We start from the raw sequence: 50,458 nt of genomic DNA on the forward strand, positions 1-50,458 counted from the left end.
CGGCCTGCGGCGCGGCAGGTGCCTCGGTGGCGGCAGGCTGGGCAGCGCCGGAACCGACGCGGGCCAGGACGGCGCCGACCGCGATGGTCTCGTCCTCGGCCGCGACGATCTCCTGGAGCACGCCGGCGACGGGCGAGGGGATCTCCGTGTCGACCTTGTCCGTCGAGATCTCCAGAAGAGCCTCGTCGACCTCGACCGAGTCACCGACCTGCTTGAGCCAGCGGGTGACCGTTCCCTCGGTGACGCTCTCGCCGAGCTCGGGGAGCACGATGTCGGTGGCGTCACCGGACGGCGCAGCCTCGGCGGCGGGAGCGGGAGTCTCGGCCGCAGGAGCCTCGGCCGGAGCCGGCGCTTCAGCAGGAGTCTCGGTCGCGGCAGGGGCCTCGGCAGGGGCGGCCTCCGCTTCGGGGGCGGCCGCAGCGGGCGCGTCGCCCGCCGGGGCTGCGGCGCTGCCGTCGCCGATGCGAGCGAGCAGGGCACCGACCTCGACGGTCTCGTCCTCGGCGACGAGGATCTCCTCGATCACGCCGGTGACCGGGGAGGGGATCTCGGTGTCGACCTTGTCGGTCGAGATCTCGAGCAGGCCCTCGTCCGCCTGGACGGTGTCTCCCACCTGCTTGAGCCAGCGGGTGACCGTACCCTCTGTGACGCTCTCACCGAGAGCGGGGAGGACCACGGATGTGCTCATGACTGAGTCTCCTTCAGAAGTTGTATGACGCTTGTCTAGCTTAGTGACTCGGGCACCGGTTGGTGCTCAGAGGGCGTGCAGGGGCTTTCCGGCCAGCGCGAGGAAGGCCTCGCCGAGCGCTTCGCTCTGCGTGGGGTGCGCATGGATGAGCGGAGCGATGTCCTCGGGGTGCGCCTCCCAGGCCACAGCGAGCTGACCCTCGGTGATGAGCTCGCCGACGCGGTCACCGATCAGATGCACGCCGAGCACCGGGCCGTCGTTCTGGCGGACGACCTTGACGAGGCCGCCTGTTCCGATGATCTCGCTCTTGCCGTTGCCGGCGAGGTTGTACTCGTAGGACGACACCGCGTCGGCGCCGTGCGCGGCCACGGCCGCCTCCTCGGTCAGCCCGACCGAGGCGACCTCGGGGCTGGAGTATGTGACCTTCGAGATCTGCACGTCGGGGACCGTCGCGGGGGAGAGGCCGGCGATGCGCTCGGCCACCGCGATGCCCTGCTGGAAGCCCCGGTGGGCGAGTTGGAGCCCTGGGACGATGTCGCCGACCGCCCACACCCCGGGAACCCCGGTGCGCAGTTCCTCGTCGACCGTGACGAACCCGCGGTCGAGGACGACGCCCGCCTCCTCGAAGCCCAGATCGGCCGTGGCGGGACCGCGACCGACTGCGACGAGCAGGTAGTCCGCGGTGAGCTCCGTGCCGTTCTCGAGGGTCACGCTGACGGACGTGTCGTCCTGGGTGGCCTGCTGGAACCGCACTCCGAGCGAGTACTGGATGCCACGGCGCCGGAACGCGCGCTCGAGCCCCTTGCTCATCGCGATGTCCTCGTTCGGCACGAGGTGCGGCAGCGCCTCGACGATCGTGACCTCGACACCGAAGGAGCGCCAGACGCTCGCGAACTCCACGCCGATCACACCGCCGCCGAGCACGATAACGCGCTCGGGGATCACATCGAGCGCGAGCGCCTGCTCGCTGGTCAGGATGCGGCCGCCGATGTCGAGCCCGGGAAGCGTGCGGCTGTACGAGCCGGTGGCGAGCACGACGTCCGTCCCGACGTACACGTCGTCGCCGACGCTGACGCTCCGGTCTGCGTTGAGCCGTCCCGTCCCGGTGACCGTGGTGATGCCACGCGCCTTGACGAGGCCCTCGAGCCCCTTGTACTTCTTCGCGACGATGCCCTCGCGGTATGCCCGCACGCCCGCCGCGTCGATGCCGTCGAGGGTGGCCGAGATCCCCACCGCTGCGGCGTCGCGCACATGCTCCGCCACCTCCGCCGCGTGCAGCAGCGCTTTGGTCGGGATGCAGCCGCGATGCAGACAGGTGCCTCCGACCTTGTCCTTCTCGATCAGCGCGACCGACTTGCCGAGTTCGCTGGCGCGCAGCGCGGCCGCGTAGCCGCCGCTGCCACCGCCGAGCACGACGATGTCGAAGGTGTGGGTTGTCATCGGTGTTATGCCTCCGTGTGGGATGCTGCTTCGGCGAAGGCGACGATCGATCGGACCATCGCCCCCGTTGGACCCTTCTCCGTGAAGCCGTAGGGCGCACCGGCGTGTTCGCCGGAGCCCGCGATGTCGAGGTGCACCCAGGGGATGCGGGCGGCGTCCTCGGCGTCCGAGACCGGTCCGACGAAGCGTCGCAGGAACAGACCGGCGAACGAGGCGCCGCCCATCCGGTCGCCCATGTTCGCGTTCTGCAGGTCGGCGATCGGCGACTCGAGGGACTCCTCCATGTACGAGGGCAGCGGCATGTGCCAGGCGGGCTCTCCGGTCTGCTCCGCCGCGGCGAGGAACCGCGTCACCGTCTCGTCGTCGCCGAACACGCCCGTGTGCCGGTGTCCGAGGGCGGCGACGATCGCACCGGTCAGCGTCGCGACGTCGATGATGACGTCGGGATGCTCTCGGCTGGCGGCGACCAGGCCGTCGGCGAGGACCAGGCGCCCTTCGGCGTCGGTGTTCTGCACCTCGACCGTCGTGCCGTCGAGGATGCGGATGACATCACCGGGGCGCAGGGCCCGGCCGGACGGCATGTTGTCGGTGATGCAGAGCCAGGCGGTGACGCGCACCGGGAGCCCGAGTCGGGCGATGGCGCGAAGGGCGGCCAGGGACGTCGCGGCCCCGGCCATGTCGAACTTCATGCCCACCATCGAGGCGGCCGGCTTGAGGGAGAGGCCACCGGTGTCGAACGTGATGCCCTTGCCGACCAGGGCGAGGTGCCGCACGGCGTCTGCGGGGGAGTAGTCGAGGCGGACCAGACGCGGCGGCCGGTCGGACCCCTGCCCGACCCCGAGGATTCCGCCGAAGCCCTGCTCCGCCAGCGCGGCCTCGTCGAAGATGTCGACGGTGACGTCGAGCTCGGCGACGCTGTCGGCCGCGCTCTGCGCGAGCTGCGCGGGGCTCTGCCACTCCGCGGGGACGTTCACCAGATCCTTGATCAGCGCGACGGCTTCGCCCAGGGTCTGCGCTCGGGTGATCGTCTCGTCGTCGAGGTCGGCGTGGACGGTGATCCGTTCGGCGCGCGCCTTGCCCTTCTCGGTGCGGTAGCCGTCGAAGCGGTGACCGCCGAGCACGGCCCCCTCGGCGGCGGCGGCGGCGTGGCCGTCGAGGCCGGAGGCGAGCCCGAGCGCGACGTGCGGGAACCCGGTCAGCGAGCGGAGGGCGACACCGGCGGCGCTGCGGATCGCGGCGTCGTCGATGCTCTTCCCTGCACCGACGACGGCGAACGGCAGGGTGGAGACGTCGGGCGCGTACACGCGGGCGAACGATCCGGCGGCACCGGTGAACCCGATGCCTTCGAGGACCTCGGCGAGGCCGGGGTAGGCCCCCAGCGACTCGGCCGAATCCGAGAGATCGGGAACGACGAGCACTGCGGCATCAGCAGCGCTTCCGGGGAACTGATCGGTGGTGTGCGAGAGCACGGGAAGCGTCATGCTCTCCATCCTAGGAGGACCTCTGCGACCGGGTGGCCCCGCGTGGCCCCGCGTGTTCGCTCTCAGCGAGACGGCCCGGGGCCCCTCGTCGGGACCTGCTCGTAGCATGGAGTCATGCCCTTCTCCGGAGAGATCCACGAACGCGTCGCGAACGCGCCGACGGTGCCGCACGGACTGCCCCTCGTCGTGCTCCTGACCGGCTTCACGGATGCCGGGAGCGCGGTGTCCGGACTGATCGACCACCTCCGCGAGTCCACATCTCCGCAGCCGCTCGTGATCTTCGACAACGATGTGCTCCTCGACTACCGGGCCCGCCGTCCGGTGATCTCCTTCGATCAGGACCACCTCACCGAGTTCCGGCCGCCTCGGCTGGAGCTCTCGCTCGCGACGGACGCCCTCGGTCGCCCGTTCCTCCTTCTCGCGGGCTACGAACCGGACTTCGCCTGGAACGCCTTCGCCGAGACCGTGCTCGACCTCGCCGCGGAATACGAGGCATCCGGACTGCACTGGGTGCATTCGATCGCCATGCCCGTGCCGCATACCCGCCCCATCGGCACGACGGTGAGCGGCAACCGCCGTGACCTCGTGGTCTCGCACTCGGTGTGGCGCCCGCGTACGCAGGTGCCGGCGACCGCGGGGCATCTGCTGGAGTTCCGTTTCGCCGAGCGCGGCGAACGAGTGGTGGGCTTCGTGCTGCTCGTGCCTCACTACCTCGCCGAGACGGAGAACCCCGACGCGGTCAGCGCCGCGGCCGAGAAGCTCATGGCATCCACGGGACTGGTGCTCATGCTCGACGCCGTGCGCGAGCGCCGGGAGGACTACATCGCCAGGGTGGACGAGCAGGTCGCGGCGAACGACGAGCTGCAGCAGATGGTCCACAACCTGGAGCGCCGCTACGACGCCTACATGGCAGGCCGCGACCCCGAGGACGACAGCTACGACGAGGGCGGGTTCAGCGAGCGCGACCTGCCGAGCGCGGACGAGCTGGCGGCGGAGCTCGAGCGCTACCTGGCCACGCGACCGTCGGGCGACGAGGACAAGCCCGGCCGCGGCTGAGCAGGATCGACGCGAACTTCGCCGGATTGCATCCGGAGCGCCACACGTGTGCGATACTAGGAGTCCGACCCGTTGTCAATCGGCGTTTTCGAACTCCGGACTTGACAAGGGTCTTACTAGTGTCCGAAATGTCCCGGGGCCCGTGATCGGCTCCGTGAAAGGCGAAACGTGACTCCTGCCACGACGAAGAACACACGGACGAAGAAGGCCGCCGAAGAACCCACGCCCGACGAGGAGATCGAGGTCGAGAACCTCGACGAGGCAGCGCCCGCCAAGCGCGGTGCCGCCAAGCGCGGCGCGGCGAAGAAGAAGAAGTCGGAGGAGGTCGTCGAGGAAGACGACGCCGCGACCGATTCCGCCGAGGAGAGCGCGGGGGACGACGAGGAGGAGGACGCCAAGCCGGCGTTCACCGAGCCGCTGCCCACTGGCGCGATCGTCATCTCGTCGAACGACGACGAGGACGTCCCCGTCTACTCGACGCAGATCACCGGCGCCACGGCCGACCCCGTCAAGGACTACCTGAAGCAGATCGGAAAGGTCGCGCTGCTGAACGCGGCCGAAGAGGTCGAGCTCGCGATGCGCATCGAGGCGGGTCTGTTCGCCGAGGAGAAGCTGTCCGCGATGACCCCGGCCGAGAAGTCGAGTCAGCTGGGTCTCGACCTCCAGTGGGTCGCCCGCGACGGCCAGCGAGCCAAGAGCCACCTGCTCGGCGCGAACCTGCGGCTCGTCGTCTCGCTCGCCAAGCGGTACACCGGTCGCGGCATGCAGTTCCTCGACCTGATCCAGGAGGGAAACCTCGGTCTGATCCGCGCCGTCGAGAAGTTCGACTACACCAAGGGCTTCAAGTTCTCGACCTATGCGACCTGGTGGATCCGTCAGGCGATCACGCGCGCCATGGCCGACCAGGCCCGCACGATCCGCATCCCCGTGCACATGGTCGAGGTCATCAACAAGCTCGCCCGCGTGCAGCGGCAGATGCTGCAGGACCTGGGTCGTGAGCCCACCCCGGAGGAGCTGAGCCGCGAGCTCGACATGACCCCGGAGAAGGTCGTGGAGGTGCAGAAGTACGGCCGTGAGCCCATCTCCCTGCACACTCCGCTCGGTGAAGACGGCGACAGCGAGTTCGGTGACCTGATCGAGGACACCGAGGCGGTCGTCCCCGCCGATGCCGTGGGCTTCACGATGCTGCAGCGCCAGCTCGAGCAGCTGCTCGACTCGCTCTCGGAGCGGGAGGCGGGCGTGATCCGCATGCGCTTCGGCCTCGGCGACGGTCAGCCCAAGACGCTCGACCAGATCGGTGACACGTTCGGCGTGACGCGTGAGCGGATCCGTCAGATCGAGTCGAAGACGATGGCCAAGCTGCGCCACCCGAGCCGCTCGCAGTCGCTGCGGGACTACCTCGAGTGATGCAGGCGAACGAGGGCAAGGCGCTCGAGACCAGCGTCGACGGCACGAGCTACGCGCGCATCCCGTTGCGCACCCGCGTGGTGATGCCGGACGACGACCTCGACGCGGTCATCACCGAATACGCGAAGGAGGTCGTGCAGCCGGGAGACCTGCTGTTCGTCACGGAGAAGATCGTGGCGATCACGCAGGGTCGGTCGTATCGACTGGACGAGATCACTCCGCGCAAGCTCGCGCTGTTCCTCTCGAAGTACGTCACGCGCACGCCCTACGGCATCGGGCTCGGCATGCCCGAGACCATGGAGATGGCCCTGCGGGAGTGCGGCACGCCGCGTATCCTGTTCGCCGCCGCCGTCTCCGCGGTCACCAAGGCGTTCGGACGAAAGGGTGACTTCTATCGCATCGCCGGGGACAAGGCGCGCGCGATCGATGGCCCCACCAAGCACACGATCCCGCCGTACAACCAGGCCGTGGTGCTCGGCCCGAAGGACCCGGACGGCGTCGCAGCACGGCTCAAGGGCCTGCTCGGTGGGCAGGTGGAGGTCGCGGTGGTGGACATCAACGACCTCGGCGGCAACATCCTCGGATCGACGCTCGACAAGGCCGGCGAAGCCCGGCTGGTGAAGATCCTCGGCGACAATCCGCTCGGCCAGGGACTGGAGTCCACGCCGCTCGGCATCGTCCGCGCGGTCTGATCTGCTGGTTCGACGAGAACGCCCCCGGAGGAATCCGGGGGCGTTCTGTCGTGGTGGTCAGAACCCGATGACCTCGCGGTAGCGCGGCTTGTGGCCGGTGCGGATCCCGGTGACGCTGGGCTTGTTCTCGTACACGCCGGCGCCCCAGTTGCCCTCGACGAGCACGGGACCGTCCGGCGTGACGACGACGTCCCAGCCGACGTACTGCACCTCGGGCACGACCCTGGCCACGCGGTCGATGAAGGCGCGCACCTCGTCCATGAAGGGCAGCTGGAAGTCCGCGATGCGGAAGCCCGAGTCCGGGTGCGTCTCGTGCACGTGGCCGTGCGAGTCGTACCCCGCGCCGACCGCGTGTCCGTTCTCGTCGAGCATCGTGTAGAAGCCCCCGAAGGTCATCTGATCGCTCACGGCGCCCCGCCCGAACTTCTGTGCCATCGCGAGGATGTGCGCCTTCTCGCCGTCGAAGAACGCGGTGATGCGGGTCGTGTTCACGGTGCCAGGGCAGACGGCGGCGAGGTCGTCGTGCTGTCGGATGACCTCTTCGATGAGGAGCTCGCCGCGACTCAGCAGCCCGCGGTGGAAGGCATCCCAGTCGTCGATATCGGCCGCGTGGTACCGGTGCACACCGGTGCCCGCCTGACCGACCGGCTCCTTGGTGACGATGGTCCCCAGGCGTTCCGTGAGCGCGCGCACCTCGGCGGCGTTGCCCTCTTCGACCACCAGCCACTCGCGATGGAGGTGCTCGGAGAACTTCCGGTTGAACTCGATCTTGTCCTGGAAGATCCACCGGAAGTCCGGGTGGTCGTACTTCTGGGAGAGCTGGTTCGACACGGGGTGCGTCATGTAGGTGTCGCGCTCGGCACGGGTGAGCATCGCGAAGTCGTAGTCGATGTAGTCCTGGAACCCCACGTTGTGCCGCGCGGCGGACCACAGCATGTCCACGACGATCGTCGGGACGGGCTTGTGGTGCTGTGCAGAGGCCTCCTTCGCTCGCTCGACGACGGAGCCGACGTCGATGCGACGGGCGCGGCCGAGGAGGTAGCGGATGCGGGGCGCGAGAGAAAGACGAGTCATGGAGCTCCGGGGGTTGGGGATGCCGTCCAGTCTACGGGGGAGTCACACCGGGATCCCGGAACACGAAGCTAGGCTGGATCACGTGTGTGACACGACCTCGAGTGCGCTTCCGCGGGCGCTGATCTCCCGCTCCGCCCTCACCGCCGCAGCGGTTGCGGCCGTCCGCGACGGGGGAGTGCGAGCAGACCTGCGCCGCGACGCCTGGGGTCACGGGCTGCTCGCCGTGGCCCACGCCGTGACGGTGGCCGGTGCCCGCGAGGTGCGCGTGGACAGCGAGGGCGAGGTGGAGATGCTGCGGCTGGAGGGCATCGCCGGGGTCACCACGGGGGAACCGGACATCGACCCGTCGATCCTCTACGGCCTCCCCGGCAGCAATCATGACGCGACACCGGTCCTGCGGCTGACGGGACGCGTGATGTCGACCAAGCCGCTGCGCGCGGGCGACGCCGTCTCCTACGGCTACACGTTCCGCGCGTCGGGCGACACCACGGTCGCGCTCGTGACCGGAGGGTACGCCCAGGGCATCGTGCGCGCGCTCGGCAACGTCGCCCTGGTCGAGGTGGACGGCATCCTCCGCCCGATCGTCGGCCGCGTGGCCATGGACGTCTGCGTCGTCGATCTGGTGGGCACGGAGGCCCCGGTCGGCGCCGAGGTGACGTACTTCGGTGGCACCGGACCCGCCCGAGACGAGATCGTCCGATGGTCCTCGGCGACGGACATGTCCGCCGCGGAGCTGGTCGCGGTCGCCGGTTCGCATGCCGTGCGGGGGTGGGAGGCATGAGCCGCCCCGAGCTGCGGCTGAGCGCGCGGACGCTCCGCGACAACATCGCGGCGGTCACCTCCCGCCTCGACGGATGCGAGCTCATGCTCGTGCTCAAGGACGACGCCTACGGCCACGGCCTCACCTGGACCGTGGAGACGGCCGTACAGGCGGGGGTGGCGTCGTTCGGAAGCTACGACGTGCGGGGCGGCCTCGACGTGCGACGGCTCGTTGGCCCTGAGGCGAGGGTGTTCGCGTGGGCCACCTCGACGGATGCGGAGATCGACGAGGCGCTGCTCCAGGGGATCGACCTCGGCGTGGGCACTGTGGAGTACCTGCACCGCATCATCGCGCGCGCCGAGGCGCTCGGGGCTGTCGCGCGCGTGCACCTGAAGATCGACACGGGCCTGCACCGCAACGGCGTGCTCCCGGAGGACTGGCCGGGGGCGATCGCGCAGGCTCGGGCTGCAGAGGCTGCCGGACAGCTGTCCCTGGAGGGGATCTGGAGCCACATCGCGGAGGCGAGCGATCGCGAGGACGATGACGCGCAGGCCGTGTTCCTCGATGCGGTCCGCGCCGCCGGGGCGACCGGCCCGACACCGGCCGCCCTTCACCTCACCGCGTCCGCGGCGTCGTGGTGGCGTCCCGAGCTGCGGGGCACCGTCGCCCGCATCGGTGCGTTCTGCTACGGGATCCGCTCCGCGGACGGGCCCGAGCTGGAGGGTGTGCGCCCGGTCGCGCGACTGGTGGCGCCGGTCGCACGCGTGGAGGAGGGTCGCGCGGCGATCGAGGTCGGCGCCTTCGACGGATTGCCATCGACGCTCGTCGGGGCCCGGGTCGGCACGCCGGCCGGAGCACGCGTGCTCGAAAGGATCGAACCGTTCTTCGCGCAGATCGAGGGATGGGCGGGACTGTCCGTCGGGGACGAGGTGACGATTTTCGGTCCCGGAGAGGCGGGCGAGTCCTCGGCCACGACGCTCGCGGAACGGATCGACACGGTCGGCGAGGAGATCCTCACGCGGCTGAGTCCGCGGATCCGTCGCGTGCCGGTGGACTGAGCCGGCGGGTCCGGCTCACTCCACCCGCGCGATCAGACCGTCTCGACGAGGCGAGCGGTCTCGTCGTGCCAGCTGGTGGCGACGCTGCGGAGCTTCTCCTCGTACTTGCGGCCGTGGTGGGCGCAGAACAGGAGCTCGGAGCCGTTGACCTCGGCGGCGATGTAGGCCTGCGCACCGCAGGAGTCGCACCGGTCCATCGCGGTCAGTCGGAACTCGACAGCGGAGGTCTCACGTTCGGTCGTTGCATTCATCTCGGGGCCTCCTCGGGTGTCGGCGTCCTTGTTGGTCGTGCTCAATACAACCACGCCCCGCCTGTGGGCATGCCCGGTTGTCGGCGTGTTTCGCTCAGCGCGTACGGGCTGGCGCCGACTGCCGACGCGTGGGGAGTGTCGGCCGAGTCCACGGCGCCCGCGCGAATAGACTCGGAGATTGTGAATGCCGAGTACTCCGCCCATCATCTCCAGGTGCTCGAAGGACTCGAGGCGGTCCGCAAACGACCGGGCATGTACATCGGCTCGAACGGTTCGCCCGGGCTCATGCACTGCCTGTGGGAGATCATCGACAACTCCGTCGACGAGGCCGTCGCCGGCAACGGGTCGCGCATCGACATCATCCTGCACGAGGACGGCAGCGTCGAGGTGCACGACCGAGGCCGCGGCATCCCGGTCGACGTCGAACCGCGCACCGGGCTGTCCGGCGTCGAGGTCGTCTACACCAAGCTGCACGCCGGCGGGAAGTTCGGCGGCGGCTCGTACGCCGCGTCCGGTGGACTGCACGGCGTCGGTGCCTCGGTGGTCAACGCCCTCTCCGAGCGTCTCGACGTCGAGGTCGATCGCGGCGGCAAGACCTATGCGATGTCGTTCCACCGCGGCGAGCCTGGCGTGTTCCGCGACTCCGGCGAGAAGCGACCCGACGCGCCGTTCACGCCGTTCGAGGAGAAGAGCGAGCTGCGGGTCATCGGCAAGGCGCCGCGCGGCGTCACCGGCACGCGCGTGCGCTACTGGGCCGACCGGCAGATCTTCACGAAGGATGCCGCGTTCCAGCTGGCGGAGCTGGAGACGCGTGCGCGACAGACGGCGTTCCTGGTCCCGGGCCTCGAGATCGTGGTGCGCGACGAGCGCGCCGGCACGGCGCCCGTCGGCGACGACGGCGCTCCCGCCGGGCCGATCGAGACGTCGTACCTGTACGAGGGCGGCATCTCCGAGTTCGTCGACTACCTCGCCATCGACCCGCCGGTGACGGACACGTGGCGCATCCAGGGCGAGGGCACGTTCCGCGAGACGGTGCCCGTGCTGCAGGCGGACGGCCACATGGTCGCGACCGAGGTGGAGCGCGTCTGCGAAGTGGATGTCGCACTGCGCTGGGGCACGGGCTACGACACCCGCATCCGCTCGTTCGTCAACATCATCTCCACGCCCAAGGGCGGCACGCACCAGCAGGGCTTCGAGCAGGAGCTGCTGAAGGTTCTCCGCGCGCAGGTCGAGCAGAACGCCCGCCGGCTGAAGGTCGGCAACGACAAGCTGGAGAAGGACGACGTGCTGGCCGGGCTCACGGCCGTGCTCACCGTCAACGTGCCCGAACCGCAGTTCGAGGGCCAGACCAAGGAGGTGCTCGGCACTCCGGCGGTGCGGCAGATCGTCGCCCAGGTCATGCGCAAGGAGCTCCTGCAGCGCTTCACGTCGACGAAGCGCGACGACAAGAGCCAGGCCACGCAGCTCCTCGACAAGATCGTGTCCGAGATGAAGGCCAGGGTGTCCGCGCGGGCGCACAAGGAGACACAGCGCCGCAAGAACGCGCTGGAGTCGTCCACGCTCCCCACGAAGCTCGTCGACTGCCGCACCAACGACGTCGAACGCAGCGAGCTGTTCATCGTGGAGGGCGACTCCGCTCTCGGCACGGCGAAGAACGCGCGCAACAGCGAGTTCCAGGCACTCCTGCCCATCCGCGGAAAGATCCTCAACGTGCAGAAGGCCTCGGTCGGGGACATGCTCTCCAATGCGGAGTGCGCGTCGATCATCCAGGTGATCGGAGCGGGCTCCGGTCGCACGTTCGACATCGAGGCGGCGCGCTACGGGAAGATCATCCTGATGAGCGACGCCGACGTCGACGGCGCCCACATCCGCACCCTGCTGCTCACGCTGTTCTTCCGGTACATGCGACCACTGATCGAGCACGGCCGCGTGTTCGCCGCCGTTCCTCCGCTGCACCGCATCATCGTGATCAACCCGGGGTCCAAGCCGAACGAGACGATCTACACGTACACCGAGCAGGAGATGCACGCGCTGCTGGCGAAGCTCCGCAAGGCGGGCAAGCGGTGGCACGAGCCGATCCAGCGCTACAAGGGTCTCGGGGAGATGGACGCCGAGCAGCTCGCGAACACGACCATGGACCGCTCCGGGCGTCTGCTCCGTCGCGTCCGCATGGAGGACGCGGAGGCCGCCGGTCGCGTGTTCGAGCTGCTGATGGGCAACGAGGTCGCTCCGCGGCGCGAGTTCATCATCGACTCGGCCGACCGGCTGTCGCGCGAGTCCATCGACGCCTGACACGCAGCGGGGAACCCGGGCGCCCGGGCGCCCCGCTCGACGGCTGTCCGCGCGCTCAGACGATCGTGCGCCCGATGCTGCCGATCACGCCGTCGATGGGCTGACCGGAGGCATCGCGTCGGGCGCCGGACTCCGGGAGCTTGCGGACGGCACCCGTCGGGTCGACCGCGAGCGGCGGGTTAGGACCGACCCACGCGACCGTCAGCCGGTCCTCGCCCTTCAGGAAGGCGTGGGCGCGCACCCCGCCGGTCGCTCGTCCCTTGGCGGGGTACTCCGCGAACGACGAGACCTTCGCGCGTCCTGGATCGGTTCCGGGCAGGATGCTCTCGGCACCCGACACGGTCGCCACGACCGCGTCGACCCCCGGTGCGACCGCCCCGAAGAACACCACCGTGGCGCCGGCCCCGAGCTTGATGCCGGCCATACCTCCGGCGGCAGCGCCCTGCGGTCGCACGCTCGCGGCAGCGAAGCGGAGCAGCTGCGCATCGGAGGTGAGGAACACGAGCTCGGCGTCGTCGGGGGACTCCGCCGCACCCACGACCGTGTCGCCGGGCTTGAGGCCGATCACCTCGAGCTCCGGGCGGACGGGGAGTGCCGACGGCACGATGCGCTTCACGACGCCCTGCGCGGTGCCCAGGGCGATCGGCGCGTCGCTGTCGAAGCGGACGAACCCGAGGATGCGCTCGCCCTTCGTGGTGATGCCGAGGTAGTCGCGCAGCGGGGCGCCGGCCGCCAGCTGGACCGAGCTCGCCGGAACCGACGGAAGGTCGACGGGGGAGAAGCGCACGACCCGTCCGCTGCTCGTGAGCGCACCGAGCTCGGCGCGCACCGTGGTCTCGACCGTGGCGAGGATGGCGTCGTGTTTGCTCCGGCGGGTGGGGGCCGTGAGTTCCTGGCCGTCGCCCAGGTCGACCCGGACGGCACGACCGGTGGTGGACAGCACGAGCGTGGTCGGCGCGTCGGCGATCTGCAGGTCGGCGGCCCCCTTGGCGGCGCGGGGCTTCGTCGGAGCCGCGTTGAGCAGCAGCGTGCGTCGCGGGGTCCCGTATGCCTCGGCCACGGCGTCGAGCTCGCGGGCGACGGCGGCGCGGAGCAGCGCGGGGCTGCCGAGCAGCTCTCGCAGGTCCGCGATCTCGGCGAGCAGCGCGTCGCGCTCCGTCTCCAGCTCGATGCGGGAGAACTTGGTCAGGCGCCGTAGCCGCAGCTCGAGGATGTACTCGGCCTGCGGCTCGCTGAGATCGAAGACCGAGCGCAGGCGGGTGCGCGCCTGTTCCGAGTCGTCGGAGGAGCGGATGACCTGGATGACCTCGTCGATGTCGAGGATCGCGATGAGGAGGCCCTCGACGAGGTGGAGACGTTCCTCGCGCCGGGCGAGGCGGTAGCGGCTGCGGCGGGTGATGACCTCGATGCGATGCCCGACGTAGACGCTCAGCATCTCCTTGAGGCCGAGGGTTCGCGGCTGCCCGTCCACCAGGGCGACGTTGTTGATGCTGAACGAGTCTTCCAGCGGTGTCAGCCGATACAGCTGTTCCAGGACCGCGTTCGGATCGAACCCGGTCTTCACGCCGATGGCCACGCGCAGTCCGTGGTTGCGGTCGGTGAGGTCGGTGACGTCGCTGATGCCCTGCAGCTTCTTGGCCTGGACGGCGTCCCGGATCTTCTCGATCAGTCGCTCGGGGCCGACCATATAGGGCAGCTCGGAGACGATGATGCCCGTGCGGCGGGGGCCGAGCGGCTCGATCGATGTCTTGCCGCGGACCTTCAGGGCGCCGCGACCCGTGGTGTACGCGTCCTTCACGCCGTCGAGGCCCATCAGGATGCCGCCCGAGGGGAAGTCGGGGCCGGGCACGTACTCCATCAGCTCTTCCGTCGTGGCGTCCGGGTGCTCGAGGAGGTGCACGGCTGCGGCGACGACCTCGATGAGGTTGTGCGGGGCCATGTTCGTCGCCATGCCGACGGCGATGCCGCTGGCGCCGTTGACCAGCAGGTTCGGGAAGGCCGCGGGCAGCACGGCGGGCTGCTGGAATTGGCCGTCGTAGTTGGGGATGAAGTCGACGACGTCCTCGTCGAGGTTCTCCGTGAGGGAGAGTGCGGCGGCCGCGAGTCGCGCCTCGGTGTACCGGGCGGCCGCCGGGCCGTCGTCGAGTGAGCCGAAGTTGCCATGCCCGTCGACGAGCGGCACGCGCAGCGCCCACTCCTGGGCGAGCCGCACGAGCGCGTCGTAGATGGCGGAGTCGCCGTGGGGGTGCAGCTTTCCCATCACCTCGCCGACGACGCGCGCGCTCTTCACGTGACCGCGGTCGGGGCGCAGACCCATCTCGGCCATCTGGAACAGGATGCGGCGCTGCACCGGCTTGAGCCCGTCCCGCGCGTCCGGAAGGGCGCGCGAGTAGATGACGGAGTACGCGTATTCGAGGAAGGAGCCCTGCATCTCGTGAGAGAGATCGATGTCCTGGATGCGTTCGTCGACGGGCTCGGACGGCGGGGTTTTCGGCATGGACTTCCTGGGGGCGTACGGGAGCCTGTGTCAGACTGGCTCGGATGTCCCTCATGCTACCGTCCGCCTCGCCCAGCGCCCGGAGCGTCGTCGGGGTGGCGGGCGACCTGAGCGCCGCTCTCCGCGGCGAGTCGGAGCTGCTCCCGCGCGCGGAGTCGGTCGTGCTGGTGGTGGTCGACGGCCTGGGCGCGCTCGGCCTCCGCGGGCACTCCGGTCACGCGCGCACGCTCAGTGGGGCGATGACGAAGCGGGATGTCGCGCACAGCGTGTTCCCGTCGACGACGGCTGCCGCGCTGACCAGCATCGTGACGGGTGTCTGGCCCGGAGAGCACGGGCTGGTGGGGTACCGCGTCCTCGACCGCGAGCGTGACGTGCTCGTGAACCAGCTCAGCGGGTGGGAGAGCGACGGGCTCGACCCGCTCGCGTGGCAGCGGGTGCCGACCGTCTTCGAGCGGGAGGCCGCCGCGGGCCGAGACACGTTCGCCGTGGGACTCGCCGCGTACGCCACGAGCGGGTTCACGCGCGCGACGCTGCGCGGCGCGACCTTCGTCCCCGCGCTGACCCCGGAGGATCGGGTCGAGGCGGCCTTCGCTCTCGCCCACGACCATCCGGGCTCCTTCGTCTACTGCTATCTGCCCGAGGTCGACAAGGCGGGGCACCGCTACGGGATCGCCTCCGCGGAGTGGGTCGCGGCGCTGGAGCGCATCGATGCCGCCCTGAGCGTTCGTGTGCCTCCGGGCGTGGGCGTCCTGGTGACCTCCGACCACGGCATGGTCGATGTCCCCGTCCATCGGCAGGCGGTCCTCGATGAACCGCACTTGCGCGGGGTGCGGCACCTGGGCGGCGAGCCGCGCATGCTGCACGTGTACCTGGAGCCGGCCGCCGACGAGAGCGCGGTGCTCTCCCGGCTGCGCACCGACCTGGAGGGCGCCGCCGATGTCGTGACGCGCGACGACGCCATCAGGGCCGGCCTGTTCGGTCCCGCGGTGACGGAGGCCGCGGCTGCCCGGGTGGGGGACGTGCTCGTGATCGCGCGCGCGGCCTGGGCGGTGTACGACGGCACCGCAGCGGATCAGCGCAATCGCGGCATGATCGGACAGCACGGTGCCATGACCGATGAGGAGACGCGGGTGCCGCTCATCCGTCTCGGTGCGTTCGCACGGTGACGCCGACGCCACCGCGGAGAGCGCGACTCACTCGTCGGTGCGCGCTCCGAAGACGATCTCGTCCCACGACGGCATGGCGTTGCGCCGACGACGACGGCCGCCGCTCTCCGCCGGTTCGGCGGGGCTGCGCGGCGAGTCCGGTTCCGTCGTCTCCGGCTCGCTGACATCGTCAAAGGCCTCGAAGAGAGAGATCGGGCTCGACTCCTCGCGGCTCTCCTCGTGCTCCTCGAGCAGCGGTGACGTCTCGCGCTGACCCCGACGCCGTCGCAGGGCCTCCAGCAGGTCGGCGGTCTCGGCGCTCGGGGCGCTGGAGTCGGGGGCGCGGTTGATCGCCGCGTCCTGAACGGCGGGGGCGGAGCGCTCCGGCAGCGACGGCTCTTCGACCTCCCCCTCCGGGATGGGCACGAGGCGCGGTCCGAAGGCACCGGAGTCGAAACGGCTGTCGTCCTTGTACGGAGACGTCGTCCGGTCGGCTTCCACCGCGCGGAGCCGGGGGATCAGTCCCTCGGGGAGCGAGCCCTGACGGGAGAGCTGAGTGGCGTCGGCGTTGAGGGGCGAGAGCGCGCTGCGCCGGGGGTCGAAGCTCCACCGGGCGTCGTGATCGACGTCGTTGGCTGTGAACTCGAGCTTCACGATCCAGCCGGTGTCCTCCTTCCAGCTCGCCCAGCGCTCGGATGTCGCCGCGACCTCTGCGAGCTTGGCGCGCACGGCCGCGCCGAACGTCGGCTGGGCGTCCGGTTCGACCTCGCTGCCGATGAGCACGGGCACGGCGAGAGCCTGGCCGATGATGTGCTCGCGCTCGGCGAGCACCGGCCCCTCGAAGCGGACCACGTCGTCGACCGCGATACCGAGCAGCTCGGCGACCTCGGGTGCGGTGAGACCGGCGCGGATCTGCGCCTGGATGTCGCGCGGGCTCGCGGCGAGCTTCTGGGCGGTCGGTTCGGCCTGTCGGGTGGCGCGGCGGATCTCCCGCTGCAGCACGTCGTCGATGGGCAGCGCGAAGCGTTCGCCCGACTCGGTCGCGAGCACGAGGACTCCTGCTTCAGTGCCGACGATGGTGACGTTTTCCATGCGAATGCCCCTCTGATGGGTGTGCGTTCATGGTGTCACGGGGGAGGGGGCGGAACAGGGAATATCGCGGGCGTGCCGTGAGTTTGCCCTGTCGCATGCGGAGGCATTTGCGAAATGCCCCACCGTCATGCAAACTATGGCCGCCGATTACCCGACGGCACACCCGCCCACTCGCACCATGAAAGTGGAGATTCACCGCATGGCAACCGATTACGACGCTCCCCGAAAGAGTGAAGACGACTCCGAGTCGATCGAAGCCCTGAAGGAGCGTGTGCCGGACAAGCTGTCCGGCACGACGGGGGACGAGGACTCCGACAACCCCTCGAACTTCGACCTGCCGGGCGCGGACCTCTCCGACCTCGAGCTCGACGTCGTCGTGCTGCCCGCGCAGCAGGACGAGTTCACGTGCATGAGCTGCTTCCTCGTGAAGCACCGTTCGCAGCTCGACCACGAGGGACCCGACGGCCCCATCTGCAAGGAGTGCGCTGCCTGAGCAGTCCTCCGAGCGACGCATGACGCGCCCCCGACCATCCGGTCAGGGGCGCGCTGTCGTTGGCGGGTGGCTCAGCCTTTCGCGGCGCGGATCGCCGCAGCGAGGCGGTCGGGGGTGCGGGTCGAGATGGTCCACGCCACGACCGGATCCGCGTCGTCGAGGTTGGGCACCACGACCAGGCCGTCGATGCCGCCGCGGATGAGGTGCCACCCGCGGGCGGGGAGTCCGGGTCCTCTGGCGTGACGTGCGTCAGCTCCATCGAGCGCGAGCGGTTCGCCGAGGTGGGTCACGTCGATGTGCGCGCGACCGGCGCGGAGCACGCCGTCCTCGACCGAGACGACCGGGGCAAGACCGATGACCGCGAGGACGAGCGCGGCGGAGACCAGCGCGCCGAGGACGAGCGCGACCGTCGATCCGACCGGGACGAAGATGAGCGAGACCATCGGTCCGGCGAGAGCGACGGTGACGAGGAGCCAGAGGCTCGGTGCGAGCCGCTCCCGGTAGCGGGGACGTGCGGCGGTGGCGGGGTTCTGCATTAGCCTCATGGGGTGACCGATTCCGTTGATGTCCCCATTATCGCCGCAGTGGTCCCCGGCTATGCGCACCCGGGTGACGCGGGCGCCGATCTGGTCGCCGCGGAGGCCGTGCACCTGGAGCCGGGGGAGCGGGCTCTCGTCCCGACCGGCGTGCGCATCGCCCTCCCGGACGGCTACGCGGCCTTCGTCGTTCCGCGCAGTGGTCTCGCGGCGAAGCACGGGATCTCCATCGTCAATGCACCGGGCACCGTCGACGCCGGCTACCGGGGTGAGATCAAGGTGAGCCTGATCAACACGGACATCCACAGCGCGTACGATGTGGCCGTCGGCGATCGCATCGCCCAGCTCATCGTGATGCCCGTGACCCGCGCCCGGTTCCTGCCGGTCGAGGAGCTCCCGGACAGCGTCAGGGGCGACGGGGGATTCGGATCGACCGGCTACCAGGCACAGGCCACCGCGAACGAAGCAGGACAGGCGAGATGAGCGACAACAACGCGACCCCCTCCAAGTCGGCGCCGGAGAACCGCGCCACGGAGGGTCCTTTCGACGACTCCGAGGCGAACCCGGTCCGCCCGTACATCGACCTCGGCGGGATCAAGATCCTTCCGCGCGAGGGTCTGAACCTGCGCCTCGAGGTCGAGGAGCAGTCCAAGCGCATCGTCGCCGTCGGACTCGACTACGCGGAGTCCTCGTTGCAGGTGCAGCCGTTCGCGGCACCCCGATCGGGCGGTCTGTGGGACGAGACCCGCGTGCAGCTGCGTGATCAGGTGAAGGCGCAGGGCGGACGGGTCGAGGAGCGGGAGGGCCCGCTGGGCAAGGAGCTGCTCGCCGAGGTCCCGGCCACGGCGGCCGAGGGCTCCGGCCTGCGTCTGGCACGCTTCATCGGCATCGACGGCCCGCGGTGGTTCCTGCGCGGTGTGATCGGCGGGGCGGCGGCGTCCGATCCCGAGGCGGCCGCGAAGGTGGAGGACCTGTTCCGTTCCATCGTCGTCGTGCGTGGCGGCGCCCCCATGCCCCCGCGTGACCTCATCCCCCTGAAGATGCCGGCGACCCCGGGCTCGGCGTGAGCTCCCCGGTTCCCGAGGAGCCGGAGCGCCCGCAGACCGCGTCGGAGATCCTGGGTGCCGCGCTGGGGGGAGCGGCCAGGAAGGCGGGCCTCGATCCCGCGCAGAGCGCGAGCACGCACACGGTCGTGTGGTCGGCGATGGGCGGCTGGCGCGGCATCGTCGAATCGGTGCTCCCGAGCCTCGCGTTCGTCATCCTCTTCACCCTCCGCCCGCAGCCGCTGATTTTTCCGCTCGGCGTCTCCGTCGGGCTTGCCGCGATCTTCACGATCGTGCGCCTGGTGCAGAAGTCGCCACCGTCCGCGGCGCTCGGCGGCCTGATCGCCGCGGTCGCCGCCGCAGGACTGGCGCTCTGGACCGGGCGCGGCGAGGACAACTTCGTCCCCGGGCTCATCACCAACGCCGTGTACGGGTCGGCCATCCTCGTGTCGGCGCTCATCGGGTGGTCGGTCATCGGTCTGGCCGCCGGCTTCCTCATGGGCGAGGGCACCGCGTGGCGGACGGACCGCCGCAAGCGTCGCGCCTTCTTCTGGCTCGGCATCGCGTGGGCGGCCCTCTTCTTCGCGCGACTGGCCGTGCAGTTCCCCCTGTATCTCGCGGGCGACGTGACGGCGCTCGGAACGCTCAAGCTGGTGATGGGACTGCCGTTGTTCGCGCCGCTCATCGCGGTCACCTGGCTGGTGGTCCGTGCGCTGTATCCCCGCGCGCCTTCGCGCGAGGATGCCGCCGCGGCGTGATAGATTTATCTCGACATCAAGATAAATCGCAGGCTTTCGCCCACGCGTCGCGGGGAGCAGACTGGTTAGGTCCGCCTTCCTAGCCGCCGGGGTGCGCGGGCGAGCAAGATGGAGGCGCCTGTCGCTCCCATCCGAATAGAAGGAGACGGATTCGTGTCCACGGTGAACAGCTTCGGTGCCAAGAGCACCCTGACGGTCGGCAGCACCGACTACGAGATCTTCCGCATCGACACGGTGCCCGGTTTCGACAAGCTTCCCTTCAGCCTCAAGGTCCTGCTGGAGAACCTGCTTCGCACCGAGGATGGCGCGAACGTGACGAAGGCGCAGATCGAGGCGCTCGGCTCGTGGGATGCCACCGCCGAGCCGAACACCGAGATCCAGTTCACGCCGGCGCGCGTGGTCATGCAGGACTTCACCGGCGTGCCCTGCATCGTCGACCTCGCCACGATGCGCGAGGCAGTCACGGCGCTCGGCGGCGACGCCAACAAGATCAACCCCCTCTCGCCCGCCGAGATGGTGATCGACCACTCCGTCATCGCCGACCTCTTCGGGACCGAGAACGCGCTCGAGCGCAACGTCGAAATCGAGTACGAGCGCAACGGCGAGCGGTACCAGTTCCTGCGCTGGGGCCAGACGGCGTTCAGCGACTTCAAGGTCGTCCCGCCCGGCACCGGCATCGTCCACCAGGTGAACATCGAGCACCTGGCCAAGGTCATCTACGACCGCGAGGTCGGCGGCGTGCTGCGCGCGTACCCCGACACCTGCGTCGGCACCGATTCGCACACCACGATGGTGAACGGTCTCGGCGTGCTCGGCTGGGGCGTCGGCGGCATCGAGGCCGAGGCCGCGATGCTCGGCCAGCCCGTGTCGATGCTCATCCCGCGCGTCGTGGGCTTCAAGCTCTCGGGCGAGATCCCCGCCGGTGTGACCGCGACCGACGTCGTGCTCACCATCACCGACATGCTGCGCAAGCACGGCGTGGTCGGCAAGTTCGTCGAGTTCTACGGCGAGGGCGTCGCCTCGGTGCCGCTCGCGAACCGCGCCACGATCGGCAACATGTCGCCGGAGTTCGGCTCCACCGCCGCGATCTTCCCGATCGACGACGTCACGCTCGACTACCTGCGCCTCACCGGCCGCAGCGAGGAAGCCGTCGCGCTCGTCGAGGCGTACGCCAAGGAGCAGCAGCTCTGGCACGACGCGTCGCGCGAGCCCGTGTTCAGCGAGTACCTCGAGCTGGACCTCGGCACGGTCGTCCCGTCGATCGCCGGCCCGAAGCGTCCGCAGGACCGCATCCTGCTGTCCGAGGCCAAGTCGCAGTTCGAGCAGGACATCCTGGCCTACGCCTCGCCCTCGACCAGCGAGGACATCGTCGACCTCGAGTCGAAGCACTCGTTCCCCGCGTCCGACCCCGGGCAGGTCCCCGGCGAGGAGGAGCCGACCACGCGTCCGGTGCACATCAGCAGCGGCGCCCCGGTCAACGCCTCCAACCCGGTGCCGGTCACCACCCCGGACGGCGAGAAGTACATCCTCGACAACGGCGCTGTGACCCTCGCCGCCATCACGTCGTGCACGAACACGTCGAACCCGTCGGTCATGATCGCGGCCGGTCTGCTCGCACGCAAGGCGCGCGAGAAGGGCCTGAAGCAGAAGCCCTGGGTCAAGACGACGCTCGGCCCCGGCTCGAAGGTCGTCACCGACTACTACGAGAAGTCCGGCCTCGACAAGGATCTCGAGGGCCTCGGCTTCTACACCGTCGGCTACGGCTGCACGATCTGCATCGGAAACTCCGGCCCGCTGATCGAGGAGGTGTCGGAGGCGATCAACTCGCACGACCTCGCCGTGACGGCCGTCCTCTCCGGCAACCGCAACTTCGAGGGCCGGATCAGCCCCGACGTGAAGATGAACTACCTGGCCAGCCCGCCGCTGGTCATCGCGTACGCCCTCGCCGGATCGATGCACTTCGACTTCGACACCGACGCGCTGGGTCAGGACGCCGACGGCAACGACGTGTTCCTCAAGGACATCTGGCCGTCGCCGGAGGAGGTGCAGGAGATCGTCGACTCGTCGATCTCGCGCGACCAGTTCATCAAGCAGTACGCCACGGTGTTCGACGGCGACGAGCGCTGGCGCAACCTGCCGACGCCCGACGACGACACGTTCCAGTGGGACGAGAACTCGACCTACGTGCGCAAGGCGCCGTACTTCGACGGCATGACGATGGAGCTCACCCCGGTGCAGGACATCCAGGGCGCGCGCGTCATGGCGACCCTGGGCGACTCGGTCACGACCGATCACATCTCGCCCGCCGGCAACATCAAGCCGGGCACCCCGGCGGCGCAGTACCTCACCGAGCACGGCGTGGACCGCAAGGACTTCAACTCCTTCGGCTCGCGCCGAGGCAACCACGAGGTGATGATCCGCGGCACGTTCGCGAACATCCGCCTGAAGAACCTCATGGTCTCGGCCGTCAACGATGGTCAGGTCGTCGAGGGCGGGTTCACGCGCGACTTCACCCAGCCGGGCGGTCCGCAGTCGTACATCTACGACGCGTGCATGAACTACGCCGAGCAGGGCACCCCGCTCGTCGTGTTCGGCGGCAAGGAGTACGGCTCCGGCTCGTCGCGCGACTGGGCGGCCAAGGGCACGAGCCTGCTGGGCGTCAAGGCCGTGATCACGGAGAGCTTCGAGCGCATCCACCGCTCCAACCTCATCGGCATGGGCGTCGTCCCGCTGCAGTTCCCGGCGGGCGAGAGCTGGGAGTCGCTGGGCCTCGACGGCACCGAGATCGTCTCGATCACGGGCCTCGAGGAGCTCAACAACGGCGTCACCCCGAAGACGGTCAAGGTCACCGCCACCCCGAGCGAGCACTCGCCCGAGGGTAAGCAGCCGATCGAGTTCGACGCGGTCGTCCGCATCGACACCCCCGGTGAGGCGGACTACTACCGCAACGGCGGCATCCTGCAGTACGTGCTGCGCTCGCTCGTCTGACGCGTCTCACGGAGGGGCCCGGGTCTACGGACACGGGCCCCTTCGCCGTGTCAAGGGGGCGTCGTCCTCGGCGGCTTCTCCGACTCCGCGAGGTAGGATCGGTAGGCGCTCGCACCCGTGACGGGCGTCTCTGTCGAAGCCTGTGAGGAGGCGCAGATGCCCATTCTTCCGAGCATCTCTGGACCCCGCGACCTGGACCGCCTGTCGCCAGAGCAACTGGAAGAACTCGCCTCCGAGATCCGCACGTTCCTCGTCGAGAACGTCTCCCGTACCGGGGGCCACCTGGGGCCGAACCTCGGCGTCGTAGAGCTCACCATCGCCCTCCACCGCGTGTTCTCGTCTCCCGACGACCCCTTCATCTTCGACACCGGGCATCAGTCCTACGTGCACAAGCTGCTCACTGGGCGCCAGGACTTCTCCGGACTGCGCGTGCGCGGCGGTCTGGCCGGCTACCCGCAGCGCGGCGAGAGCCCCCACGACGTGGTCGAGTCCTCCCACGCCTCGAGCTCGCTGAGCTGGGCAGACGGCGTGTCCCGCGCCCTCACCGCGACCGGACGCGCCGACCGCCATGTGGTCGCGGTCGTGGGCGACGGTGCGCTCACCGGCGGCATGACCTGGGAGGCGCTGAACAACATCTCCGACGACAACGACCGCAACCTGGTGATCGTCGTCAACGACAACGGCCGCTCCTACGCACCCACGATCGGCGGGATGTCGCGGTACCTGAACCGGGTCCGCACGGCGGCCGCGTACAAGGACCTCCACCACAAGTCCGACCGTCTGTTCCGCGCGTTCGGCCCCGTCGGCAGGGCCGTGTTCCGTGGGGTGCGGGGTGGCACGCACGGCTTCCTCTCCCGCTTCACGAACAACGAGGCCCTCTACTCGAACCTCGACATCAAGTACCTCGGCCCGGTGGACGGCCACGACCTCCCGGCCCTGCTGGAGACCCTGGAGCTCGCGAAGTCGTACGGCGCGCCCGTCATCGTGCACGCCATCACCGAGAAGGGGCGCGGGTACCAGCCCGCGCGCGACGACGACGCCGATCAGTTCCACGCGGTCGGGCGCATCGACCCCACGACCGGGGAGACGCTGTCTTCCGGCGGGCGCGGATGGACCGACGTGTTCTCCGACGCGCTGGTCGACGTGGGCGAACGGCGCTCCGACGTGATCGCGATCACCGCGGCGATGCTGCGGCCGACCGGACTGGCCCCCTTCGCAGAGCGCTTCCCGGATCGGGTGTACGACGTGGGCATCGCCGAGCAGCACGCCGTGGCCTCGGCGGCCGGACTCGCCTACGGCGGACTGCACCCGGTGGTCGCGGTGTACGCGACCTTCATGGGCCGCGCCTTCGATCAGGTGCTCATGGACGTCGCGCTGCACCGTGCCGGCGTCACCTTCGTGCTCGACCGGGCCGGGGTCACCGGTCCCGACGGTCCGAGCCATCACGGCATGTGGGACCTCGCGATGCTGCAGATCGTGCCGCACATCCGCATCGCCGCGCCGCGCGACGGCGTGCGACTCACCGAGGCGCTGGACGAGGCGGTCGCCGTCGAGGACGCGCCCACCGTGATCCGGTTCCCGAAGGGGGAGGTCGCGCCCGACCTCCCGGCGATCGAGCGCCTCGCTGACGGCGTCGACGTGCTGGCCAGGGGGGAGAGCGAAGACGTGCTCATCGTCGCGATCGGCCCGTTCGCCGAGCTCGCCCTCGATGTGGCGGACCGCCTCCGCGCGCAGGGCATCGGTGCGACGGTGCTCGACCCGCGCTGGGCGATCCCGGTGCAGCCGTCGGTCGTCGAGCACGCCGCTCGTCATCGCCTGGTCATCACCCTGGAGGACGGCATCCGCGTCGGCGGCATCGGCACGCGCGTGCGCCAGGTGCTGCGCGAGGCCGGGATCGACACGGCCGTGGACGAGCTGGGGCTGCCCGACGAGTTCCTCGACCACGCGTCGCGCGACCAGATCCTCGCGGATGCGGGGCTCACCGCGTCGAAGATCGCCCAGGACGTGGTGGCGCAGGTGCTCGGGACGCGCATCCCCAAGGCGCGCCACGCGGGAGAGACCGGTACGATCGACCTCCCGCTGCACGAGCGCCACTGATCCGGGGCCCGCGGCGGGATCAGTCCAGATCGGCGAGGGTCTCCGTGACAATGTGCTCGACGGTCGGTCGTGCGCGCTCCGCGTCGGCGGCGACCAGCGCGAGGCGACTGCGTCGTTCCAGGACGTCGTCCGCGGTGAGCGCGCCCTCGCACCGCACGGCGAACTCGACCGCGGCGCGTGAGAGCGCGGGCGGATCCGACGTGTCGTCCGGTGCACCCCACCGCGCGCCCGTGTCCTCCACGAGCCGCAGAGCCGCGGTGCTGCTGGGCGGTGCGTCGATCCCGCGGTGACGCAGGGCGAGGTCGACCGCGTCCTCGGCCATCCGACGGTAGGTCGTGAGCTTCCCGCCGAGCACCGACACGAACCCGCCGGGAGAGATGTGCACCAGGTGCCGCCGGGACACGTCCGCGGACGACGCGGCGCCATTGTCCACCAGGGGCCGCAGCCCGGCGAACGCCCCGCGGACGTGGTCTCGCGTGAGGGGGATCGCCAGCAGTCGGTTCAGCGTGGCGAGCAGCGACGCGATCTCGGGCTCGGTGGGCGCGGCGACGCGCGGGACCGGCCCGGCGGCGTCCTCGTCGGTCAGTCCCACGATCACCCGCCCGTGGCGCTGCGGCAGCGCGAACACGTAGCGGCTGATCGAGCCCTCCCGGGGAACGGTCAACGCCGCGGTCGGGCGGCCCAGGTCGTCCGCGTCGAGCACGAGGTGCGTGCCGCGGCTCGGGCGCACGCGGATGCTGTCGTCGAGCGTTCCCGCCCAGACGCCGGTGGCGTTCACGACGGCCCGGGCGCGCAGCTCGAGCCGCTCGCCCGTGAGCGTGTCGACGACGGTCGCTCCACCGTCGTGCAGCTCCTCCGCCCGCACCCGTGTGAGGATGCGCGCGCCCCGCCCCGCCGCCGTCCGTGCGACAGCGACCACGAGCGCGGCGTCATCGACCAGCTGCCCGTCGAAGCCGAGCACGCCGCCGCGCAGGTCACGGCGACGCAGAGCGGGGAACAGCCGCTGGGCCTCGCGCGGCCCCACCAGTCGCGGCGGTGGCAGCACCCGACGCGGCGTCCTGGCGCGCAGTCGCAGCGCGTCGCCCATGGCCATGCCCATCGAACCGGCGGAGCGCTGGCGGAGCGTCACCCCGGCGGCGAACGGCAGCAGCTGCGGCAGCGGACGGATGAGGTGCGGCGCGATCACCGTCATCAGTAGATGTCGTTCGAGCGCACTCTCGTTCGCGGTGGCGACATCCCCGGTGGCGAGATAGCGCAGTCCGCCGTGTACCAGCTTCGAGCTGAAGCGGCTCGTGCCGAACGCGAGGTCTTCGGCCTCGATCAGTGTGACGCGGAGTCCGCGTGAGGCGGCGTCGAGAGCCGCACCGACGCCGGTGATGCCTCCGCCGACCACCAGTACGTCGCAGGTCTCCCCCGCTCCCGCGGCGAGATCGCGTCGGCGGCGGGCGGCGTGGAGGGCGGTGGCCGGGTCGGTCACGGTCGCAGGTGTCCGTCCACGGCGGCGCGGAGCTCGCGCTCCCACGCGTCCTCGTCGATCAGGTCGGCCACGGTCGCGTGCGACAGCACGGCCGACTGGGCGATCAGGAGCAGCATCACGGCGATCTCCTCGGGCGCTCCGGCCCGCACGGACCCGTGCTTCTGGCCCCGTCCGATGGCTGCGGCGAGCCAGCCGAGGATGAGCCGTTGGCTCGACCCGACGCGCTGCAGCGTGTAGCGCGTGAAGGCCTCCGGCTCCTCGTCGAGCAGCCGGGCGTAGACGTCGTCGGCGCGGAACAGGGCCGTGAACGTCAGGATGTCGTCGACCAGGGCGGCTCGGGTGTCCGCGACCGCGGAGAAGCGTCCGATGAGGGTTCCGACGCGCCGCAGCAGAGCGGCGCGCACCACGTCGTCGGCATCGCTCCAGGTGCGGTAGATCGTCGGACGGCTGAGTCCGGAGCGGCGCGCGAGCGCGGCGATCGTGACCCCGTGGATGCCGGTGCGCACGATGAGCTCGTCGGCCGCGTCGAGGACCCGCGTCTGCGTCGGTTCCCACACGGGTGGGACTCCGACAGGTTGACGTTCTTCCATGATGTGTCACACTGTAACGCATGCAGGACGAGATCGGCAGGGCCGCCGAACAGGAGCCCATGCGGTGGAACGGCTGGGGTGATCCGGCGAAGGCGAAGGAGCTTCCGCGCGCCGTGCGAGCCCTGATCCCGCTGCTGCTGGGGCGAGTGCGCCGCCCTGCGCCGCCGCCGTCGCTCGCGGAGGTGCGCGTCCGACCGAGCGCGCTCACCGACGACGACCGGGCGGCGTTCGCGGCCGTCGTCGGCGTCGACGGGGTGGACCACGCGGACGAGGCGAGGATCCGTCACGCCGGCGGGCGCTCCACCCCGGACCTGCTGCGGCGCCGCGAGCACGAGCAACGCGTGCCGGACGGGGTCGTGCTCCCCGCCGACCACGCTCAGGTCATGGCATGCCTCGCCGTGGCCGGGGAGCGCGACATCGCGGTGATCCCCTACGGCGGGGGCACGAGCGTGGTCGGCGCGCTCGATCCGGAGCGCGGACCCCACCGCGCCGTGATCAGCCTGGATCTGCGCCGCCTGCGCGGCCTGCTGCGCGTCGATGCGCTCAGCGGCGAGGCGGTGTTCGCGGCCGGGACCACCGGCCCCGACGCCGAGGCGCAGCTGGCAGCGCACGGGCTCGAGCTGGGACACTACCCGCAGAGCTTCCGCTATGCGACCATCGGCGGCTTCGCGGCCGCGCGTTCGTCGGGCCAGAACTCCGCAGGGTACGGACGCTTCGACACCATGGTCACCGGGCTCCGGGTCGCGACACCGACGGCCGACCTCGAGCTCGGCCGGGCTCCCGGATCCGCCGCGGGACCCGACCTGATCCGGCTGTTCCTGGGGTCGGAGGGCATCTTCGGCGTCATCACCGAGGTCCGCGTGCGCGTGCACCCCGTGCCGGCCGAGCGGGTGTTCGAGTCATGGTCGTTCCCCGACTTCGCGCACGGGGTCGACGGACTCCGCCGCGTCGCGCAGCACGGCGCGGGTCCCACCGTGATCCGTCTGTCCGACGAGGCCGAGACCGCCGTCGGTCTCGCGCAGGTCGGCCGGATCGGGAAGGCGATCGCGCGCGGCGCCAGCGTCGTGACCGTGTACGAGGGCGATGACATCGGCGCGCGGCGCGCCCGGACGACCGCGCTGCTGCGCGCGGCGGGCGGGACGTCGTCGGGCGCAGGGGATGCGGAGGAGTGGGCGGCCGGCCGATTCGACGGGCCCTACCTGCGCGACTCCCTGCTCGACGCCGGTGTGTTCTGCGAGACCCTCGAGACCGCCACCACCTGGACGGGGCTCGCGACGCTGAAGGCCGCGGTCGAGACCGCCCTGCGCGAGGGCTTCCGCGACGCGGGGGCCCGGTCGACCGTGATGTGCCACGTCTCGCACGTGTACCCCACGGGGGCGTCGCTGTACTTCACCGTCCTGGCCGGGATCCGCAGCGATCCGCTCCCGGTGTGGACGACCGTCAAGGCACGCGTGAACGACGCGATCCTCGCGCACGGGGGCACCATCAGCCACCATCACGCGGTCGGACGGGATCACGCGCCCTGGCTGGCGCAGGAGCTCGGACCGGCCGGGATGCGGATCCTCACGGCGATCAAGCGCGAGCTCGACCCGCAGGCGCTCCTGAACCCGGGCGCCGTGATCCCCGCTGCCCTCCCGGCGGGGGACTGACGTGGGCCACATCGCGGTGCTGTCGAACCCCCGCGCGGGCAAGGGGCGCGGCCGCCGTCTGACCGAGCTCGCGGTGGCACACCTTCGACAGCGCGGCGCGAGCGTCAGACTCTACGCCGGGGACTCGGCGGCGGACACGACGGCGCTGGCGTCTGAAGCCCTCGTGGGCGGGCCGGACGGGCTCGTGGTGGTCGGCGGGGACGGCACGCTGTCGGGGATCCTCGATGTCGTGTGCGCCGCCGCCGTCCCGATCACCCTGGTGCCCGCCGGGACGGGCAACGACCTCGCCCGCGCGCTCGGCCTGCCGCGACACGACGCCGCCGCAGCCGTCGAACTCGCCCTCACCGGCACGCCCCGGGCGATCGACGTGGGTGAGGTTGAGACGCGCGCGGGTCGTGCCGCCTTCCTCACGGTCGTGGCGTTGGGCTTCGACGCGAGGGTGAGCGACCGCACCAACCGTCTGCGCTGGCCCTCCGGCGCCCTCCGGTACTACCTGGCCCTGCTCATCGAGCTCGTCCGGCTGCGGCCGCTCGACTTCACCGTCACGGTCGACGACGAACGGCCGATCACCGCCCGGGGGACGCTGGTGGCCATCGGGAACACGGCCAGCTACGGCGGAGGCATGCCGGTGTGTGTCGGCGCCCTGCCCGACGACGGGCGGCTCGACGTCGTCCGCGTGGCACCGCTCGGCCGCACCCGACTCGTGCGGCTGTTCCCCCTCCTGCTGCGCGGGGCACACCTGGCCCGTCCCGAGGTGCAGCACACGGCAGCGCGCCGCGTCACGGTCGCCGCGCCCGGACTCGTGGTGTACGCCGACGGCGAGCGCCGGGGCGAGGACGTCTGCACCATCTCCGTGCGGACGGGTGCGCTGACGATGATGACCCCACCGAGCGAGGGAGACGCCCGTGTTCGATGAGGACGTCGTGGTCGTGGGGTCGGGTTTCGGCGGCTCGGTCGCGGCGCTGCGGCTGAGCGAGAAGGGCTACCGTGTCCGCGTGCTCGAGGCCGGGCGGCGCTTCGCCGACGACGACTTCGCGAAGACGAGCTGGAACGTGCGCCGGTACCTGTGGGCGCCCGCGCTCGGGTGCTTCGGCGTGCAGCGCATCCACCGCCTCCCGCACGTCATGATCCTCGCGGGAGCCGGTGTGGGCGGAGGCTCGCTCAACTACGCCAACACGCTCTACGAGCCGGGCCCCGCGTTCTTCGCCGACCCGCAGTGGGGCTCGATCCGTGACTGGCGGGCGGCGCTCGCTCCGCACTACGCAACCGCGAAGCGCATGCTCGGCGTGGTCGATGCGTATCCGCACAGCGGGCCGGTCGAACGGATCATGGCGGGCGCCGCGGACGACCTCGGCGTGGGGGAGAGCTTCCGCCGGGCACCCGTCGGGGTGTGGTTCGGCGAGCCGGGGCGCCGCGTGCCCGATCCGTACTTCGGCGGGGAGGGTCCCGACCGCACGGGGTGCACGCTCTGCGGAAACTGCATGGTGGGGTGCCGCGTCGGCGCGAAGAACACCCTGGTGAAGAACTACCTCGCGCTGGCGGAGCGACGCGGAGTCGCGATCGAGCCCCTCCGCACGGTCACCGAGGTGCGGGAGCTGGCGACGGGCGGCTTCGCGATCACGACCGTGCGCAGCGGGGCCTGGCTGCGGCGCCGAGCCCGCACCGTGACGGCGCGGGAGGTCGTGCTCGCCGCCGGCACCTGGGGCACGCAGCAGCTGCTGCACCGGATGAAGCACACCGGCGCGCTCCCTCGGATACCCGACGCCGTGGGGCGCCTGACCCGCACGAACTCCGAGGCGCTCGACGGCGCCGTGGCCGTGCGCGTTCCGGAGCAGCTTCAGCTCGCGCGGGGTGTGGCGATCACGACGTCCTTCCACGTGGACGAGCGCACCCACGTCGAGAACGTCCGCTACGGTCCGGGGTCGAACCTGATGGGAGCTCTGGCCACCGTGCTCGTGCCGGGGGAGAGGTCGCTGCCCGGACGCCTGGCAGCGCTCGTGCGGGGAATCCTCCGCGCACCGGTCACCGCGGTCCGGCTCGGGTCGCTCCGGCGGTGGAGCGAGCGCGGGATCATCGCCCTCGTCATGCAGACCGCCGACAACTCCCTCACGCTGTCGCTGCGGCGGCGGTTCGGGCGCTGGCGTCTGACCAGCGCGCAGGGGCACGGTGCGCCGAACCCGAGTCACCTGCCGGAGGCACACCGTGCGGCGCAGGCGATCGCGGCGCGGCTCGAGCAGGAGAGCGGGATCCGTGCCGAGGCGCGCGGGTCGTGGCCGGAGGTGTTCGGGATCCCGCTGACGGCGCACTTCCTCGGCGGGGCGGTCATCTCCTCGGCCCCGGAGACCGGCGTCGTGGACGAGTACCACCGCGTCTGGGGTCATCCCGGGCTGCACGTCGTGGACGGTGCTGCGGTCCCCGCGAACCCCGGTGTCAACCCGTCGCTCACCATCACCGCCCTGGCGGAACGGGCGATGTCGCACTGGCCGCGCCGCGGGGAGCCCGACGAGCGCCCTGCCCAGGACGCGACGACGGGGGCCGCGCGCTCGGCACGGCCCCCGTCGTCGGACTGATCAGCGGTTCTCGATGCCGCGGATCTGCGGCGTGTGGAACGAGCCGCCGAAGGCGCGTTCCGAAGCGCCCTCGCGGTCGAGGTAGGGCGAGGCGCCGCCGTCGATGAACGGCCAGCCTGCGCCGAGGATGAGGCACAGGTCGATGTCCTCCACCTCGGGCACGACGCCCTCGTCCAGCATCAGCTTGATCTCCGTCGCCAGGCCGTCCTGCACGCGCTGCAGGATGGTCGCCGCAGAGGCCGGACTCTTGCCGAGTGCGGGCTTGATGACCTTCTCGGCCTGCTTGCTCCAGCCGACCACCCGGCCGCCCTTGTCCTTCTCCACGACCTGGTCGAGCGCGGCGAGGGCGTGGAAGTTCTCGTTCGCGTAGAACCGGTCGGGGAAGGCGTGCACCATCGTGTCCTGCACGTGGGCGGCGACCTTCCATCCGACCAGGTCGATCAGCTGGAACGGCCCCATGGGCAGGCCGAGCGGCGCGAACGCCTTCTCCACCTCGGCGATCGGGGTGCCCTCGTAGACCGCGCGCGCAGCCTCGCCCATGACCTTGGCCAGCAGACGGTTCACCACGAAGCCGGGTGCGTCGGCGGTCAGGACCGCGTTCTTGCCCAGGTTCTTCGCGACCACGAAAGCCGTGGACAGTGCGGCCTCGGAGGTGCTCGGCGTCTTGACGATCTCGATCAGCGGCATGACGGCGACCGGGTTGAAGAAGTGGAACCCGACCAGGCGCTCCGGGTGAGCGAGCGTCGCGCCGATCTCCTCGACCGAGAGCGAGGAGGTGTTCGTGGCGAGGATGGTGTCCTCCGCCACGATCTTCTCGATCTCGCCGAAGACCTGCTGCTTGACGCCGACCTCTTCGAAGACCGCCTCGATCACGAAGTCGCAGTCGGCGTACAGGCTCTTGTCGGTCGTGCCCGTGACCAGCGCGCGCAGCTTGTTGGCGGTGTCGGCGTCGAGGCGCCCCTTGCCCTCCAGCTTCCCGATCTCGTCGTGGATGTACGCCACGCCCTTGTCGACCCGCGCCTGATCGAGGTCGGTGATGAGGACGGGGACCTGGAGCTTGCGCACGAAGAGCAGCGCGAACTGGCTCGCCATGAGTCCGGCACCGATGATGCCGACCTTGGTGACCTTCTTCGCGAGCGCCTTGTCGGGCGCGCCGACCGGGCGCTTGGCCCGCTTCTGCACGAGATCGAAGGCGTACATCGAGGCGGCGAACTGATCGCCGGTCACGAGCTCGGCCAGTGCCTCGTCCTCGCGGGCGAAGCCCTCGGCCTTGGTGCCGCTCTTGGCCTTGTCGAGCAGGTCGAGCGCCGCGTACGGCGACTTCGGCACGGTGCCGATCTTCGACTCGAGCATGCCGCGCGCCATCTTGATCGCGATCGGCCACTTGGTGAGCCGCTCGATCTTGCCCGGCTCGTTCTTGCGCTCCACCTTCTTGCCGCCGAGGACCGCGTCGGCCCAGGTCAGCGAGTTCTCGAGGTAGTTCGCGGCGGGGAAGATCGCGTCGAAGATGCCCAGGTCGAACGCCTGCTGCGGCTTCAGCATGCGGTTCTGCTTGAGCGGGTTCGAGATGACGACCTCGAGCGCGTTCTCGATGCCGATGAGGTTCGGCAGCAGGTAGGCGCCGCCCCAGCCGGGGATGATGCCGAGGAACACCTCGGGGAGCGCCACGGCAGCGGCCGAGGCGTCGACGGTGCGGTAGCTGGAGTTCAGCGCGATCTCCAGCCCTCCACCGAGCGCCAGACCGTTCACGAACGCGAACGACGGCACGCCGAGCTCACCGAGCTTGCCGAGCACCCGGTGCCCGAGCTGCGCGATGAGGCGGGCGTTGTTGCGCGAGCCGACCTTGCTGATGTCGGACAGGTCGGCGCCGGCGGCCAGGATGTATTGCTTGCCCGTGATGCCGACGGCCTGGATCTCCCCGGACGCCGCCCGTGCCTTCAGCGCGTCCAGCGTCTCGCCGAGTTCGGTGAGCGTGGCCGGCCCGAGCGTGTTCGGGCGCGTGTGGTCGCGGCCGTTGTCGAGGGTGATGAGGGCGAGGACCTTGCCGGAGGGGAGGCGGATGTCGCGCACGGGGGAGTGCGTGATCACCTCGCCCTCCGTCAGCGCCTGGATGGGCGAGAAGTCGACGTCGTCGTAGCTCACTTCTTCTTCTTTCCGTCGTAGTGCGGGTTCTCCCAGATGACCGAGCCGCCCTGACCGAGGCCGACGCACATCGCGGTCAGGCCGTAGCGGACGTCGGGACGCTCGGCGAACTGTGCGGCGAGCTGGATCATCAGTCGGACGCCGGAGGCCGCGAGGGGGTGTCCGAGCGCGATCGCCCCGCCCCACTGGTTGACGCGGGGGTCGTCGTCGGCGATGCCGAAGTGGTCGAGGAGCGAGATCACCTGGATCGCGAACGCCTCATTCAGCTCGAACAGCCCGATGTCGGAGATGTCGAGTCCGGCCTTCTTGAGCGCCTTCTCCGTGGACGGGATCGGGCCGATGCCCATGATCTCCGGCTGCACGCCCGCGAAGGCGAACGACACCATGCGCATCTTCGGCGCGAGACCGAGCTCCTTCACCGCACCCCCACCGGCGAGCAGCGACATGGTCGCGCCGTCGGTCAACGGCGAGGACGTGCCCGCCGTGACGCGTCCGTGCGGACGGAACGGCGTCTTGAGCCCGGCGAGGTCCTCCATCGTGGTCTGCGGGCGACGGCCCTCGTCCTCGGTGGCCAGACCCCACGCGCCGTCGGCGCCCTTGATCGCGACGGGAACCAGGTCGGGCTGGATCTTGCCGGCGTCGTACGCCGCCTGCACCTTGTGCTGGCTCAGCATGCCGAAGCGGTCGGAGCGCTCCTTGGTGAGGTGCGGGAACCGGTCGAAGATGCGCTCCGCCGTGACACCCATGTTGAGCGCGCCAGGGTCGACCATCTTCTCAGCGACGAAGCGCGGGTTGGGGTCGGCGTTGGAGCCGATCGGGTGGTGGCCCATGTGCTCGACGCCACCCGCGAGGGCGAGGTCGTACATGCCGACGCCGATCGACGCGCCCATCGTGGTGACGCTGGTCATCGCGCCCGCGCACATGCGCTCCACCGCGAGTCCGGGCACCGTCTGGGGGAGACCGGCCAGGATCGCGACGGACCGGCCGAGCGTGAGCCCCTGGTCACCGGTCTGGCTGGTCGCCGCGATGGCGACATCGTCGATGCGGTCGGCCGGCACGGCGGCGTTGCGCTCCATCAGCCCGATGGTCGCCTTGACGGCGAGGTCATCCGCGCGGGTGTTCCAGTACATGCCTTTTTCGCCGGCGCGCCCGAACGGGGTGCGCACGCCATCGACGAAGAAGACGTCCGAGATCTCGGCCACTCTGCCTCCAGGTTTCTTGGGGTTGACCTCAGTCTAGGAAGCCGTGAAAACCGGGAGGAATCGGTTGGATCGAACCTACGAAGCGGTCGGGGAGGTGGTGTCGGGCGCTTGCGCCGCCTCTACAAAGGCGTCCGCGATCTTCTGTGCGGTCTGTTCAATCTGCCAGGGACGCGCACCGAGCGCGGCGAGGGCGTCGCCGATCTCCGCCGCGGTGGTGCCGGGGGAGTCCCAGCACACGCGGCGCAGGTAGTCGGGCGTGAGGAGATTCTCGGTGGGCATGCCCAGCTCCTCCGCCACCGCCTCGACCGTGGGGCGTGCGGCCTTCAACCGTGCGTCCGCCTCGGGGTTCCGATCGGACCAGGCGCGCGGCGGGGGAAGGGTGTCGCTGGGGACGCGCTCGCGCGGCAGCTGCTCGGCCGCGCGACCGTCGACGATGGCCTGCCACCAGCGGTCGAGCTGGGTGCGGCTCGCGCGACCCTGGAACTCCTTGATGCCGGCCAGCGCCTGCTTCGACGCGGGGTTGGCGAGCACGGCCGCCACGAGCGAGCGGTCGGGGACGAGCCTTCCGGCGGAGATGTCCTGCTGCTGCGCGTACATCTCCCGCGCCTCCCACAGGGCGCGGGCGACGGCGAGGTTACGGGCGCCGCGCACCTGGTGCAACCCGCTGAGGCGCCGCCACGGATCTTCGCGCGGGGCCTTGGGCGTGCGCGCCAGCGTGGCCGCGAACTCCTGGGCGGCGAAGTCGGTCTTGCCCTGCTCCTCGAGCTCGGCGACCAGGGCGTCGCGCACGTCCACCAGGTGCAGCACGTCGAGCGCGGCGTACTCGAGCCAGGCGGCGGGGAGCGGACGGGTCGACCAGTCAGCCGCCGAGTGCTCCTTCTTCAGCGTGATGCCCAGTGTGTCCTCCACCACCGCCGCGAGCCCGACGCGGTCGTGACCGAGCAGCCGCGCCGCCAGCTCCGTGTCGAAGATCATGCGCGGCTCGAGGTGCAGCTCCCGCAGCGACGGCAGGTCCTGACTCGCGGCGTGCAGCACCCACTCCACATCGCCGATCGCGGTCTGCAGTGCGCCCATGTCACCGATCGCCGGAGGATCGAACAGGAAGACGCCGCTGTCGCGACGGAACACCTGCACCAGGTAGGCCCGCTGCGAGTAGCGGAAACCGGACGCCCGCTCGACGTCGACCGCCACGGGGCCGGACCCCGCCACGAGCGCCGCGCACGCCGCCAGGAACTCCTCGGTGTCGGAGATCACGGAGTATTCAGTCACGTACAGCCTTTCGCGCGCCGATCACGGCGATGCCCTCGGAGCCCGGCGGAAGTCCCGCCAGCATGCCGACCAGCTCGGCCCACGCTTCGACGTGCGGTCGGAAGGGGCCATCCGGTGTCCAGGACGCCCGCAATTCTATCTGTGCCCCGTCACCCTCGTCGGCCAGGCCGCCGAAACCCTTGGACAGCGTCTTGGTCGAGGTGCCCGACGGCGCGCGATAGACCGCGCCGCGCGAGTCGAGCGCGTCCACCAGCCACGACCACGTCACGTCGGCCAGCAGCGGGTCGGTGCCGATCTCCGTCTCCAGCGGCGCCTGCGCGAAGATCACGATGCGCCAGGCGCCGCCCCAGGCATCCGGCTCGTCGGGATCGTGGAGCAGGATGAACCGGCCGGTGCCGTACACGGAGTCGCCGTCCTCGCCGGGCCGCACATCGGCGGAGAGCGCGATCGCGAACGGGGCGAGGCCCTGCGGCGTCGGGATCTCGCGCACCGTGATGTCATCGCGGAACGCGGTCTCACGCAGTTCGGCGACGGCGCTGTCGAAGGGCGTCCCGGCCTCGGGATGTGCGGTCACGGCAACAGGCTAGAGTCGGAAGGCGATGAAGAGTCTCAGGCACGCCGCCCAGTTCATTGTCCCCGCGCTCCTCGCGCTGGGAGCCGCCGCCGGATTCCTGGTGCTCGCCGTCGCGCGACGCGTGGTCACCCCGATGCGCAAGGTGCCAGACACGGAGATCCTCGCGATCGACACCGGTGCGCAGACCATCGAGCTCGGTCGCACTCTCGACACCGAGCTGCCCGGGCGCTACGGGCTCTTCACCACCGGGACCTACGGCTACGTGAAGCTGGGGGCCGTGCTGAGCGCGGACAGCACGACGGTGCGTCGCAAGCTGCTCACCAAAATCGAGCCGGGCGCCAGCGTCGACCGCGGCGCCTCCTTCAGCGGTTCCTACTACACCTCTCCCAGCGAGCTGCACCTGCGGTGGGAGAACGTGCTGATCGGCTCGCCCGCCGGGCCGTGCCCCGCCTGGTTCTTCCCGGCGTCGTCGTCCACCTGGGTGACCCAGGTGCACGGCCGCGGCACGACCAGGTCGGAGTGCCTCCGCGCGGTGCCCGTGCTGCACGCCGCCGGGCTGCCGAACCTCGTGGTGTCGTACCGCAACGACGGCGAGGCACCGCGCACGCGGGCCGGCGCCTACGCCCTCGGGGCGTCCGAGTGGCGCGACGTCGACGCCGCCATCGCCTACGCGCTGCGCCACGGCGCCGAGCATGTCGTGCTGATGGGCTGGTCCATGGGCGGCGCGGTGTCGCTGCAGGCCTCCGTGAGCTCGGGCAACCGGCACCGGATCGCCGGTGTCATCCTCGAGTCCCCGGTGGTCGACTGGCGCACGGTGCTGCGCTTCCAGGCGAAGCTCAACCGCGTCCGGCCCCCGCTGCCCGACCTGGCGATGAGCGCCCTGCAACTGCCGCTCACGGCGCGGTTGAGCGGCGCCGACGAGCCGATCCTGTTCGACCGGCTCGACATGGTCGCGCGCGCCGACGAGCTCGCCGCACCGATCCTGATCCTGCACAGCGACGACGACGGCTTCGTGCCCGTCGACGCGTCACGGGCGTTGCAGGAGGCGCGACCCGATCTGGTCACCATGCCGCGGTTCACCGTCGCCCGCCACACGAAGCTGTGGAACTACGATGAGCGGGGCTGGAGCACCGCGATCACGACGTGGCTGGCGGACCAGGGTCTCAGCGCTTCTGCCTGACCTGGTTCTTGGCGCGCATGAGCATTCCCGTCATCCCGCCGATGCGCAGCGGAGACACGGCCTTGGTGAGCCCGATCGACTGGGGGTAGTCCTCCGGGATCGCCAGGACCTGGTCGGAGGTGAGGCCCGTGATGCCCTGCACGAGGATGCTCGCGAAGCCGCGCGTGGTCGGCGCCTCCTCCGGTGCGGTCGCGTGCATCGTCACGATGTCGTCGTTCACCTCGACGTAGATGTACACGGGCGACTGGCACTCGGCGACGCGCTCGCACATCTCGGGGTGGTTCGCGACCTCCTCCGAGACGGGAGGCAGCTCGTCGGCGAACTCGAGGAGGAGCAGGAGACGGTCGGCCTCGGGAGTCTCCAGGAACCCGTCGCGGATCTCGGCGAGGGTGTCGGGCAGGTCGGTGGCGCTCATCCCCGCCATTGTCCCACGGTCAGACCGTGCCGGGCTCGGCTCCGGTGACGATCGGAACGCGCACCGCGCTGCCCCACTCGGTCCAGGAACCGTCGTAGTTGCGCACGTTCTCGAAGCCGAGGAGGTGCTTCAGCACGAACCAGGTGTGGCTCGACCGCTCGCCGATCCGGCAGTAGGCCACCACGTCGTCGCCGTCCTTCAGCCCGGCGCCGTCGCGGTAGATCGCCTCGAGCTCGGCGCGGCTCTTGAAGCCGCCGTCCTCCGCGACCGCCTTGGCCCACGGCACGCTCTGCGCGGTCGGGATGTGACCGGCGCGCAGCGTGCCCTCCTCCGGGTAGGCCGGGGCGGTGGTCCGCTCGCCGCTGTACTCCTCGGGGGAGCGGACGTCGATGAGCGGGTTGCCGAGGTGGGCGAGAACGTCCTCCTTGTAGGCGCGGATCACGGAGTCGTCGCGCTCCACCACCGGGTACTCGGAGGTCGGGCGCTCGGTGACCTCGCGGGTCAGCTCGCGACCCTCCGCGATCCAGCGGTCACGGCCTCCGTCGAGCAGTCGCACGTCCTCGTGCCCGAAGAGCGAGAACACCCACAGCGCGTACGCCGCCCACCAGTTGTTCTTGTCGCCGTAGATCACGACCGTGTCGTCGCGGGCGATGCCCTTGCGGCTCAGCAGCGCCGCGAAGCCCTCGCCGTCGACGTAGTCCCTGACCACGGGGTCGTTCAGCTCCGTGTGCCAGTCGACCTTCACGGCACCGGGGATGTGGCCGGTCTCGTAGAGCAGCACATCCTCGTCCGACTCCACCACGACGAGCCCGGGAGTGCCGAGCCGCTCTGCCAGCCACTGCGTCGTCACGAGCCGTCCGGGCTCGGCATACTCGGCGAACTTGGAGGAGGAGGAGTCGAACTCGATGGCCATGGGGTCTCCGTAGCGGGTGAGCGGGCGAGCGGTCGGGTAAGACGGCGTAGTGTTGATCCGTCTCTTTCGACGATAGATGCTCCCCGTGCCCCCGGCACCGGATCCGTAAGACTTCGACACAGGCCGCCGCCTGATTCAGGACCGTGATGACCGACCCGACCACCCGCACCGGCACCGTGCACCTCACCGACCGCACGCCCACCGTCACCGGGCCCGAGATGCTCGCGAGCCTGGTGCCGCCGCCCCAGTTCGACGAGGCCACGTTCGACAGCTACCGCGCCGACCCCGCGTATCCCTCGCAGGAGGAGGCGAAGCAGACGCTGCTGCGCTTCTCGGGCCGCGGCGCCCCGGTCAAGCGCGGGGGACTGTTCAGCAGGGCGAAGAAGGAGCCGGAGCTCAAGCCGGGCGTCTACCTCGACGGTGGCTTCGGTGTCGGCAAGACGCACCTGCTCGCGTCGATCTACCACGCGATGCCCGCCCGCCGGAAGTACTTCGGGTCGTTCATCGAGTACACGGCGCTCGTCGGGGCCCTCGGCTACAAGAACACGGTCGACCTGCTCAAGGGCGCCGATCTGCTGTGCATCGACGAGTTCGAGCTCGACGACCCGGGCGACACCATGGTCATGACGCGGCTGCTGGGCGAGCTGGTGCCCACCGGGACCAAGCTCGCCGCGACGTCGAACACGCCGCCGAACGCGCTGGGCGAGGGGCGCTTCGCCGCGCAGGACTTCCTGCGCGAGATCCACGCGATGTCCGACAGCTTCCAGACGCTGCGCATCGACGGCGTGGACTTCCGTCAGCGGGCGATCGACGGCCACGCGGTCGTCCGGGATGATGCGGCCTACGCGGCAGCGATCGACGGGGCCGTGGGGCCCGCGTCCGACGACGCGTTCGACGACCTGATCCGGCACCTCGCTCAGGTGCACCCCTCGCGGTACATCCGCCTCATCGACGGCCTCGCGCTGGTGGGCCTCCGCGGCGTGCGCCAGCTGACCGATCAGTCCGAGGCGCTGCGCTTCGTGGCGTTCGTCGACCGGGTGTACGACGCGCAGCTCCCCATCGTCGCGACCGGCCTGGGTCTGGACGCGGTGTTCTCCGACGAGATGCTGGCCGGCGGATATCGCAAGAAGTACCTGCGCGCCATCTCCCGCCTCAACGCCCTCACGCATTCTGCGTAAGCCCGAAGGGCGGCGTAACGCGATGTTCACACCGGAGCGCACGCTGTAACAGCGGGGAAACAAACCTCACGCATGGGCGAAACCGTGCGTGGTCACACTGAAGCTCTCAATTACTTCGGATGTGAGGTTTTCCTTATGGATGCTCCCGGCAACATCTCGTGGGCGATCACCGCGACGGCGCTCGTTCTGCTCATGACGCCCGGCGTCGCCTTCTTCTACGGCGGTCTCGTCAAGGCGAAGAGCGTCGTCAGCATGATGATGATGAGCTTCGGCTCCATCGGACTCGTCGCCGTGCTGTGGATTCTCTTCGGCTTCTCCATGAGCGCCGTCGACAGCCCGACCGCGTTCGCGGGCAACCCGTTCGCCGACTTCGGCCTGTCCAACCTGGCATCGGGCGAGGGATCGAACGTCGCGCTCCTGGGCGTCGCCTACGGTGCCACGTTCGCGATCATCACGGTCGCCCTGATCTCCGGCGCCATCGCCGACCGCGCCAAGTTCGGCAGCTGGCTGATCTTCGCGGGCGTGTTCGCCACGGTCGGCTACTTCCCGGTGGCGGCCTGGGTCTGGGGTGGCGGTTGGATCATGAACCTCGGCACGACGCTGTTCGGGGAGGACAGCGGCATCGGCGTCATCGACTACGCCGGTGGGACCGCGGTGCACATCAACGCGGGTGCGGCTGCTCTCGCCCTGGCGCTCGTGCTCGGCAAGCGCATCGGCTTCCAGAAGGGCATCCTCAAGCCGCACAACGTGCCGCTGACGCTGCTGGGCGCCGCGCTGCTGTGGTTCGGCTGGTTCGGCTTCAACGCCGGTGCCGAGTGGCTCGCGGAGGACATGGGCGGCGTCGGGCTCATCGGCCTGAACACGCTCGGTGCGACCGCGGCGGCGATCCTCGGCTGGATCCTGATCGAGCGCATCAAGGACGGCAAGGCGACCTCGGTCGGCGCCGCCTCGGGTGCCGTGGCCGGTCTGGTCGCGATCACCCCGGCCTGCGCCAACCTCACGCCCGGCTGGTCGCTGCTGCTGGGCGCGGTCGCCGGTGTGGTGTGCGCCCTGGCCGTCGAGCTGAAGTTCCGCCTGGGCTTCGACGACTCGCTCGACGTCGTGGGCATCCACCTCGTCGGCGGCCTCATCGGCACCGTGTACCTCGGCTTCTTCGCCACCGGCACCGGCCTGTTCGTGGGCGGCGACGCCCGTCAGCTCGCGGTCCAGGTGATCGCCGCGCTCGGCGTGCTGATCTACTCCTTCGTGGTGGCCTTCGTGATCGGCTTCGCGATCCAGAAGACGATCGGCTTCCGTATCACGAGCGAGGACGAGATCGCCGGCGTCGACCAGGTCGTCCACGGCGAGGAGGGCTACGCGCTCGCGGACGCGTGATCGCGGTTAGGGTGACCGTGTGGGCAAGACCAACGGCATCCTGACGACACTCGCGGAGATACTGCTCAAGGCGGTGAACTCCGGTCGGGCGTCTCGGACCACCTCCGGTCCGAGGCGCCCGACCGCGCGTCTGCGCACACCTGAGGAGCAGGCCGCCCGCCACGGCTCACCGCGACAGGCGGACACGCTCGATGCCGGGCGGACCGCCGGGACCGAGACGATCAGGATCGACCCCGCGCGGATCCGCGCGCTCCGCGTCGCCTACGCCCCGGCACGGGACGGGGCCCCCGACGCCGGCGAGGTCGTGTGGACGTGGGTGCCGTACGAGGAGGGGGACGGGCGGGGGAAGGACCGGCCGGTGCTTGTGATCGGGCGGCAGTCCGACGACCGTGTGTACGCCGTGCGGATGACCAGCCGTCCGCATGACGGCGACCGCGACTACCTCTCGATCGGCTCCGGCGCCTGGGACGCCCAGGGTCGCGAGTCGTGGGTCGACATCGAACAGTTGTACAGCGTGCACGAGCGCGGGTTGCGGAGGGAGGCGGCTGCGCTCGACCGCCAGCGCTACGCCAGGGTCGCCTCGGCCCTGGCCGCCCGCTACGGGTGGGCGCGGGCCTGACGCGCGCGCACCGATCCGCGACATCCAATCCGATCGGGCGATGGCTGCGAACCCTTGGTGAGTCGCGCACAGCGGCGCCACACAAGGAGGAATCATGCGTTTCATCCCCACCAAGGTCCACGGAATCCTCGACTACGTCGTCGGGATCGCCCTGATCGCCGCGCCGTGGCTGTTCGGCTTCGCGAGTGTCGGCGGTGCCGCCGTCGTCATCCCGATCGTCCTCGGCGTCGGGCTCATCGTCTACAGTCTGTTCACGAAGTACGAATGGGGTCCGTTCGGGCTCATCCCGATGCCCGTGCACCTGGTGTTCGACATCGTCGCGAGCCTGTTCCTGGCGCTCTCGCCGTGGCTGTTCGGGTTCGCCGACCAGCCCCTGAACGTCTGGCTTCCGCACGTGGTCGTGGGCGCGGCCGTGATCGTGGTCGTGCTGTTCTCGCAGCCGCAGCCGCAGACCACCCGGGGGCGCGCGGCGACCGCGTGACATCCCCGCGGAACGGCGGCGGGTGGTCAGCCAGACAGCGGCCGCCCGCCGTCTCCGTGCGCGCGGGACGCCGGTCAGCTCGCAGGCCGGTACCGGGTGACGACGGCGCCCGAGCGCAGCTCCCGGCGCTCCACGAGCTCGAGGCGCAGCTGCCCCGTGAGCCCGCCGAGCAGCGGAGGCCCGTGTCCGGCGACGACCGGGTGCACCAGGAACTCGTACTCGTCGATGAGGCCGTGCTGGGCGAGGGCGACGGGAAGGGTCACGCCGCCCACCGACAGCCGTGCGTGCTCGGTCTTGAGCCGTGCGACCTGCTGGACGAGGTCGCCGCGGAGCAGTTCGGCGTTCCAGTCGACCGCGTCGAGGCCGCTCGAGACCACGTACTTGCGGGCGCGGTCGATGGCCGTGGCGAACGGCACCTCCCACGGGCGCATCCACTCCGGCCACGTGCCGGAGGCGGGGCGGCGCCACGCGGACTCCATGAGCTCGTACGTCACCCGGCCGAACAGCATGGCGTCGGCCTCACGCACCTGCGCGGTCCAGTAGCGCATCGACTCCTCGTCGGGCGGCAGCCCGGCCTCGTGGTGGCACGAGCCGTCGAGCGTCACGTTGATCGAGTAGCGCAGCGTCCCCATGGCTCCTCCGTCCGCGGTCAGGCGTCTTCGTCGTCGTCCGCGGCGTGCTCGGCGACCTGCTCGGTGTCGACCTGCGCGGGCGGCAGATCCTGCAGGAACTCCCGGTCGGTGTTCGGGTCGCCGCTGCCGTCGCCCGCGAGGGGGTCCTGAGCGCTCAGGTCGTCGGCGGGGGTGTTCTCTCGTCCGGTCATGTCGGCTCCTCTCGTGCACGGGTCGCCGGTCGCGCCCCGTTCTGGCATGCTCTCGCGATCGCCACCCGGCGACCAGGCCCTGGTGCGGGAGCCGAGGCGGTGGTACGGGATCAGGCGCGGAGTGCCGTGCTCAGCCAGCGTGCGTAGAGCAGCCACGGCTCGCCCGCGTCGCGCAGCCCGGCGATGTGTGCGCGCACGCGAGGGGTGAGCGTGAACCACTCTCCGCCCTCGCGTTCCGCGGCGAACTCGCGGTGGCGCTGCTGCTCGAGGGCACGCCCGCCCTGCTCGAAGGCCAGCAGCTCGTGGTGCCGGATGCTCGCCAGGCGCTGCCGTGGCCGGCGGCTGGTGCCGATCTTGACCCGCTCGTCGAAGCGGAGGTAGTAGACGACGTCGATGCGGGGGAACGGGAGGTCGGGGTCAGGCGCATCACCGTAGCGCCATCCGCAGGCCGCGCAATGCAGGGCCCCGTCGATGCGGACTCCCGTGGGGTGACCGCAGAGGCCGCACGGGGAGGGGAGGGGACCGGGGGTGGGCACAGCGGCATCCTACGGAGGGTGGCCGACACGCGGTCCACGGTCGCCCTCGCGCGCACCGACCGAGAACGAACGCTCCTGCCATCACCGAGCGTTCATGTCAAGCACGGCGCCCGGCGCGGCCGGAGTTGCCACACTCGCGATATGGCCTTCATCGGATTCCACGCGTCACACGAGCAGATCCCCCCGAGCGCGCTTCTCGACGCCGTCGTCGCCGCGGAAGCCGCAGGGTTCGACGGCGCGATGTGCTCCGACCATCTCGCGCCGTGGCTGCCGGAGCAGGGCGAGTCGGGATTCGCGCTGAGCTGGATCGCGGCGGCGCTGGCACGCACGAGCTTCTCGATCGGGATGGTGAACGCGCCGGGACAGCGGTACCACCCGGTGGTGATGGCGCAGGCGTTCGCGACGCTGGAGGAGATGTTCCCCTGGCGGTTCTGGGCGGCGCTGGGCAGCGGGGAGGCGATGAACGAGCACGTCACGGGCGACCCGTGGCCGAGCAAGGAGGTCCGCAACCGGCGGCTGCGGGAGAGCGTCGACGTGATCCGCCGGCTGCTGGACGGCGAGGAGGTCACGCACGACGGGCTCGTGCGCGTGCATCGGGCGCGGGTGTGGAGCCGTCCCACGCAGCCGCCGCCCCTGCTCGCAACCGCGGTGAGCGCGGAGACGGCGCGGTGGGCGGCATCGTGGGCTCAGGGCCTGGCGACCGTGGCGCAGGAGCCCGCGGCGCTCGCCCGCGTGGTGGACGCGTACCGGTCGGCGGGCGGAGAGGGGCCGTGCGTCCTGCAGGTGCACGTCAGCTGGGCCGATACCGACGCCGAGGCGCTCGACCTCGCCCGCGCGCAGTGGCGACAGGGCGTGCTGACGCCGCCGCTCGCGTGGAACATCGAGCAGCCGGAGGACTTCGACGCCGCGGTGGGCGCGGTCGACGAGAAGGCGCTGCGGTCGGCGGTGCTGGTCGAGGACGATCCCGTGGCGCTCGCGGAGCGGGTCGCCGCACTCGCCGGGATCGGCTTCGACCGCGTGTACCTCCACCACGTCGGACAGGAGCAGTCCGGCTTTCTGGCCGCCGCGGCCGATGTGGTGCTGCCCCGGATGAAGGAGCTGCTGTGAAGATCACCGACACGAGCGACCTCTGGTGGAAGACCGCCGTCGTCTACTGCCTCGACGTGGAGACGTTCCTGGACACGAGCGGCGACGGGGTGGGCGACCTCCGGGGCCTCGCGCAGCGCATCGACTACCTCGCGCAGTTGGGGGTGACGTGCCTGTGGCTCATGCCGTTCTATCCCACCCCCGACCGCGATGACGGCTACGACGTGAGCGACTTCTACGGCGTCGATCCGCGCCTGGGCACCCACGGCGACCTCGTGGAGGTGATCCGCACGGCGCGCGACCGCGGCATGCGCGTGATCGTCGACCTGGTCATCAACCACACCTCCGATCGGCATCCGTGGTTTCGCGCCGCGATCCGCAGTGTGGACTCGCCGTACCGCGACTACTACGTGTGGCGAGACGACGCACCGCCGAAGGGCCAGAAGAACGCGGTGTTCCCCGGACAGGCCGACGGGATCTGGACGAAGGACGAGAAGTCGGGGCAGTGGTACCAGCACAGCTTCTACGAGCATCAGCCGGATCTGAACGTGGCCAATCCCCGCGTGCGCGACGAGATCGCGAAGGTGATCGGCTTCTGGTTGCAGCTCGGCATCTCCGGGTTCCGGGTCGACGCGGTGCCCTTCTTCCTGGAGATCCCGGCCGGAGCCGACATCCCCGACCCGCACGAACTCCTGCGCGATATGCGCCGCTTCCTCCAGCGACGCTCGAGCGAGGCGATCCTGCTCGGCGAGGTGAACCTGCCGTATGACCAGCAGGTCGAGTACTTCGGCGGCACGGACGGCGACGAACTCACGATGCAGTTCGACTTCGTGGCGATGCAGGCGCTGTACCTGTCGTTGGCGCGGCGCGATCCGGCGCCGCTCATCGAGGCGCTCTCCTCGCGGCCGGCGTTGGGTCCCGAGGTGCAGTGGGCGAACTTCCTGCGCAACCACGACGAGCTCACGCTCGACAAGCTGAGCGACGCCGAGCGCCAGGAGGTGTTCGAGGCGTTCGCCCCGGACGAGCGGCAGCGGGTGTTCGGGCGTGGCATCACCCGCCGTCTGCCCCCGATGCTCGAGGGCGATCCCCGCCGGATCCGCATGGCGTACAGCCTGCTGTTCACCCTCCCCGGGACCCCCGTGCTGTTCTACGGGGAGGAGATCGGGATGGGGGAGAACATCGACATCGCCGGGCGGGAGTCCGTGCGCACCCCCATGCAGTGGTCGGCGGACCGGAACGGCGGGTTCTCGGACGCCGCCCCGTCCCGACTGGTGTCGAAGCCACCCGCAGACGGCTACGCGCCCGAGCACGTGAACGTCGCCGCGCAGCTGGAGGACCGCGGGTCGCTGCTGCACTTCCTCCGCGAGCTCACGTCGCGGTACCGGGTGTCACCGGAGCTGGGCTGGGGCGAGTTCGCGGTGGTCGAGCAGACGGTGGACGCGCTCCTCGTGCACTCGCTGCGGGCCGCCCTCGGCCGGATGATCGCGGTGCACAACTTCGCCGAGCGTCCAGCCACGACGCGGTTCCGCCTCGCGGATGAACCCGCGGGGACGGCGCTGGTCGACCTGTTGGAGGCGCAGCGCATCACGCTCGACGACGATGGAGCCGTGGAGCTCGAGGTGCCGGCTTACGGCTACCGCTGGCTGCGCGTATCGCGACCGGGAGACGGACGAATCCTCTGAGGGGCAGTGAGCCTGCGAAGGAGAATGTGGTGGGCGATACCGGACTCGAACCGATGACCTCTTCCGTGTGAAGGAAGCGCGCTACCAACTGCGCCAATCGCCCATACCCGCGGGGTACGTCAACCGATACTACCGGACGCTCGGAGCCTCCGATGACCACTCCGCGAGACACGCGCGAGATTCGGTCCGGGTTTGGCAGGCGGGGATTCATCGGCTAATGTTTCATGAGTGCCCGGGACAACCGGGAACGAAATGCGGATGTAGCGCAGTTGGTAGCGCACAACCTTGCCAAGGTTGGGGTCGCGAGTTCGAGTCTCGTCATCCGCTCGAGTGCAGTAGGTCTTTTCGAAGATCGGCAGCACGTGGGGTCAATCCACACGGTGGCGTGGCCGAGCGGCTAGGCACCGGCCTGCAAAGCCGTTTACACGGGTTCGAATCCCGTCGCCACCTCACCTGAAACTGAATAGCCCCAACGGGCGCGATTGGCGCAGCGGTAGCGCGCTTCCCTGACACGGAAGAGGTCACTGGTTCGATCCCAGTATCGCGCACCACCAAAAACCCCCGGAATCCCGGGGGTTTTTCGCGTTTCAGGGAAGCGCTCGACCGTCTGGTCAACCGCGGCGGAACACCGTGCGTACGAGGGAGACCGTCATCACGACGGCGACGACCCAGGGCCCTGCCACGATGATCGGGTCGAGCCAGGTGTGCCGGACGTCGACCCGTCCCCGCCCGAACCGCGAGGTGAGCGGACGGTGCCGCGGCTCCGCGAGGATCCCGGTCTGCGTGATCGGGTTGTCGGGCCGCGGCGTTGCCAGGGATCGCACGTGCGCCCCGACGGCCTCGATGCGGTCGCCGATCACGAGCAGCAGCCAGCGCGTGTTCTTCGTCTCGCTGAAGTGGTCGTAGGCGAAGCGACGCACACTTCCGGAGATGCCGTGCAGCGGTTGCGCCGTACCGAACACCGGAGGCACCATCGCGTGCTCGATGGAGTGTTCCCGTCCCTCCCTGCCGGGCTGCGGATCCGGGCGCGTCCAGTGCGCACCCGTGTCGCCGTAGTCCTCGAGCTGCTGCCACGTGCGGCGGTGCTCGGGGGGAAGGTCGGTGCCCCAGCCCGGGATGCGGTCGCGGAGCTCGTCCGCTGTCGGTGCCAGCGTCGGCTTGTGCGCTTCGTACGGCATGGCTCAGTCCTCTCCGATCGTGATGACGGGTTTGATGCAGTCGTCCAGCTTGCTGGAGAACACGTGGTAGGCCTCGGCGATGTGCTCGAGCGGGAAGCGGTGCGTCAGGAGCTCGCTCGGCCGCACGTGGCCCGCCTGGATGTGCTCGAGCAACCGCGGCCACTGCCGCAGGACGGGTGCCTGGTTGCCGCGGATCGTGAGGCCCTTGTTCATCGCGTCGCCGAGGCGCACGGCGGATACCAGTGGGCCGTACGCGCCGATCATCGATACGGTCCCGCCTTTGCGCACGGAGTCGATCGCCCAGTTCACGGCCACGGGGGACCCGCCCTGCAGCTTGAGCTTGGCCGCCGTCACGTGCTGGAGGAGGTTGCCGTCGGCCTCCGCGCCCACGGCGTCGATCGCCACGTCGGCGCCCAGGTATCCGGTCGCCTTCTTCATGGCGAGCACGGGGTCGCCGACCTCGCCGATGTGCATCGTCTCGGCGAACGCGAAGTCCCTGGCCTTGTCGAGCCGGTAATCCAGGTGGTCGAGGACGATCACCCGGCCTGCGCCGAGGAACCAGGCCGAGCGGGCGGCGGCCAGACCCACGGGTCCGGCACCGAAGACCGCGACGGTGTCGCCCTCCGCGATGTCGCCGAGCTGCGCGCCGAAGTACCCGGTGGAGAACGCGTCGGTGAGCAGTAGCGCATCCTCCGACGAGAGCCAGTCCGGCACGACGGAGGGTCCCACGTCGGCGAAGGGCACGCGCACGAACTCCGCCTGCCCGCCGTCGTAGCCGCCCGTCGTGTGGGAGTAGCCGTAGATGCCTCCTACGGCCGTGGCATTGGGGTTCACGTTGTGGCAGTTCGAGAAGAGGCCGCGGGTGCAGAAGTAGCAGGAGCCGCACGCGATGTTGAACGGCACCATCACCCGGTCTCCGACCGAGAGGCTCTGCACTGAGGATCCGACCTCGTGTACGACGCCCACGATCTCGTGGCCGAACGTGTGCCCGATCCGGGTGTCCGGCATCATGCCGTGGTACAGGTGCAGATCCGACCCGCAGATCGCGGCGTGCGTCACCCGAACGATCGCGTCGTTGGGGTGCTCGATCCGCGGTTCCGGTTTCTCAGCGACCTGGACCTTGTACGGTCCGCGGTACGTCATGGCGCGCATTGTTCTCTCCTCAGCAGTGCTCGGTGCGGTGGCCCGAAGGTAAGACCGCCGGGTGCGCAACGAGAGCCCGTTGACGGCGAGAGCCAGCCGGAGTAGCTTCACGCGCCCGGGCACGGCAGCCCTTCTCCGAGTGTTGTCAATCCCCGTGCTCCGCCGGCGCCTCCTCCGTACCGTCGGGCCATGTCCGAAACGACGTCGGCGCAGACGTGCACTCCCGCGATCTCGGCCGAGCGTGACCCCGCCACCGGCCTTCGCCGCATCACCCGTCTCGCCCAACTCGCCGCGGTGGTGCGCGCCTACCGCGGCCTGCACGTACGGTACTCCGACGGGCCGGAGGACGACCGGCGCCGTTCCAGCCTCGACTCGGAGAGCGGACTGGAGCTCCCGGGCCTGTCCGTGAACCCCCTCGACGCGGAGCGCTGGTGGACCAGGCCGCTGGAGGACTGGCTTGCGCGGCAGCTGTGCCAGTATCAGCACCTCGCGGAGAAGGACCCGACACGCATCGCCTGGATCCTGCGCGGGGAGATCTGCGGGCGCGGTCCGGATTGCGAACCGCTGCTGCGCGACGTCGAGCCGATCGCGGTCCTTGACGCGTCCGTGCTGGTCGAGGCGCGGGATCGGTACGAGCGGAACTTCGACGCGGGGCGCGGCCCCGCGGACGACGCGGGCGGCGATTCATGAGCGAGCGGAGCGGCTGGTCAGAGGTCGCGCCCGGGTTCTTCCGCCTATCCGTGGCCGACGTGAACTGCTATCTGATGCAGTCCGCCGACGGCATCACGCTCTTCGATGCCGGGTTGCCGCGCACCGGGAAGGTGCTGTCGGAACTGCTCGGGCATCTCGGGGCCCGGCGGAGCGACATCGACGCGGTCGTGCTCACCCACGGCCACTTCGACCACGTCGGCACGGCTCGGGCCCTGCAGGGCGACGGCGTGACGGTGGTGGTGCACCCGGGCGACGCGGCACTCGCCCGGCACCCGTACCGCTATCGGCCCGCGACACCACGTCTCCTCTACGTGCTCGGGCACCCCCGGGGCATCCCCGTGATCACTCGCATGGCGGCCGCCGGCGCGCTGACCGTGCGCGGCGTCGACGCGCAGCCGCGGGTGACGCATGGGCACCCTGTCGACGTGCCCGGTGCTCCGGTCGCGCTGTGGACGCCGGGGCACACCGACGGGCACTGCGCCTACCTGTTCGAGTCGCAGGGCGTGCTGATCGCCGGCGACGCCCTGGTGACCCTCGATCCCTACACGGGGGAGGAGGGCCCGCAGATCGTCGCGAACGCGGCCACCGCCGATCCTGAGGCAGCCATCGACTCCCTCGAGACGCTGGCGGCGACCGGAGCCAGGGTGGTGCTGACCGGCCACGGAGCGCCGGTGCTCGACGGAGTCGGATCCGCGGCGGCTGCGGCTCGTCGCCGCGGGCCACACTGACCGCCGGCCTCGACCTCGCAGGCCCGCCGGAGGTCGGCGCCCTCCCCGCAGCCGTGCGGGGGTGAACGCGGTGGGCGGCTACCGGCTCGC

General features: G+C 70.4%; 46 protein-coding genes and 4 tRNA genes. 28 read left to right on the forward strand and 22 right to left on the reverse strand.

Annotated features, from left to right (window positions below; translation table 11 throughout):
* The 3 genes from DW299_RS06435 to DW299_RS06445 all read right to left on the reverse strand — a co-directional run.
* Positions 1-688: biotin/lipoyl-containing protein (locus DW299_RS06435; protein WP_342589049.1), on the reverse strand; the 688-nt coding region annotated here is incomplete at its 3' end.
* Positions 689-754: 66 nt separating this feature from the next.
* Complete coding sequence (lpdA, locus tag DW299_RS06440; protein WP_136036089.1) at positions 755-2,128, reverse strand: dihydrolipoyl dehydrogenase; 1,374 nt, start codon at positions 2,126-2,128, stop codon at positions 755-757.
* Between the two features lie 5 nt (positions 2,129-2,133).
* Positions 2,134-3,609 carry a leucyl aminopeptidase gene (locus DW299_RS06445; RefSeq protein WP_136036090.1) on the reverse strand — a complete coding sequence of 492 codons (1,476 nt, stop codon included), beginning with the start codon at positions 3,607-3,609 and terminating at the stop codon, positions 2,134-2,136.
* 114 nt (positions 3,610-3,723) lie between these two features.
* Here DW299_RS06445 and DW299_RS06450 point away from each other — a divergent pair, with 114 nt between their 5' ends.
* The 3 genes from DW299_RS06450 to DW299_RS06460 all read left to right on the forward strand — a co-directional run bounded on the left by DW299_RS06450 (position 3,724) and on the right by DW299_RS06460 (position 6,764).
* Positions 3,724-4,665 carry a proteasome assembly chaperone family protein gene (locus DW299_RS06450; protein WP_136033007.1) on the forward strand — a complete coding sequence of 314 codons (942 nt, stop codon included), beginning with the start codon at positions 3,724-3,726 and terminating at the stop codon, positions 4,663-4,665.
* Between the two features lie 168 nt (positions 4,666-4,833).
* Positions 4,834-6,072: an RNA polymerase sigma factor gene (locus DW299_RS06455; protein ID WP_136036091.1), complete on the forward strand. Its 1,239-nt coding sequence runs from the start codon at positions 4,834-4,836 to the stop codon at positions 6,070-6,072.
* A complete protein-coding gene (locus DW299_RS06460) occupies positions 6,072-6,764 on the forward strand; it encodes a coenzyme F420-0:L-glutamate ligase (RefSeq protein ID WP_205814340.1) in 693 nt (230 codons plus the stop codon). Before DW299_RS06455 ends, DW299_RS06460 begins: the two co-directional genes overlap by 1 nt.
* 57 nt (positions 6,765-6,821) lie before the next feature.
* Here the strand turns inward: DW299_RS06460 and DW299_RS06465 are convergent, their stop codons facing one another.
* Positions 6,822-7,838, reverse strand: coding sequence for a sugar-transfer associated ATP-grasp domain-containing protein (locus DW299_RS06465; protein WP_136033014.1), 1,017 nt, complete (start codon positions 7,836-7,838; stop codon positions 6,822-6,824).
* Positions 7,839-7,920: 82 nt separating this feature from the next.
* On the opposite strand from DW299_RS06465, the gene DW299_RS06470 reads away from it, so the two are divergent.
* Both DW299_RS06470 and DW299_RS06475 read left to right on the forward strand, forming a co-directional pair.
* The gene (locus tag DW299_RS06470) at positions 7,921-8,619 is read left to right on the forward strand and encodes an alanine racemase (protein ID WP_240745330.1); all 699 of its coding nucleotides are present in this window, start codon (positions 7,921-7,923) and stop codon (positions 8,617-8,619) included.
* Entirely contained in the window at positions 8,616-9,656 is a 1,041-nt protein-coding gene (locus tag DW299_RS06475; protein WP_136036093.1) for an alanine racemase, read from the forward strand. Before DW299_RS06470 ends, DW299_RS06475 begins: the two co-directional genes overlap by 4 nt.
* A 32-nt stretch (positions 9,657-9,688) precedes the next feature.
* On the opposite strand, the gene DW299_RS06480 is transcribed toward DW299_RS06475, so the two are convergent.
* A complete protein-coding gene (locus DW299_RS06480) occupies positions 9,689-9,907 on the reverse strand; it encodes a DUF7455 domain-containing protein (protein ID WP_136033021.1) in 219 nt (72 codons plus the stop codon).
* A gap of 180 nt (positions 9,908-10,087) precedes the next feature.
* Between DW299_RS06480 and DW299_RS06485 the strand changes: the two genes are divergently transcribed.
* Entirely contained in the window at positions 10,088-12,199 is a 2,112-nt protein-coding gene (locus DW299_RS06485; RefSeq protein WP_372490596.1) for a DNA gyrase/topoisomerase IV subunit B, read from the forward strand.
* Between the two features lie 55 nt (positions 12,200-12,254).
* Here DW299_RS06485 and DW299_RS06490 read toward each other — a convergent pair whose 3' ends face one another.
* Positions 12,255-14,696, reverse strand: a complete 2,442-nt coding sequence (locus tag DW299_RS06490; RefSeq protein WP_136036094.1) for a DNA gyrase/topoisomerase IV subunit A — start codon at positions 14,694-14,696, stop codon at positions 12,255-12,257.
* Between the two features lie 44 nt (positions 14,697-14,740).
* Here DW299_RS06490 and DW299_RS06495 point away from each other — a divergent pair, with 44 nt between their 5' ends.
* On the forward strand, positions 14,741-15,862 hold the full coding sequence (locus DW299_RS06495) for an alkaline phosphatase family protein (protein WP_136036095.1): 1,122 nt from the start codon (positions 14,741-14,743) through the stop codon (positions 15,860-15,862).
* 27 nt (positions 15,863-15,889) lie between these two features.
* Here the strand turns inward: DW299_RS06495 and sepH are convergent, their stop codons facing one another.
* On the reverse strand, positions 15,890-16,933 hold the full coding sequence (sepH, locus tag DW299_RS06500; RefSeq protein ID WP_136036096.1) for a septation protein SepH: 1,044 nt from the start codon (positions 16,931-16,933) through the stop codon (positions 15,890-15,892).
* Between the two features lie 199 nt (positions 16,934-17,132).
* On the opposite strand from sepH, the gene DW299_RS06505 reads away from it, so the two are divergent.
* A complete protein-coding gene (locus tag DW299_RS06505) occupies positions 17,133-17,426 on the forward strand; it encodes a DUF4193 domain-containing protein (protein ID WP_025103572.1) in 294 nt (97 codons plus the stop codon).
* 71 nt (positions 17,427-17,497) lie between these two features.
* Here the strand turns inward: DW299_RS06505 and DW299_RS06510 are convergent, their stop codons facing one another.
* Complete coding sequence (locus tag DW299_RS06510) at positions 17,498-17,962, reverse strand: DUF3093 domain-containing protein (RefSeq protein ID WP_136036097.1); 465 nt, start codon at positions 17,960-17,962, stop codon at positions 17,498-17,500.
* A gap of 12 nt (positions 17,963-17,974) precedes the next feature.
* Here DW299_RS06510 and dut point away from each other — a divergent pair, with 12 nt between their 5' ends.
* The 5 genes from dut to dxs all read left to right on the forward strand — a co-directional run bounded on the left by dut (position 17,975) and on the right by dxs (position 24,848).
* Complete coding sequence (gene dut / locus DW299_RS06515; protein ID WP_136033032.1) at positions 17,975-18,445, forward strand: dUTP diphosphatase; 471 nt, start codon at positions 17,975-17,977, stop codon at positions 18,443-18,445.
* On the forward strand, positions 18,442-19,029 hold the full coding sequence (locus DW299_RS06520) for a DUF3710 domain-containing protein (RefSeq protein WP_136033035.1): 588 nt from the start codon (positions 18,442-18,444) through the stop codon (positions 19,027-19,029). The genes dut and DW299_RS06520 overlap by 4 nt, the downstream gene beginning before the upstream one ends.
* Positions 19,026-19,763, forward strand: a complete 738-nt coding sequence (locus DW299_RS06525; protein ID WP_136036098.1) for a DUF3159 domain-containing protein — start codon at positions 19,026-19,028, stop codon at positions 19,761-19,763. Before DW299_RS06520 ends, DW299_RS06525 begins: the two co-directional genes overlap by 4 nt.
* A gap of 153 nt (positions 19,764-19,916) precedes the next feature.
* Positions 19,917-22,751: an aconitate hydratase gene (locus tag DW299_RS06530; RefSeq protein ID WP_136036099.1), complete on the forward strand. Its 2,835-nt coding sequence runs from the start codon at positions 19,917-19,919 to the stop codon at positions 22,749-22,751.
* Positions 22,752-22,907: 156 nt separating this feature from the next.
* Positions 22,908-24,848, forward strand: a complete 1,941-nt coding sequence (gene dxs, locus DW299_RS06535) for a 1-deoxy-D-xylulose-5-phosphate synthase (RefSeq protein ID WP_136036100.1) — start codon at positions 22,908-22,910, stop codon at positions 24,846-24,848.
* A 19-nt stretch (positions 24,849-24,867) separates the two neighbouring features.
* On the opposite strand, the gene DW299_RS06540 is transcribed toward dxs, so the two are convergent.
* Both DW299_RS06540 and DW299_RS06545 read right to left on the reverse strand, forming a co-directional pair.
* Positions 24,868-26,325: a glycerol-3-phosphate dehydrogenase/oxidase gene (locus DW299_RS06540; RefSeq protein WP_136036101.1), complete on the reverse strand. Its 1,458-nt coding sequence runs from the start codon at positions 26,323-26,325 to the stop codon at positions 24,868-24,870.
* Positions 26,322-26,882, reverse strand: coding sequence for a TetR/AcrR family transcriptional regulator (locus DW299_RS06545; protein ID WP_206251198.1), 561 nt, complete (start codon positions 26,880-26,882; stop codon positions 26,322-26,324). The genes DW299_RS06540 and DW299_RS06545 overlap by 4 nt, the downstream gene beginning before the upstream one ends.
* A 53-nt stretch (positions 26,883-26,935) precedes the next feature.
* Here DW299_RS06545 and DW299_RS06550 point away from each other — a divergent pair, with 53 nt between their 5' ends.
* The 3 genes from DW299_RS06550 to DW299_RS06560 are packed head-to-tail and all read left to right on the forward strand — an operon-like array spanning position 26,936 to position 31,134.
* Positions 26,936-28,564 carry an FAD-binding oxidoreductase gene (locus DW299_RS06550; RefSeq protein WP_240745331.1) on the forward strand — a complete coding sequence of 543 codons (1,629 nt, stop codon included), beginning with the start codon at positions 26,936-26,938 and terminating at the stop codon, positions 28,562-28,564.
* Between the two features lies 1 nt (position 28,565).
* Positions 28,566-29,480, forward strand: coding sequence for a YegS/Rv2252/BmrU family lipid kinase (locus DW299_RS06555; protein ID WP_136033049.1), 915 nt, complete (start codon positions 28,566-28,568; stop codon positions 29,478-29,480).
* On the forward strand, positions 29,470-31,134 hold the full coding sequence (locus tag DW299_RS06560; protein WP_136036102.1) for a GMC oxidoreductase: 1,665 nt from the start codon (positions 29,470-29,472) through the stop codon (positions 31,132-31,134). Before DW299_RS06555 ends, DW299_RS06560 begins: the two co-directional genes overlap by 11 nt.
* Here the strand turns inward: DW299_RS06560 and DW299_RS06565 are convergent, their stop codons facing one another.
* From DW299_RS06565 to DW299_RS06580, 4 genes are all read right to left on the reverse strand, one after another.
* Complete coding sequence (locus DW299_RS06565) at positions 31,135-33,276, reverse strand: 3-hydroxyacyl-CoA dehydrogenase NAD-binding domain-containing protein (protein ID WP_136036103.1); 2,142 nt, start codon at positions 33,274-33,276, stop codon at positions 31,135-31,137.
* On the reverse strand, positions 33,273-34,478 hold the full coding sequence (locus tag DW299_RS06570; RefSeq protein WP_136036104.1) for a thiolase family protein: 1,206 nt from the start codon (positions 34,476-34,478) through the stop codon (positions 33,273-33,275). The genes DW299_RS06565 and DW299_RS06570 overlap by 4 nt, the downstream gene beginning before the upstream one ends.
* 75 nt (positions 34,479-34,553) lie before the next feature.
* On the reverse strand, positions 34,554-35,747 hold the full coding sequence (locus DW299_RS06575) for a ribonuclease D (RefSeq protein WP_136036105.1): 1,194 nt from the start codon (positions 35,745-35,747) through the stop codon (positions 34,554-34,556).
* On the reverse strand, positions 35,740-36,321 hold the full coding sequence (locus tag DW299_RS06580) for a DUF3000 domain-containing protein (RefSeq protein ID WP_136033060.1): 582 nt from the start codon (positions 36,319-36,321) through the stop codon (positions 35,740-35,742). Before DW299_RS06580 ends, DW299_RS06575 begins: the two co-directional genes overlap by 8 nt.
* Positions 36,322-36,346: 25 nt before the next feature.
* On the opposite strand from DW299_RS06580, the gene DW299_RS06585 reads away from it, so the two are divergent.
* The gene (locus tag DW299_RS06585) at positions 36,347-37,501 is read left to right on the forward strand and encodes an alpha/beta hydrolase family protein (protein WP_136036106.1); all 1,155 of its coding nucleotides are present in this window, start codon (positions 36,347-36,349) and stop codon (positions 37,499-37,501) included.
* On the opposite strand, the gene DW299_RS06590 is transcribed toward DW299_RS06585, so the two are convergent.
* On the reverse strand, positions 37,485-37,916 hold the full coding sequence (locus DW299_RS06590; RefSeq protein WP_136036107.1) for a SufE family protein: 432 nt from the start codon (positions 37,914-37,916) through the stop codon (positions 37,485-37,487). The two genes, DW299_RS06585 and DW299_RS06590, sit on opposite strands and share 17 nt — an antisense overlap.
* Positions 37,917-37,935: 19 nt before the next feature.
* Positions 37,936-38,829 carry a sulfurtransferase gene (locus tag DW299_RS06595; protein ID WP_136036108.1) on the reverse strand — a complete coding sequence of 298 codons (894 nt, stop codon included), beginning with the start codon at positions 38,827-38,829 and terminating at the stop codon, positions 37,936-37,938.
* A 146-nt stretch (positions 38,830-38,975) separates the two neighbouring features.
* On the opposite strand from DW299_RS06595, the gene zapE reads away from it, so the two are divergent.
* The 4 genes from zapE (at position 38,976) to DW299_RS06615 (ending at position 42,481) form a co-directional block, all read left to right on the forward strand.
* Entirely contained in the window at positions 38,976-40,007 is a 1,032-nt protein-coding gene (zapE, locus tag DW299_RS06600) for a cell division protein ZapE (protein ID WP_136036109.1), read from the forward strand.
* A 135-nt stretch (positions 40,008-40,142) separates the two neighbouring features.
* Positions 40,143-41,381, forward strand: coding sequence for an ammonium transporter (locus DW299_RS06605; protein ID WP_136033071.1), 1,239 nt, complete (start codon positions 40,143-40,145; stop codon positions 41,379-41,381).
* Between the two features lie 19 nt (positions 41,382-41,400).
* Positions 41,401-42,000, forward strand: a complete 600-nt coding sequence (locus DW299_RS06610) for a type II toxin-antitoxin system PemK/MazF family toxin (protein WP_136033073.1) — start codon at positions 41,401-41,403, stop codon at positions 41,998-42,000.
* Positions 42,001-42,094: 94 nt separating this feature from the next.
* Positions 42,095-42,481, forward strand: a complete 387-nt coding sequence (locus DW299_RS06615; RefSeq protein WP_136033075.1) for an SPW repeat domain-containing protein — start codon at positions 42,095-42,097, stop codon at positions 42,479-42,481.
* A 74-nt stretch (positions 42,482-42,555) separates the two neighbouring features.
* Here DW299_RS06615 and DW299_RS06620 read toward each other — a convergent pair whose 3' ends face one another.
* The 3 genes from DW299_RS06620 to DW299_RS06625 all read right to left on the reverse strand — a co-directional run bounded on the left by DW299_RS06620 (position 42,556) and on the right by DW299_RS06625 (position 43,840).
* A complete protein-coding gene (locus DW299_RS06620) occupies positions 42,556-43,113 on the reverse strand; it encodes a dihydrofolate reductase family protein (RefSeq protein WP_136036110.1) in 558 nt (185 codons plus the stop codon).
* A 17-nt stretch (positions 43,114-43,130) separates the two neighbouring features.
* Positions 43,131-43,304, reverse strand: a complete 174-nt coding sequence (locus DW299_RS18905) for a hypothetical protein (RefSeq protein ID WP_168387310.1) — start codon at positions 43,302-43,304, stop codon at positions 43,131-43,133.
* A 110-nt stretch (positions 43,305-43,414) separates the two neighbouring features.
* Entirely contained in the window at positions 43,415-43,840 is a 426-nt protein-coding gene (locus tag DW299_RS06625) for a GIY-YIG nuclease family protein (RefSeq protein ID WP_136033078.1), read from the reverse strand.
* 141 nt (positions 43,841-43,981) lie between these two features.
* On the opposite strand from DW299_RS06625, the gene DW299_RS06630 reads away from it, so the two are divergent.
* Positions 43,982-44,947: a TIGR03885 family FMN-dependent LLM class oxidoreductase gene (locus DW299_RS06630; RefSeq protein ID WP_136036111.1), complete on the forward strand. Its 966-nt coding sequence runs from the start codon at positions 43,982-43,984 to the stop codon at positions 44,945-44,947.
* Positions 44,944-46,608, forward strand: a complete 1,665-nt coding sequence (locus tag DW299_RS06635; protein WP_136036112.1) for an alpha-amylase family protein — start codon at positions 44,944-44,946, stop codon at positions 46,606-46,608. Before DW299_RS06630 ends, DW299_RS06635 begins: the two co-directional genes overlap by 4 nt.
* A 27-nt stretch (positions 46,609-46,635) precedes the next feature.
* Here the strand turns inward: DW299_RS06635 and DW299_RS06640 are convergent.
* Positions 46,636-46,711 (reverse strand) — tRNA-Val (locus DW299_RS06640).
* A gap of 151 nt (positions 46,712-46,862) precedes the next feature.
* Here DW299_RS06640 and DW299_RS06645 point away from each other — a divergent pair.
* The 3 genes from DW299_RS06645 to DW299_RS06655 all read left to right on the forward strand — a co-directional run bounded on the left by DW299_RS06645 (position 46,863) and on the right by DW299_RS06655 (position 47,159).
* A tRNA-Gly gene (locus tag DW299_RS06645) sits at positions 46,863-46,935 on the forward strand.
* A 52-nt stretch (positions 46,936-46,987) separates the two neighbouring features.
* Positions 46,988-47,058: transfer RNA gene (locus DW299_RS06650), tRNA-Cys, on the forward strand.
* Positions 47,059-47,084: 26 nt separating this feature from the next.
* Positions 47,085-47,159: transfer RNA gene (locus tag DW299_RS06655), tRNA-Val, on the forward strand.
* Between the two features lie 60 nt (positions 47,160-47,219).
* Here DW299_RS06655 and DW299_RS06660 read toward each other — a convergent pair.
* A complete protein-coding gene (locus DW299_RS06660) occupies positions 47,220-47,786 on the reverse strand; it encodes a hypothetical protein (RefSeq protein ID WP_136036113.1) in 567 nt (188 codons plus the stop codon).
* A 3-nt stretch (positions 47,787-47,789) separates the two neighbouring features.
* Positions 47,790-48,938, reverse strand: a complete 1,149-nt coding sequence (locus tag DW299_RS06665) for a zinc-dependent alcohol dehydrogenase (protein ID WP_136036114.1) — start codon at positions 48,936-48,938, stop codon at positions 47,790-47,792.
* 180 nt (positions 48,939-49,118) lie between these two features.
* Here DW299_RS06665 and DW299_RS06670 point away from each other — a divergent pair, with 180 nt between their 5' ends.
* Both DW299_RS06670 and DW299_RS06675 read left to right on the forward strand, forming a co-directional pair.
* Positions 49,119-49,619: a DUF6098 family protein gene (locus DW299_RS06670; RefSeq protein ID WP_240745332.1), complete on the forward strand. Its 501-nt coding sequence runs from the start codon at positions 49,119-49,121 to the stop codon at positions 49,617-49,619.
* The gene (locus DW299_RS06675; protein ID WP_136036115.1) at positions 49,616-50,368 is read left to right on the forward strand and encodes an MBL fold metallo-hydrolase; all 753 of its coding nucleotides are present in this window, start codon (positions 49,616-49,618) and stop codon (positions 50,366-50,368) included. The genes DW299_RS06670 and DW299_RS06675 overlap by 4 nt, the downstream gene beginning before the upstream one ends.
* Positions 50,369-50,458 lie beyond the last annotated feature (90 nt).

The sequence above is a fragment of the Microbacterium sp. K35 genome (assembly GCF_004794375.1).
Classification (GTDB): Bacteria; Actinomycetota; Actinomycetes; order Actinomycetales; family Microbacteriaceae; genus Microbacterium; species Microbacterium sufflavum.

What these genes read in the sequence shown, in the direction of transcription:
- lpdA (WP_136036089.1), bottom strand. Translation starts at nt 2,128, where the DNA reads ATGACAACCCACACCTTCGACATCGTCGTGCTCGGCGGTGGCAGCGGC.
- DW299_RS06445 (WP_136036090.1), bottom strand. Translation starts at nt 3,609, where the DNA reads ATGACGCTTCCCGTGCTCTCGCACACCACCGATCAGTTCCCCGGAAGC.
- DW299_RS06450 (WP_136033007.1), top strand. Translation starts at nt 3,724, where the DNA reads ATGCCCTTCTCCGGAGAGATCCACGAACGCGTCGCGAACGCGCCGACG.
- DW299_RS06460 (WP_205814340.1), top strand. Translation starts at nt 6,072, where the DNA reads ATGCAGGCGAACGAGGGCAAGGCGCTCGAGACCAGCGTCGACGGCACG.
- DW299_RS06465 (WP_136033014.1), bottom strand. Translation starts at nt 7,838, where the DNA reads ATGACTCGTCTTTCTCTCGCGCCCCGCATCCGCTACCTCCTCGGCCGC.
- DW299_RS06475 (WP_136036093.1), top strand. Translation starts at nt 8,616, where the DNA reads ATGAGCCGCCCCGAGCTGCGGCTGAGCGCGCGGACGCTCCGCGACAAC.
- DW299_RS06480 (WP_136033021.1), bottom strand. Translation starts at nt 9,907, where the DNA reads ATGAATGCAACGACCGAACGTGAGACCTCCGCTGTCGAGTTCCGACTG.
- DW299_RS06490 (WP_136036094.1), bottom strand. Translation starts at nt 14,696, where the DNA reads ATGCCGAAAACCCCGCCGTCCGAGCCCGTCGACGAACGCATCCAGGAC.
- DW299_RS06495 (WP_136036095.1), top strand. Translation starts at nt 14,741, where the DNA reads ATGTCCCTCATGCTACCGTCCGCCTCGCCCAGCGCCCGGAGCGTCGTC.
- sepH (WP_136036096.1), bottom strand. Translation starts at nt 16,933, where the DNA reads ATGGAAAACGTCACCATCGTCGGCACTGAAGCAGGAGTCCTCGTGCTC.
- DW299_RS06505 (WP_025103572.1), top strand. Translation starts at nt 17,133, where the DNA reads ATGGCAACCGATTACGACGCTCCCCGAAAGAGTGAAGACGACTCCGAG.
- DW299_RS06510 (WP_136036097.1), bottom strand. Translation starts at nt 17,962, where the DNA reads ATGCAGAACCCCGCCACCGCCGCACGTCCCCGCTACCGGGAGCGGCTC.
- DW299_RS06520 (WP_136033035.1), top strand. Translation starts at nt 18,442, where the DNA reads ATGAGCGACAACAACGCGACCCCCTCCAAGTCGGCGCCGGAGAACCGC.
- dxs (WP_136036100.1), top strand. Translation starts at nt 22,908, where the DNA reads ATGCCCATTCTTCCGAGCATCTCTGGACCCCGCGACCTGGACCGCCTG.
- DW299_RS06550 (WP_240745331.1), top strand. Translation starts at nt 26,936, where the DNA reads ATGCAGGACGAGATCGGCAGGGCCGCCGAACAGGAGCCCATGCGGTGG.
- DW299_RS06585 (WP_136036106.1), top strand. Translation starts at nt 36,347, where the DNA reads ATGAAGAGTCTCAGGCACGCCGCCCAGTTCATTGTCCCCGCGCTCCTC.
- DW299_RS06590 (WP_136036107.1), bottom strand. Translation starts at nt 37,916, where the DNA reads ATGAGCGCCACCGACCTGCCCGACACCCTCGCCGAGATCCGCGACGGG.
- DW299_RS06595 (WP_136036108.1), bottom strand. Translation starts at nt 38,829, where the DNA reads ATGGCCATCGAGTTCGACTCCTCCTCCTCCAAGTTCGCCGAGTATGCC.
- zapE (WP_136036109.1), top strand. Translation starts at nt 38,976, where the DNA reads ATGACCGACCCGACCACCCGCACCGGCACCGTGCACCTCACCGACCGC.
- DW299_RS06605 (WP_136033071.1), top strand. Translation starts at nt 40,143, where the DNA reads ATGGATGCTCCCGGCAACATCTCGTGGGCGATCACCGCGACGGCGCTC.
- DW299_RS06615 (WP_136033075.1), top strand. Translation starts at nt 42,095, where the DNA reads ATGCGTTTCATCCCCACCAAGGTCCACGGAATCCTCGACTACGTCGTC.
- DW299_RS06620 (WP_136036110.1), bottom strand. Translation starts at nt 43,113, where the DNA reads ATGGGGACGCTGCGCTACTCGATCAACGTGACGCTCGACGGCTCGTGC.
- DW299_RS18905 (WP_168387310.1), bottom strand. Translation starts at nt 43,304, where the DNA reads ATGACCGGACGAGAGAACACCCCCGCCGACGACCTGAGCGCTCAGGAC.
- DW299_RS06630 (WP_136036111.1), top strand. Translation starts at nt 43,982, where the DNA reads ATGGCCTTCATCGGATTCCACGCGTCACACGAGCAGATCCCCCCGAGC.
- DW299_RS06660 (WP_136036113.1), bottom strand. Translation starts at nt 47,786, where the DNA reads ATGCCGTACGAAGCGCACAAGCCGACGCTGGCACCGACAGCGGACGAG.
- DW299_RS06665 (WP_136036114.1), bottom strand. Translation starts at nt 48,938, where the DNA reads ATGCGCGCCATGACGTACCGCGGACCGTACAAGGTCCAGGTCGCTGAG.
- DW299_RS06670 (WP_240745332.1), top strand. Translation starts at nt 49,119, where the DNA reads ATGTCCGAAACGACGTCGGCGCAGACGTGCACTCCCGCGATCTCGGCC.
- DW299_RS06675 (WP_136036115.1), top strand. Translation starts at nt 49,616, where the DNA reads ATGAGCGAGCGGAGCGGCTGGTCAGAGGTCGCGCCCGGGTTCTTCCGC.